A 57,671-nucleotide genomic window follows, 5' to 3' on the forward strand; every position below is an offset into this window, starting at 1 on the left:
GCACCTGCACGACCAGGTGCCCGCCGATCTGGATGTGCATGTCGTGATGGACAACTACGGCACGCACAAGACCCCAGCGGTTCGATCCTGGTTTGCTCGCCACCCGCACTTCAAGCCCCACTTCACGCCCACCTCGGCCTCTTGGATCAACCAAGTCGAACGCTGGTTTGCGGACCTGACCCAGAAACAAATCCGGCGCGGGACGCATCGCAGCACGGTGGCGTTGGAAGCCGCCATCCGTGACTACCTGAATACCTACAACAAAAACCCACGGCCATTCGCTTGGACCAAGTCTGCCGACGATATCCTCGCTTCCATTAAGAGATTTTGTCAGCGAACTTCTAACTCAGGACACTAGCCCGCGCCTGCTTCACCCAGGTCCGCTGCGGCCGCGTCGACGACGCGCCGCAGCGCGCGGTAGCCTTCCACCAGCCTGGGGCCGGGGCGCCCCAGCCAGGCTTCGGTGATCGGCACGATGCGCTCGTGCCGCAGCGCCGGCACCTGCTCCCAGCCCGGCCGCCGCCGCACGATCTCCGCGCGGTAGTTCTCCTCCTTCACGCCGCACCAGGACATCACCACCACGTCCGGCGCGGAGGCGATGATCTGCTCGTCCGTCAGCGGTGCGCTCTTCGCCTCCAGCGCGCCCCAGGGATTGACGCCGCCGGCCAGCGCGATCAGGTCGGTGGCCCAGGACTGCCGCGCCGGCGCAATCACCGGCTTGGGCCACCACTCGATCAGCACCTTCGGCGGCCGCGGCAGCGTCACCCGCGGCATCGCCGCGCGCATCTCCGTCACCAGTTTTTCGCCGCGCTCCGCCACGCCCAGGGCCTGCGCGATGCGGCGGATGTCGCTGTAGATATCCTCCAGGCCCAGCGGGTCGCAGGTGAGGGTGCGCAGGCCTGCCGCTTCCAGTTCGGCGACGATGCGCTCGTGGCCGGGTACGGTCAGCGAGGTCAACACCAGGTCCGGTTTCAGCGCGATCACGCCGGCTACGTCCAGGTCCAGGTCGCGGCCCAGCTTGGGCAGATCGGCGACGACGGGGGACGGATAATCCGAATCGGTGTCGATGCCGATCAGCAGCTCCGCGCAATCCAGGGCGCAGACGATTTCGGTGTTGGAGCAGGTATGAGAAAACAGGCGCATGAAAAGCAGTGATTAGTGATTAGTGGTTAGTGGTTAGTGGTTAGTGACCAGTGCTCGGCGGCTGGAGTGTTTTTACTAACCACTGGCCACTAACCACTAATCACTCCGCACGGGATCATTGGTGGCGTCGGAGTACAATGTGCCGGGGAGCCAACCAGACAACCGCCGCCGCCAGCGTTTCGACGTGAAGCGGGAGAGGAAAGTCCGGGCTCCGCAGGGCAGTGTGCCAGTTAACGGCTGGGCGGCGTGAGCCGACGGAAAGTGCCACAGAGAACGAACCGCCTAAGTCCCGCAAGGGGCCGGCAAGGGTGAAAAGGTGCGGTAAGAGCGCACCGCGTCCCTGGTAACAGGGGCGGCACGGAAAACCCCACACGGAGCAAGGCCAAATAGGGAAGGTGGGCTCGCCGCAGCAATGCGCGACCCGACGCGCGGCCCGCGCGCCTTCCGGGTAGGCTGCTGGAGACGTCGGGTGACCGCCGTCCTAGAGGAATGGTTGTCTCGGCGCCGCAAGGCCGCTAGACAGAACCCGGCTTATAGGTTGGCTCCCCACTTCTTCCCACCGCGGGCGGCGCAGCAGCGCCGCCCCGCCGCTGTTTTGCGGTCGGATGGATGCTTAAAAGCAGGGTTTTACCCCGCAAAGTGGGGTAGCCGCCCTTTCCGACGGTAAATCCAATCGTGACGAAAGTCGCCTTGCGGCTGCCCGGAATGGGGCATCCGGAGAGGTAATTACTTTAAGTAACTTTTCTAAGTGGCTGTTTTTACAGCAATGTGTCCGCACTGGGTATTTGCACGTAAGCCCTTGTCCGGACAGGAAATAATCCTTGCCGGGTGGTTTTCAGTGGATTATAGTGGGGTGTGAGGGAGTCCAGTGGATGATCTTGGGCGCCTATTGACCATTTTGGGGCACACCCGCGCGCAATGTTTGCCGGTTCCAACAAGCTGACGATAGACGATAAGGGCCGCCTCGCGGTCCCCGCCCGTCTGCGCACGCAATTGGCCGACGAATACGGCAAGCAGATTGCCATCACCCTCGGGCCGGAGTGCATCGAGGTGTACCCGGCGGCGGTGTTCCGCCGCATCGCCGAAGCCATCCCGAAGATCCAGGATCGTGCCAAGCGCATGCTGATGCAGCGCCTGTTCGTCGGTTATGCCGTGGAGTCGGAGCTGGACGCGCAGGGCCGCGTGGTGGTGCCGACCATCCTGCGCGAGCTGAAGCAGCTCGGCACGGACGTGGTGCTGGTGGGGCAGATCGACCATTTCGAACTGTGGTCCGAGGCGCAGTGGACCGCGTCGACCAGCGAGGCGCAGGCAAGCTATGCCGATGCCTACGCGGCGCTGAACCTGTAATGGGGCCGCGCCGTGCAAAGCGTTTTGCCCGTTACGCCACAAGCACGGGGCACTAGCCGGATGCTCAGCCACCGGCCAGTGATGCTCGCGGAAGCCCTGGCCGGACTCGCCGTCCACGCCGGGGGAATCTATGTGGACGGGACCTATGGCCGCGGCGGCCATAGCGGCGCCATCCTCGACGCGTTGCAGGGCAGCGGCATGCTGCACGCCATGGACCGCGATCCGGCGGCCGTCGCGGAAGCCTGGAAGCAGCATGCGGGCGCTCCGAATTTCCGCATCCACGCGCGCAACTTCGCCGAAGTGCAGTCGCTGGCGTCCGAGCTGGACCTGGTCGGGCGCATCGACGGCCTGCTGCTCGACTTGGGCGTCTCCAGCCCGCAATTCGACGATGCCACGCGCGGCTTCAGCTTCGCCAACGATGGCCCCCTGGATATGCGGATGGATCCGCAGTCCGGCGAATCCGCCGCGCAATGGCTGGCCCGCGCCAAGGACGAGGAGATCGCCGACGTGCTGTGGCGTTTCGGCGACGAGCGCAACAGCCGCCGCATCGCGCGGCGCATCGTCGACACGCGCGGCGAGACGCCGATCACCAGTACCGCCCAGCTGGCGGCGCTGATCGCCACGGTGCCGGGCCCGCGCAGCCACAAGATCCATCCGGCCACGCGCAGCTTCCAGGCCATCCGCATCCACATCAACGGCGAGCTGTCCGCGCTCGAGGCGGCGCTGGCGGCATCGCCCGCCCTGCTGGCGCCGGGCGGCCGCATCGCCGTGATCAGCTTCCATTCGCTGGAAGACCGCATGGTCAAGCGCTTCCTGCGCGACCATGCGCGCGGCGATGCGCCGGTGTTCAAGCTGCTCGGCCGGGCACAGATGCCGACGGACGAGGAAATCGCCGTCAATCCCCGCGCGCGCAGCGCGGTGCTGCGCGTGGCGGAGCGCCTGCCTTGAGCGCCTCGCCTAACAACCGAGCCGGCGGCAGCGGCGGCACCTTCACGCCCCTGCTGCTCGGCGTGCTGGTGATGATTTCCGCGGTTGCGGTGGTGCAGGTCAAGCAGCACAGCCGCAACCTGACCACGCGCCTCGACGGCCAGCGCCAGGAGCGCGAACGCCTGCAGCTGGAATGGGCGCAGCTGCAACTCGAACAGGCCACGCTGGCGCAGCACGGCCGCGTCGACGAGCTGGCGCGCAGCCAGTTCGGCATGGTCGATCCGCTCGATTACCAGATCGTCTCCGAGGTGCCGGCTCCCGGCGTGCCCGCGGTCATGGGGAAGCCGCAGTGAGCGCCGCCTTCAAGCTGCGCCCGGACAAGCCCGGCAACTGGCGCCGCCAGGCGGCGCTGGGCCTGATGGCCGTATTCGCCGTGGCGGTGCTGGGCCGCGCCTTCTACCTGCAGGTGGTGGAGAACGATTTCCTCACCCGCGAGGGCAACAAGCGCCAGGTGCGCACGGTGGCGCTGCAGGCCAACCGCGGCGCGGTGCGCGACCGCAACGGCGAGCCGCTGGCGCTGTCGGCGCCGGTCGACTCCATCTGGGTGGTGCCCTCCGACCTGCTCGACGCGCCGCCCTACGTGGTGGCCATGTCCAAGCTGCTCGGCGTCTCCTCGCGCGAGCTGGAAGGTTTCCTGCGCGAGCGCTCCGACCGCCAGTTCGTCTACCTCAAGCGCCAGATCGATCCGGACGAGGCCAAGCGCTTCATGGCGCTGGGCGCGCCCGGCGTGTTCTCGCAGCGCGAGTACCGCCGCTATTACCCGGCCGGCGAAGTGGCGGCCCACGTGGTGGGCTTCTGCGACATCGACGGCAAGGGCCAGGAAGGCATCGAGGCGGCGCAGGATGCGGCGATGCGCGGCACACCCGGTTCGCGCCGCGTGATCCGCGACCGCGCCGGCCACGTCATCGAGGACACCGACGACTACACCCAGGCGCAGCCGGGGCAGGACGTCAACCTGACGCTCGACCTGCGCCTGCAATACCTGGCCTACCGCGAGCTGAAGAGCGCGGTGGAATCGAACCAGGCCAAGGGCGGCCTGATCGTGGTGGCGGATGCGCATAGCGGCGACATCCTGGCCCTGGCCAGCCAGCCGGGCTACAACCCCAACCGCGCCGACGACCGCGATTCCGGCGGTCTGCGCAACCGCGCGGTGGTGGACAGCTTCGAGCCGGGCTCGACCATCAAGCCCCTGCTGATCTCGCAGGCGCTGGAAACCCACGCCATCCCGGCCGACATCCATATCGACACCGGCCCGGGCTTCTTCAAGGTCGGCGCGCTGACCGTGCACGACGTGCATCCCGAAGGCGAGATCGACCTGGCCCTGCTGCTGGCCAAGTCGAGCAACGTCGGCGCCGCCAAGGTGGGCCTGATCATGGGCCCCGAGTCGGTGTGGACCGGCTACCAGAAGTTCGGCATCGGCGAGCCGGTCGGTTCGGGCCTGCCGGGCGAGGCCAGCGGCGTGCTGCGCAAATACAACGACTGGGGGCAGATCGCCACCGCCACGGCTTCTTACGGCTACGGCCTTACCGTCAACGCCCTGCAACTGGTGCGCGCCTATACCGGCATCGCCAACGATGGCCTGATGCCGCAGCTGTCGATCCTGCATCGCGACCACGAGATCCCCGCGCAGCGCGTCATCTCGGCGCAGACCGCGCGCACCATGCGCCAGCTGCTCGAGGGCGTGGTCAACAAGGGCGGCTCCGCCGTGCGCGGCATGGTTGCCGGCTACCGCGTCGCCGGCAAGACCGGCACGGTGCGCAAGAACGCCAACGGCAGCTACATCGAAGGCCATCACCAAGCGGTGTTCATCGGCATGCTGCCGGCAGAGCATCCGCGCCTGGTCAGCCTGGTGATGATCGACGATCCCAGCGGCGACGATTACTACGGCGGCGCGGTGTCGGCGCCGGTGTTCGCGCGGGTCATGGCCGGCGCCGCGCGCCTGCTGCAGATTCCGCCCGACATCTCGCCGCAGGCGCCGCAGCTGCAGACCGCCGGCGCCGCGGCGATGACCGCCGCGCCGGGCATCGCGCTGGGCGCCGGGGTGCATCCTTGAACGCGGCCCTGGTGACGCGCCCCTTGCGCAGCCTGCTGCAAGGCCTCGCCGATGGCGTGCCCGACATGGTGGTGACCGGCGTCGAGCTGGACAGCCGCCGCGTGGTGCCGGGCAGCCTGTTCCTGGCGGCGCGCGGCCAGGCCCGTCACGGCCTGGCCTTCGCCGGCGAAGCGCTCAAGCGCGGCGCCATCGCCATCGCCTGGGAGCCGAGCGACGAGGTCGCGCCGCCGCAGTACGAGGTGGCGACCGTGCCGGTCGTAGGTCTCGGCGCGCAGGCCGGCGAGATCGCCGCGCGCTTCTGGCGTCATCCCAGCCGCGAACTGTTCACGGTGGGCATCACCGGCACCGACGGCAAGACTTCCACCGCGCATTTGGTGGCGCAGGCGCTGGATCGCCTGGGCCTGCCCTGCGCCTATTTCGGCACGCTCGGCTATGGCCGCCTCGGCCGCCTGATCGACGCGACGCACACCACGCCCGACCCGGTGCGCCTGCAACGCCTGCTGGCGGAGCAGCGCGAAGCCGGCGCGCGCGCCTGCGCCATGGAAGTGTCCTCGCACGCGCTCGACCAGGGCCGTGTCACCGGCGTCGAATTCGACGTGGCGGTGCTGACCAATGTCGGGCGCGACCACCTGGACTACCACGGCACCATCGAGAACTACGCGGCGGCCAAGCGGCGCCTGTTCAGCTGGCCCGGCCTGAAGGCCGCGGTGCTGAACCGCGACGATGCGCATGCCGCCGAATGGGCGCGCACCCTGGTGGGCGACGCCGAGGTGACGCTGTACGGCATCGGCGGCGAAGTCCCGGCGCGCGGGCGCTATGTGCTGGCGGCCGACGTGGTGCTGCACGGTGCCGGCCTGCGCTTCGACGTGCGCAGTTCCTGGGGCGAGGCGCGCATCGACAGCCGCCTGCTCGGCCGCTTCAACGTCTACAACCTGCTGGCCGCGCTGGCCAGCCTGCTGCATCAGGGGGTGGCCCTGCAGGACGCTGCAGCGGCATTGGCCGCCTGCGGCACCGTGCCGGGCCGCATCGAAGGTTTCCGTGCAGCCGCGGGCGATGCGCCGCTGGTGGTGGTGGACTACGCCCATACGCCGCAGGCGCTGACCCAGGTATTGCAGGCGCTGCGCGCGCACACCGCCGGCAGGCTGCATTGCGTATTCGGCTGCGGCGGCGACCGCGACCGCGGCAAGCGCCCGTTGATGGGCCTGGCTGCGGCGGAACTGGCCGATGTGGCGATCGTCACCGACGACAATCCGCGCGGCGAGAATCCGGCCGGCATCGTGGCGGAAATCCTCGGCGGCATTCCGGCGGCGATGATGGATCGCGTCAGCGTCGAGCATGACCGCGCGCGCGCCATCGAACGCGCCGTGCGCGGCGCCGGTGCCGGCGACGTGGTGCTGATCGCCGGCAAGGGCCACGAGGACTACCAGATCTACGGCAGCGAACGGCGCGATTTTTCCGACCGCGCGTTCGTGGCGCAGTTGCTCGGCCTCGAGGTGCGCGCATGAGTGCCGCCACGCAGAGCGCAGGCCCCATGGAGCACCTGTCCGACCTGGCGCGCCGCATCGGCGGCAGCCTGCTGGGCGAGGATGCGGCCTTCGCGCGCGTCGTCACCGACACGCGCCAGCTGCGGCCGGGCGATCTGTTCGTGGCGCTGAAGGGCGAGCGCTTCGACGGTCATGACTACGTGTTGCGCGCCGCCAGCCTCGGCGCCACCGGCTCGCTGGTGTCACAGGCGGTTTCGGGCGCTCCGTCGCAGGTCCTGGCCGCCGATACCCTGGGCGCGCTGCAGGCCTATGCGAGGAGCTGGCGTGCGGATTTCACCCTGCCGGTGATCGGCGTGACCGGCAGCAGCGGCAAGACCACCACCAAGCAGATGCTGGCGGCGGTCTGCGCCGCGCGCGGGCCGGTGCTGTCCACCGAGGGCAACCTCAACAATCACATCGGCCTGCCCCTGACGCTGCTGCGGCTGCGCGAGGGATACCGCAGCGCGGTGATCGAGATGGGCGCCAGCGCCGGCGGCGAGATCGCGCTGCTGGCCGACCTGGCGCGGCCGGACATCGGCATCGTGACCCAGGCCGGCGACGCGCACCTGGAAGGTTTCGGTTCGCGCGAAGGCGTGGCGCGCGGCAAGGGTGAACTGTTCACCGCGCTCGGCGGCCGCGGCGTCGCGGTGATCAATCGCGACGACGCCTATTTCGATCTCTGGCGCGAACTGGCCGGCGGCAGCACCGTGCTCAGCTTCGGCCTGTCGCCGCAGGCGAATGTACGCGCCGAGAACATTCACGGCGAGCCGGAGCATGCACCGACCGCCAGTGTCTTCACCCTGATCACGCCGCAGGGCCGCGCCCGCGTCGAGCTGCCGCTGCCGGGGCGCCACAACGTCCTCAACGCGCTGAGCGCCGCCGCCGCCGGCCTCGCGCTGGGTCTCGATGTCGCGGCGATCGCCGCCGGCCTCGCCGAAGTGCGCCCCGTGGCGGGCCGCCTCAACTGGCTGGGCACGCCGCAGGGCGCGCGCCTGCTCGACGACAGTTACAACGCCAATCCCACCAGCCTGCGCGCCGCGCTCGACCTGCTGGCCGGCTTGCCCGGCAACCGCTGGCTGGTGCTGGGCGATATGCGCGAGCTGGGCGGCGACGAGGCGGCGATCCACGAAGAGGCCGGCCGCACCGCGCGCGCCCTGGGCATCGACCGGCTCTATACCGTCGGCGCGCTGGCGCAGCATGCGGCGGCGGGCTTCGGCGCGCAGGCGTATCACTTCCCCACCGCCGAAGCCCTGATCGAAGCGCTGCGCGACGAGCTTGCCGCGGCCGACGCCGCCAAGGTCTCGCTGCTGGTCAAGGGTTCGCGTTCTTCCCGCATGGAGCGCGTCGTCGCCGCGCTGACCGGCACTACCGTGGCCGAGGCCCACTGATGCTCTACGCACTGGCCGAATACCTGCAGCACTACGTCGGCGGCTTCCGCCTGTTCGGCTACCTGTCGGTGCGCTCCATCCTGGGCATCCTCACCGCGCTGCTGTTCTGCTTCATCTTCGGCCCGGGCATCATCCGTCGCCTGCAGGTGCTCAAGTTCGGCCAGATCATCCGCCGCGACGGACCGCAGAGCCACCTGGCCAAGACTGGTACGCCGACCATGGGCGGCGCCATGATCCTCGGCGCGATCGCCATCGCCACCCTGCTATGGGGCGATCTGAGCAACCGCTTCATCTGGTTCGCGCTGTTCGTGACCCTGTCCTTCGGCGCGGTGGGCTTCGCCGACGACTGGCTCAAGATCAGGCACAAGTCGCCCAAGGGCCTGGTGGCGAAGAAGAAGTATTTCTGGCTGTCCCTGACCGGCCTGGCCACCTCGATCGGCATCTACTACACCGCCAAGACGCCGGTGGAAACCACGCTGATCCTGCCGCTGGTCAAGGAAGTGACGTTGCAACTGGGCCTGTGGTTCATCCCCTGGACCTACCTGGTCATCGTCGGCTCCAGCAACGCGGTCAATCTCACCGACGGCCTCGACGGCCTGGCCATCATGCCGACGGTGCTGGTGGCCTCGGCCCTGGCGGTGTTCGCCTACGCCACCGGCAACGTCAAGTTCGCCAGTTACCTCGGCATTCCCTATGTCGCGGGCGTGGGCGAGCTGACCATTTTCTGCACCGCCATTGCCGGTGCCGGCCTCGGCTTCCTCTGGTTCAATGCCTACCCGGCGCAGGTCTTCATGGGCGACGTCGGCGCGCTGGCGCTGGGCGCCGCGCTCGGCGTGGTGGCGGTGCTGGTGCGGCAGGAGATCGTGCTGGCCATCATGGGCGGCGTGTTCGTCGCCGAGACGGTGTCGGTGGCCCTGCAGGTGCTGTACTTCAAATACAGCGGCGGCAAGCGCATCTTCCGCATGGCGCCGCTGCACCACCATTACGAGCTGAAGGGCTGGCCGGAGCCGAAGATCATCGTGCGCTTCTGGATCGTCACGCTGATTCTCGTTCTGGTGGGTCTGTCGACCCTCAAGGTGCGGTGAAGGCGATGATTATTCGGGAGAGAAGTGGTCAGTGGTTAGTGATTAGCGATCAGTTCGCAGGGATTGCCCCGCGGTGCTGTACTAATCACCGGCTACTAACCACTAATCACTTCAGGCTTGGTCAGGAGGCTCAGCTATGAGCCCATACGCCGGCCGGAAGATCCTCGTCATCGGCCTGGGCAAGTCCGGCGCCGCCACCGCGCGCTACCTGGCGGGCGCCGGCGCCGCGCTGGTGCTGACCGATTCGCGCGAGGCGCCAGGCGGCATCGAGCAGGTGCGCGCGGCCGTGCCGCAGGGTGAGTTCCACCTCGGCGCCTTCCATGCGCCGCAGCCCTGGTCGCAGTTCGCCTTCGCCGTGGTGTCGCCGGGCGTGCCGCTGGACGATCCCTTCATCGCGGCGCTGCGCCAGGCGAAGGTCGAAGTCATCGGCGACGTCGAGCTGTTCGCGCGCGCCGCCGCCGCGCCGGTGATCGGCATCACCGGCAGCAACGGCAAGAGCACCGTCACCACCCTGGTCGGCGAGATGGCCGCGGCGGCCGGCTTGCGCGCCGGCGTCGGCGGCAATCTCGGCACGCCGGCGCTGGACCTGCTCGATGCGCAGGCCCAGCTCTACGTGCTGGAGCTGTCGAGCTTCCAGCTCGAAACCACCGAGACGCTCAAGCTGGTCGCGGCGACGATACTCAACGTCTCGCCGGATCACCTCGACCGCCACGGTTCGGTCGAGCGCTACACCGCAGCCAAGGCGCGCATCTATGCGCATGCACAGACCGCGGTGGTCAACCGCGACGACCGCGCCACCCATACCGGCGCGCACCTGGCGCGCAATATCGTCAGCTTCGGCCTGGAGCTGCCGGTGCCGGGACATTACGGCCTGATCGAACAGGATGGCGAGTTGTGGCTGGCGGCGCCGCCGGAAGGCAGCGGCGTCGGCGCCGACGGGGCGCCGCTGCAGGCCTCGTCCTCGCGTTTCCAGCCCGCGGCGCTGCTGCCGTTGTCCGCACTGAAGATCCAGGGCCTGCACAACGCCGCCAATGCGCTGGCCGCGCTGGCGCTGGCCGACGCCGCCGGCATTCCGCGCGCCGGCAGCCTGCGCGCCCTGGCCGAATTCAAGGGCCTGCCGCACCGTTGCGAGTGGGTGGCCGAAGTCGGCGGCGTCACCTGGATCAACGATTCCAAGGGTACCAATGTCGGCGCCAGCCTGGCCGCCTTGCAGGGTTTCTCCGGTCCGCTGGTGTGGCTGGGCGGCGGCCAGGGCAAGGGCCAGGATTTCACCGCGCTGCGCGGTCCGCTGAAGGAGAAGGCGCGTGCCGCCATCGTTTTCGGCGAGGATGCCTCCCGCATCGAACGCGATCTCGGCGGCGCCCTGCCGGTGCAGTGCGTAGCCGATCTCGCCGCCGCGGTGGACGCGGCGCGCAAGCTGGCGCAGGCCGGCGACCGCGTGTTGCTGTCGCCGGCTTGCGCCAGCCTCGACCAGTTCCGCAATTACGAAGATCGCGGCGCGCGCTTTGCCGCGCTGGTGCGCGCGGAGGCGGTGGCCGCATGAGCGCCCAGCGCATCAATACGCAAGGCAATCTGTCGCTGGGCCTGCCGCGCGCGCGTTACGGCCTCGACGGCACGCTGTGCCTGGCGGTGGCGGTGCTGCTCGGCTGGGGCCTGGTGATGGTCGCCTCGGCCTCGGTGGCGATCGGCGAGAAGATGTCAGGCTCGCCGCTGTATTTCTTCGAGCGGCAACTGGTGTTCGTGGTCATCGGCTGCGTCTGCGGCATGATGACCTTCGCGGTGCCGATGAAGAGCTGGGAGAACAGCGGGCCGCTGCTGCTGGCCCTGGCCTTCTTCCTGCTGGTGCTGGTGCTGATCCCCCACGTCGGCGTGCGCGTCAACAGCGCGCGGCGCTGGCTCGACTTCGGCCTGTTCCGGCTGCAGGCCTCGGAGCCGGCGCGACTGGCCATGATCCTGTATTTGGCCGGCTACATCGTGCGACGACAGCTGCGCCTGCAGACCAGCCTGCCGGGCCTGGCCATGCCGTTCATTCCGCTGGGGCTGGTGAGCCTGCTGTTGCTGGCCGAACCGGACTTCGGCGCCACCGCCATCCTCATCGCGGTGGCGATGCTGATGCTGTTCCTCGGCGGCGCCAAGCTCAACTATCTCGGCGGCCTGTTCAGCATCGTCGGCACCACCCTGGCCCTGCTGGTGTGGACCGCGGCCTATCGCATGAAGCGCCTGCTCACCTTCACCGATCCCTGGGCCGATGCCGAGCATGCCGGCTGGCAGCTGACGCAGTCGCTGATCGCGGTCGGCCGCGGCGAAGTCGCCGGCGTGGGCCTGGGCAACAGCGTGCAGAAGCTGCTGTACCTGCCGGAAATGCACACCGACTTCATCTTCGCCATCCTCGCCGAGGAGTTCGGCCTGCTTGGCGTGGCGGCCCTGCTGGCGTTGTTCGGTGTCATCGTCTGGCGTGGCTTCGTCATCGGCCACAACGCCGAGAAGCTCAACTGCCTGTTCAAGGCCTTCCTCTGTTATGGGTTGTCGAGTTGGCTGGGCTTGCAGGCAATGATCAACATGGCGGTGAACATGGGCATGCTGCCGACCAAGGGTCTGACCCTGCCCTTCGTCAGCTACGGCGGCAGCAGCCTGATCACGGTGCTGGTGATGCTGGCGCTGATCCTGCGCGTCGATCACGAGAACCGCCTGATCGAAGCCGGTCATCCCGAAGCGGGAGGCCGGCCATGAAGATCATGATCGCGGCCGGAGGAACCGGCGGCCACGTGTTTCCCGGCCTCGCCGTCGCCGCGGTGCTGCGTTCGCGCGGCCACGAGGTGGTGTGGATGGGCACGCCGGACAGCTTCGAGGCGCGCACCGTGCCCAAGCACGGGATCGAAGTGCGCTTCGTGCGCGTGAAGGGCCTGCGCGGCAAGGGTGCGCTGAGCTGGCTCGGTGCGCCGCTGCGCCTGCTGCGCGCGCTGCGCGATGCGCTGGCTGTGGTCCGCAGCGAACGGCCGGACGTGCTGCTCGGCATGGGCGGCTTCGCCGCCGGCCCCGGCGGGCTCGCCGCCTGGCTGACGCGGCGGCCGCTGGTGATCCACGAGCAGAACTCCATCGCCGGCCTGACCAACAAGCTGCTGGCGCGTATCGCGCGCCGCGTGCTGGAGGCATTTCCGCGGACCTTCGCCGGCGCCGAGACGGTGGGCAACCCGGTGCGCCCGGGTTTCGCCGAGCTGGCCGATCCGGCGCAGCGCCTCGGTGCGCGCGGCGCGCCGGGGCAGGTACTGGTGATCGGCGGCAGCCTCGGCGCAAAGGCGCTGAACGAGATGGTGCCGGCGGCGCTGGCGTTGATCCCCGCCGCGCAGCGTCCGCTGGTGCGCCATCAGGGCGGGCGCACGCTGGAAGCGGCGCAGGCGGCCTATGCGAAGCACGGCGTCAGCGGCGAAGTGACGGCCTTCATCGACGACATGGTCGCCGCCTACGGCTGGGCCGACCTGGTGATCTGCCGCGCCGGCGCCTCCACCGTGGCCGAGCTGGCGGCGGCGGGTTGCGCCGCGCTGCTGGTGCCCTATCCGCATGCGGTCGACGACCACCAGACGCACAACGGCCAGTACCTGGTCGATGCCGGCGCGGCGCTGATGGTGCCGGAAGAGTTGCTGTCGCCGGACCTGCTGGCGCAGATGCTGATCGGTCTGCTGGACCGTCGGGAGCAGCTGGTGATGATGGCGCAGGCGGCGCGCAAGGCGGCCTGGCCCAACGCAGTGAACGTGATCGCAGATGCCTGCATCGAGGCGGCGGCATGAGCCACCCGGCGAGGGACCCGCGCAGCGGGATCGACGGCAAGGCGATTGCCGCCACGACCCAACGCGGTACATCCGACTTCGTGATGAATTTGCGGAGGGTCGCGGCATGATGACCGTGACCGGCCAGCCCCAGCTCGCACAGAAATGGATGCGCCGCGTGCGCCGCATCCACCTGCTCGGCATCGGCGGTTCCGGCATGGCCGGTATCGCCGAGGTGCTGCTCAACCTGGGCTATACCGTCTCGGGCTCCGATCTGAAAGAGAGCGCGGCGACGCGCCGCCTGCAGAACCTGGGTGCGACGGTCGAGTTCGGCCATGACGCGGCCCGCGTTGCCGGTGCCGACGTGATCGTGGTGTCGACGGCGGTGAAGGCGGACAACCCCGAGCTGGTGGCGGCGCGCGAGGCGCGCATCCCGGTGGTGCGCCGCGCCGAGATGCTGGCCGAGCTGATGCGCTTCCGCTACGGCGTGGCCATCGCCGGCACCCACGGCAAGACCACCACCACCAGCCTGGTGGCGAGCGTGCTCGCCGAGGGCGGGCTCGACCCGACCTTCGTCGTCGGCGGCCGCCTGAAGAGCGCCGGCGCCAATGCGCGCCTGGGCAGCGGCGCCTACCTGGTGGCGGAGGCGGACGAGAGCGACGCCTCGTTCCTGCACCTGACGCCGATGATCGCGGTGGTCACCAATATCGACGCCGATCATCTGGAAACCTACGGCGGCGATTTCCGCCGGCTGCGCGCGACCTTCGTCGAGTTCCTGCAGCGCCTGCCGTTCTACGGCCTGGCGGTGCTGTGCGCCGACGATCCGGTGGTGCGCGAGATCCTGCAGGACGTGGGCCGGCCGGTGCTGACTTACGGCGTCGACGAGGCCGCGGACCTGCGCGCCGAGAACATCCGTTTCGAGGCTTCCGGCGCGCACTTCACCGCGGTGCTGCCGGACGGCACGCGCGAGGAACTGCACCTGAACCTGCCGGGCCGGCACAACGTGCAGAACGCGCTGGCCGCCGTCGCCATCGCCCATGAACTGGGCGTAGGCATGGACGCGGTGCGCAAGGCGCTGACCGAGTTCGAGGGCGTCGGCCGCCGCTGCGAATCGCACGGCGACCTCGCCATCAAGACCCGCAAGGGACAGGCCCTGGTGCGGGTGGTGGACGATTACGGCCATCATCCGCGCGAGATCGCGGCGACGCTGTCGGCGATGCGCGGCGCCTATCCGGGGCGGCGCCTGGTGGTGGCGTTCCAGCCGCACCGCTACTCGCGCACGCGCGACCTGTTCGACGATTTCTGCGCGGTGCTGTCCGAGGTGGACGTGCTGCTGCTGACCGAGGTCTATGCCGCCGGGGAAGCGCCGCTGCCGGACGCCGATGGCCGCGCCCTGGCGCGCGGCATCCGCGCCCGCGGCCGGGTCGAGCCGATCTTCGTCAACAGCGTGGCGGAAGCGCCGGCGGCGCTGTCCGCCATCGTGCGCGACGGCGACGTGCTGCTGACCCTCGGCGCGGGCGACATCGGCGGCCTGCCCGGCCTGCTGGAGCAACTGTCCGGGGAGGCGCAGGCGTGATGGCCGAGCCCCCAGTGCGCGATCCGGCGGTTTTGCCGCCGACCAACGTCCCTCTACCGCAAGGCGGGAGTGGGTGGTGGGGTGAGGGAATGCCTCAGATGCGCGGCACGCTGCGGCTGGACGAGCCGATGGCGCGGCACACCAGCTGGCGCGTCGGCGGTCCGGCCGACCGCTACTTCGAGCCGGCCGACCGCGCCGACCTGATCGCCTTCGTGCAGCAACTGCCGCAATCCGAGCCGGTGCTGTGGCTGGGGCTGGGCAGCAACCTGCTGGTGCGCGACGGTGGTTTCCGCGGCACCGTCATCGCCCTGCATGGCGCGCTGGATGGCCTGTCGCGCGACAGCGAGACCACGGTGTGGGCCGAGGCCGGCGTGCATTGTGCGCGGCTGGCCAAGTTCACCCAGCAGCAGCATCTGGCGGGGCTGGGCTTCATGGCCGGCATTCCCGGCACCGTCGGCGGCGCGCTGGCGATGAATGCCGGCGCCTGGGGCGGCGAGACCTGGCGCGCGGTGCTGGAAGCGGAAGCGATCTTCCGCGACGGCCGCTGCGCCTGGCTCGGTGCCGAGCATTTCGGCGTGTCCTATCGCACGGTGGTGCCGCCGCGCGGCTTTCTCGGCTTCCTCGCGGCGCGCCTGCGGGTTGCGCCGGACGACGGCAGCCACGCCAAGGCGACGCGCGAGTCGCTGGCCAAGCGCAAGGCGACGCAGCCGGTGGGCAAGCCCAGCGCCGGCAGCACCTTCCGCAATCCGCCCGGCGACCACGCCGCGCGCCTGATCGAGAGCTGCGGCCTGAAAGGCCGGCGCATCGGCGGCGCCGTGGTGTCGGAGCTGCATGCCAATTTCATCCTCACCGACGAGGGCGCCAAGGCGGCCGACGTCGAACAGCTGATTCAAATGATCCGTACCACCGTGAAGCACAACACCGGCATCGAACTGGAGCCCGAGATCAAGGTCGTGGGGGAGGCCACCCATGCGTAAGCTGACCTCCAACCCCAAGGACTTCGGGCGCGTCGCGGTGCTGATGGGCGGCTGGTCAGCAGAGAGAGAAGTCTCGCTGTGGAGCGGGCAGGGCGTGCTCGAGGCGCTGCTGCGCCGCGGCGTCGATGCCGTCGCCGTGGACGCCACCCGCGAGATCATCCTGACGCTGGGCCAGCAAGGTTTTGCCCGCGCCTTCAACGTGCTGCATGGCACCGGCGGCGAAGACGGCACGGTGCAGGCGGTGCTCGACCTGCAGGGCGTGCCGTATACCGGCAGCGGCGTGCTGGCCTCGGCGCTGGCCATGGACAAGCTGCGCAGCAAGCGCATGTGGAAGGCGGAAGGACTGCCGACGCCGGAGTGGATGGCGCTGCGCGATCCGGGCGATGCGCTGCGCGCCGCCGAGCAGTTCGGCTACCCGCTGTTCGTCAAGCCTTCCGAGGAAGGCTCCAGCGTCGGCATCAGCAAGGTCAAGTTCGCCACCCAGCTCGGCTCGGCCTTCCGCCGCGCCGCCGGCGAGTACGAGGAGCGGCCGCGCGCGGTGATGGCGGAGCGCTTCATCGCCGGCGGCGAGTACACCTGCGCCATCCTCGACGGCCAGGCCCTGCCGCTGATCCGCATCGAGCCGGAAGGCGAGTTCTACGATTATCACGCCAAGTACATTTCTGACCAGACGCGCTACCACTGCCCGTCCAGTCTCGATCCGCTGCACGAGGCGGAACTGTCCGCGATGTGCGCCCGCGCCTTCGAGTTGATCGGCGGCCGCGGCTGGGGCCGCGTCGACTTCATGCTCGACGCCCAGGGCAAGCCCTGGCTGCTGGAAATCAATACCGTGCCGGGGATGACCTCGCACAGCCTGGTGCCGATGGCGGCGCGCGCCGCCGGCATGGACTACGAGTCCCTGTGCTGGGCGGTGCTGGAAACCACGCTGGGAGGCAGGACATGAGCCGGCAGCTTCGCTGCCGACTGACGTCCCTCTCCCGCAAGGCGGGGGACAACCCCGACACGGTGCCGCGTAGCGTGGGTGCTGGAGGGGTTGCCCCTGCGCCCACTCCCGCACCCACCGTTCCGGGCACCGTGTCGTGGGCGCAGGGGAGGGCCGATCGCGGAGCGATTGGCGGGGTGAGGGAGCGCTCCCTCACTCGGATCTCTCGTCTGTATCCGAACGCCACCGGGGAGCGCGCGTGAGTGCCGGATCCATGGCCATGCCGATGAACGACGCACCGACCCTGCCGCGGGCCCTGCTGCCGGCGATCCTGGCGGCGGGATTGCTGGCGCTCGTCATGTTGCTCGGCCACGCCATCAAGCCGCTGCTGAATCGCCCGCTGCAAGCGCTGCGTGTCGATGGCCAGCTGTCGCACCTGAAGCCGCAACAGATCGCGGCGGCGGCGGCGATCGCGCCCGGTGCGCGGTTGTTCGATGTGCGGCTGGATGCAGTGCGGGCACAGGTGGAAGCCCTGCCCTGGGTGGCGCATGCGCGCGTGTCGCGGGTCTGGCCGGGGCGCATCGCGGTGCGCGTGTGGGAGCGCAAGCCCTACGCGCTGTGGGGCGACAAGGGCCTGGTCGACGAGGAAGGCGTGGCCTTCGCGCCGCCGGCACAGGACCTGCCGCAGGGGCTGCCGCAGCTGGCCGGCCCCGCCGGCCGCGAGGCGGAAGTGATGCAGGACTACCAGGCCATCGCCGAGACCCTGGCCGGCGGCGCCTTCGCCCCGGACGGCCTGCGGCTGGATCCGCGCGGTTCGTGGACGCTGCATACCGCGAGCGGCATCGAGCTGCGCCTGGGCGAGGACGATCCGCGCGGCAAGACCGCGCTGCTGCAGGGCGCGGTGCTGCGCACGCTGGACGGAAAACTGGACCAGGTCGCCTATATCGACCTGCGCTACAGCAACGGCTTCGCCGTTGGCTGGAAAGACACCGGGCCTTGTCCGGTGCTCAAGGGTGCCGCGCCAGGAAAGGCGCGGCCGGACTGCGGCCGCAAGGATGCGACGCAGGCAATGAACGCACCCGCGATGCCACCGGCCGCGGGAGCCAAAGCCGCAGAGGGCAACAAGCATGAGTAGACGCCAAGCCACCGAATACCTGGTCAGCCTCGATGTCGGCACCTCCAAGGTCGCCGCGCTGATCGGCGAGGTGAGCCAGGCCGGGCTGGTGCGGGTGATCGGCCTGGGCACCGCGCCGACGCGCGGCCTGAAGAAGGGTGTGGTGGTGAACATCGAGGCGACGGTGGAGTCGATCCGCCGCGCGGTGGAGGCGGCCGAGCTGATGGCCAACTGCCGCGTGCGCGCCGCCCATGTCGGCATCACCGGCAGCCATATCCGCAGCCTCAACTCGGTCGGCGTGGTGCCGATCCGCCATCGCGAGATCGGGCAGCGCGACGTCGACGCGGTGATCGAGGCGGCCAGCGCGCTGGCGATTCCGGCCGACCAGCAGATCCTGCACGTGATTCCGCAGGAGTTCGTGGTCGACGGCCAGGAGGGCATCCTCGATCCGATCGGCATGAGCGCGGTGCGCCTGGAGGCCAAGGTGCACATGGTCACCGGCACCCTGTCCGCCGCGCAGAATCTCTACAAGTGCGTCGAGCGTTGCGGCCTGACGGTGGAGAAGCTGGTGCTGCAGCACCTGGCCTCGGCCGACGCGGTGTTGTCGCCGGACGAGCGCGACCTCGGCGTGGCGGTGGTGGACATCGGCGGCGGCACCACCGACATCGCGGTGTTCAAGGGCGGCTCGATCCGCCACACGGCGGTGGTGCCGATCGCCGGCGATCTGGTCACCAGCGACGTGGCGGTGGCCTTCCGCACGCCGGGCCAGCATGCCGAGCAGATCAAGCTGAAGTACGGCTGCGCCCTGCCGGAGATGGTGCAGCACGACCCCGGCATCGAAGTGCCGGGCGTGGGCGATACGCCGCCGCGGCGGCTGTCGCGGCAGATGCTGGCCGAGGTGATGCGGCCGCGCTACGAGGAGCTGTTCCGCTACGTGCGCAAGGAACTGCATCGCGCCGACGTCTATGACCTCATCGCCGGCGGCGTGGTGCTGACCGGCGGCGCGGCGCAGACGCCGGGCATCCTCGAGCTGGCGGAAGAGGTGCTCGATGTGGCGGTGCGGCTGGGCCTGCCGCACCAGGTGGAAGGCATCGAGGAAGTGACGCGCAGCCCGGCCTACGCCACCGGCGTGGGGCTGCTGCTGTTCGCCAGACAACAAAGGCCGGCCGGCGGATCGCATCTGTCCGGCACGGCGGGGATGCAGCACTGGATGGGACGCGTCCAGGGCTGGTTGAAGGGCCATTTTTAGCGGGTTCGATTTCTGGGTTGTAACAAGGACGTTTCAGGTGGGTTGTTCTCAAAAGATTTTGTAAGGAGGCTGACATGGCGAATGTGGTACCAGAGATGTTCGAGTTGGTGGACGGTCAAAGCAAGCGCGCCGTGATCCGTGTGATCGGCGTGGGCGGCGGTGGCTGCAATACGGTCAACCAGATGGCGGCGGCGAATATCCAGGGTGTGGAATTCATCTCCGCCAACACGGATCGGGATCATTTGGAAAAGTGCGTGCCGACGCTGCAGCTGCAGCTCGGCGCGGAAGTGACGCGCGGCCTCGGCGCCGGCTCGAACCCGAAGCTGGGTCGCGAGGCGGCGGAAGAGGATCGCGACCGCATCCGCGAGATGCTGGAAGGTACCGACCTGCTGTTCATCACGGCCGGCATGGGCGGCGGCACCGGCACCGGCGCGGCGCCGGTGATCGCGGAGATCGCCCGCGAGCTGGAAATCCTCACGGTGGCGGTGGTGACCAAGCCGTTCCCGCATGAGGGCAAGAAGCGCCTGGCCGTGGCGCAGGAAGGCATCCGCGAGCTGCAGCAGCATGTCGACTCGCTGATCATGATTCCGAACGAGAAGCTGCGCCTGGTGCTGGGCGGCAACGTCACGCTGCTCAGCGGCTTCAAGGCGGCCAACGACGTGCTGCAGAACGCGGTGCAGGGCATTTCCGACCTGATCACCCGTCCGGGCATGATGAACGTGGACTTCGCCGACGTGAAGACGGTGATGAGCAACCGCGGCATGGCCATGATGGGCCTGGGCTCGGCCACCGGTGAAGACCGCGCCAAGCGGGCGGTGGAAGCGGCGCTGTCCAGCCCGCTGCTCGACGATCTGGAACTGATCGGCGCGCGCGGCATCCTGGTCAACATCACCTGCGACGAGAGCCTGACCCTGGACGAGCTGGAGCTGGTCAACGAGCGCATCAACGAGATCGCCTCGGCCGAAGTCGACATGAAGTGCGGCACCAGCTTCGACCCGGCGCTGAACGGCGAACTGCGGGTGACGGTGGTGGCCACCGGCCTGGAAGGCTCGCGCGCCGCCAAGGTCAAGGAAGCCGCGGCGGCGATGGAACAGCCGCGCCTGAAGTCCCCGGGCGTGGTGACGCCGCTGCGCACGCCGTCGGCCTGGCCGGCGCGTGGTCACGACGTGGAGATCCCGCCGGCGCGCCATGCGCGTCCGTCGACCTCGGCCAGCCTGATGGCGCTGGATTACAACGAGGAGCTGCTGGATATTCCGGCGTTCCTGCGGGCCCAGGCTGATTAACGTCCCTGTCGAGCACCGCGCCATCCATGGCGCGGACTGTTGAAACAGGCGATGGGCTGGACTGTTGGAGCAGGCGGTGCTGGACCGCTTGCGAGATGGTTGGATGGTCGGGCGCGTTACGCCATGGCGCGCTTGATGTGGTGTGTGGCAGCCGGGCCAGGGAAGGCTTGGCTGCCGCGTCCCCTGCCGCCCGGCGGGGGATGGCTCGGGGCTTTGGGTTACAAGGGCTTAACCGGGCCGGCTGGAACTCCGTGTTAAAATACGCGTCTCAGGCCGGACATCCGGCTAACCCACCCGCTCCGGCGGGGTGCCGCATATTCTCAAAAACATGATCCGGCAGAGAACCCTACGCAATCCGATCCGCGCCAGCGGCATCGGTCTACACAGCGGACAGAAAGTGTTCATGTCGCTGCTGCCCGCCGGGCCGGATACCGGCATCCTGTTCCGTCGCGTGGACCTGAGTCCGCCGCGGGAAGTGCCGGCGCGGGCGGTCGCGGTCAACGAAACCACGCTGTCGAGCAACCTGGTGGTGGACGGGGTCAAGGTGGCCACGGTCGAGCACCTGATGTCGGCCTTGGCCGGCATGGGCATCGATAACTGCGTGGTGGAACTTTCCTCGCCGGAAGTGCCGATCATGGACGGCAGCGCCGGGCCCTTCGTGTTCCTGATCCAGTCGGCCGGCGTTCACGAGCAGGACGCGCCGAAGCGCTTCCTGCGCATGAGGCAGCCGGTGGAGGTTTCGGACGGCGACAAGTGGGCGCGCCTGGAGCCTTACGAGGGCTTCCGTCTCAGCTTCCATATCGATTTCGATCATCCGCTGCTCAAGTCCACGGCGCAGCAGGCGACGGTCGATTTTTCGACCAGCGCCTATATCCGCGAAGTCAGCCGCGCCCGCACCTTCGGCTTCATGCGTGAATTCGAGTTCCTGCGCTCGCGCCGCCTGGCGCTCGGCGCCAGCCTGGAAAACGCGGTGGCAGTGGATGAATTCCGCGTGCTGAACCAGGACGGCCTGCGCTACGACGATGAATTCGTGCGCCACAAGATCCTCGATGCGGTGGGCGATCTGTACCTGCTCGGCCAGCCGCTGCTGGGGGCCTACACCGCCTTCAAATCCGGCCATGCGCTCAACAATAAGCTGGCGCGGGCGGTGCTGGAGGATACTTCAGCATGGGAAACGGTGATCTTCGAGGACGAACGCGCCGCAGCCCCGGCTTTTTACACAAAAGCTGCCCCAGCCCTGGTTTGAAGTTTGGCGCTGCGGTCAATCGGGGTGGTTTTCCGTTAGGCTGAATTGGCCCAAAACGGGCCGACGGGCAGACCAGGGTATCACTCGATTGTTTCAAATCTGCAATACAAGTGCTTGTAAGCGTTGATTTAGTTGCATGACGCGCAAATCATGACCGTTGCCCCGGGCCGCGCCCTTTATTGGCGCACCCGAGCTTGCATCCGGGTCAATACCCTGTTTAGACTGGCCAAAATCTAGCCGCTCCTGGCGGATGGATTTATTTTCACTTCAACTTTTGTAGAGGCCAAACCGAGGCGCTGGCGCAGGAAATGGATCAATTCTTGCTGCTTGTAGCGAACTTGAGTCAGAGCGGCGGCTGAAGCGGCATAAATGATCAGAGTGCCGTCACGCTCGTTGGCAATCGTCAGGGAAGAAGCCAGCGGTTCGCCCGCCCAGTCACGGAGCGCGGATTGTATTTCCGCCAGTTGACGGGCGCGGGCCAGCACGCTGTGCATAGAGGAACCAGGTTCGTCTAGACACGCGCCGATGCCTTTTGCGTCGGGCTCCCGAGGGGGCTTCATCAGCTTTGCGGGGTAGGTTTGTAGGAATGGATATTATTTTAGTCAGTCACGCACGCGGCCGTACCTGGCGCCTGCGCCTGGAACCGCGGAACATCTTAGTCTGGCTGCCGGCGAGCATCTGTGCGCTAGTTCTCCTTGGCCTGTGTTTTTCGGCCGGGTGGATGCTGCGTCCGGCCGGCGGGCTGCTGCCTGCCAATGTGGTCAGCCAGTGGGATAGCCAGCTGCAAGTGCAGCGCGGCGAATTGCAGACCGCCCGCAGCAAGGCTGCGGAAGATGCCAATGCGCTGTCGCGGCGCATCGCCGAGTTGCAGGCCTATGTGATGCGCCTTGACGCCGCCGGCAGCCGCATGACGCAAATTGCCCATATCGACCCGGCCGAGTTCAATTTTGACAAGCCGCCCCCCATGGGCGGCCCGGAAGTGCAGATCGGCAACCAGCCGGGACAGCCGGTGGCGCTGGCCGACGTGCTCGGCTCGCTGGACCAGTTGCAGCAGCAGCTGACCGACCGTGAGCGGCAGATGCGGGTGCTGGAAGACCTGCTGCTGGCCGGCAAGCTGGAGAAGGAAGTGCGGCCCTCGGGTTGGCCCATCAGCGGCGGTTACATCACCTCCGGCTTCGGGGTGCGTACCGACCCCTTCACCGGGCTGCGCGACTACCATCCGGGCATCGATTTCGCGGCCGCGGAAGGCTCGCAGGTCATGTCGGTGGCCGCGGGTATCGTCACCGCGGCGGGCGAACGCAACGGCTACGGCAACCTGGTGGAAATCGACCACGGCAACGGCTACGTCACCCGGTACGGCCATAACGAGAAGATCCTGGTCAAGGTCGGCGACCGCGTCCGCAAGGGCCAGGCAGTGGCCCTGATCGGCAGCACTGGCCGCTCCACCGGGCCGCATGTGCACTTTGAAGTGGTATTGAACGGAACCGTGGTCAATCCCGAGCAGTACATCCAGGCCGCCAGATAGGTCGTCCCTGACAAGCACCGCGCCATCCATGGCGCGGACTGTTGAAACAAGCTGGGCCCCGGATTGATTCCGGGGCTTTTTTCTTTGAAAGGGGGCGCATCCCCGGCGGTTGGCGCTTTACGCCCTTGAACCCGTCAACATCGCCGCAACCCTTATCCCCTATAATCCGCCTTCCGTTCGGACGCGGCCGGCTAGCGGCTGGCCGATCCTCCCCAGAATCAGACAGATCATGGCTTCCTTACTCACGCGCATCTTCGGCAGCCGCAACCAGCGACTGGTCAAAAAACTGCAGGGCCTGACGGTTCAGGTCGGGGCGCTGGAGTCGCGCTACCAGGCGATGAGCGATGCCGACCTGGCGGCGCAGACCGGGCTGTTCCGCGAGCGCCTGGAAAAGGGCGAGACCCTCGACGGTCTGATGCCTGAGGCCTTCGCGGTGGTGCGCGAGGCGGGACGGCGCGTGCTGGGCATGCGCCATTTCGATGTGCAGCTGATCGGCGGGGCGGTACTGCACCAGGGCAAGATTTCCGAGATGCGCACCGGTGAGGGCAAGACCCTGGTCGCCACGCTGCCCGCCTACCTCAATGCCCTCACCGGCAAGGGTGTGCACATCGTCACCGTCAACGACTACCTGGCGCGCCGTGATGCGGAGTGGATGGGACGCATCCACCGCTTCCTCGGCCTCAGCGTCGGTGTGGTGGTGCCGAACCAGTCGCAGCAGGAGAAGCGCGCTGCCTACGCCGCGGACATCACCTACGCCACCAACAACGAGCTGGGTTTCGATTACCTGCGCGATAACCTGGCTTTCACCCCGGCCGACAAGATGCAGCGGGGCCATGCCTACGCCATCGTCGACGAGGTCGATTCGATCCTGGTGGACGAGGCGCGTACGCCGCTGATCATCAGCGGGCCGACGGACGACGACCCCGAACTGTGGCGCAAGCTCAACCTGCTGATTCCGCGCCTCACGGCGCAGAAGGAAGAAGAGGGACCCGGCGACTTCTGGGCCGAGGAGAAGAGCAAGCAGATCCATCTTTCCGAGGCGGGCCACGAGCGGGTCGAGGATCTGCTGCGCGAGATCGGCCTGCTGGGCCCGGATGAGAGCCTGTACGACGCCAGCCGCATCGTGCTGGTGCATCATCTGAATGCGCTGCTGCGCGCGCATCACCTGTACAAGCGCGATGTCGAGTACATCGTGGAAAACGGCCAGATCATCATCATCGACGAGTTCACCGGCCGCAAGATGACCGGGCGTCGCTGGTCGGACGGCCTGCACCAGGCGGTGGAGGCGAAGGAGCGGGTGCCGATCCAGCAGGAAAACCAGACGCTGGCCTCGATCACCTTCCAGAACTACTTCCGCCTGTACAAGAAGCTGTCCGGCATGACCGGCACCGCCGATACCGAGGCCTTCGAATTCCAGAGCATCTACAACCTGGAAGTGGTGGTGATTCCGACCAACCGGGACATGATCCGCCAGGACCGCGGCGACCTGGTCTACGGTACGGCGAAGGAGAAATTCGACGCCATCATCCAGGACATCATCGAGGTCAACCAGCGGCTGCAGCCGATCCTGGTGGGCACCGCCTCGATCGAAACTTCGGAGCTGCTGTCCGGCCTGCTCAAGCAGCGCAACATCCGGCACGAGGTGCTGAACGCCAAGCAGCACGATCGCGAAGCCGAGATCGTGGCGCAGGCGGGACGGCCGGGCGCGGTGACCATCGCCACCAACATGGCTGGCCGCGGCACCGATATCGTGCTGGGCGGCAACCTCGAGTCCGAGCTGGCCCTGTTCCCCGAGGAGGACCACGCCGGGCGCGAGGCGGCCAAGGCGGAATGGAAGAAGCGGCACGAGCAGGTGGTGGCCGCCGGCGGCCTTTACGTGATCGGTTCGGAGCGCCACGAGTCGCGGCGCATCGACAACCAGCTGCGCGGCCGTTCCGGCCGCCAGGGCGATCCCGGCGCGACGCGTTTCTACCTGTCGCTCGACGACACCCTGATGCGCATCTTCACCCCGCCGCGCATGCGCGCGCTGCTGCTCAAGCTGGGCATGCAGCAGGGCGAGGCGCTGGAGCACCGCATGGTCAGCAATGCCATCGAGACGGCGCAGCGCAAGGTGGAAGCGCACAACTTCGACATCCGCAAGAACCTGCTGGAATACGACAACGTCGCCAACGACCAGCGCAAGGCGGTGTACGAGCTGCGCGACGAGCTGATGACGGCGCAGGACGTGACGCCCTTGCTGGACGACGTGCGCGCCGACGTGGTCAACGCCGTGGCCGACGCCTACATCCCGCCGCAAACGCCGGAAGAGATGTGGAACCTGGCCGGCCTGGAAGAGACGCTGGAGCGCGACTTCGGCCTCAAGCTGCCGGTGGCGCAGTGGGCCGAGACCGACAAGACGCTGGACGACAAGGGCATCCGCGGCAGGATCCTGGAAGCGCTGGGCGCCGCCTATGCGGAGAAGAAGCGCAGCAACGGCCCGGCGCTGGAGCATGCCGAGAAGGTCATCACCCTGCAGATCCTCGACCAGTTCTGGCGCGAGCACCTGGCGGCGATCGACTACCTGCGCCAGGGCATCCACCTGCGCGGCTACGCGCAGAAGGATCCCAAGCAGGAGTACAAGCGCGAAGCCTTCAACATGTTCAACGAGATGCTGGTGCGCTTCAAGCACGCCGTGATCTCCAACCTGGCGCGCGTGCAGATCCTGTCTGAAGAACAAGTGGCGGCCATGGAAGAAGAGCGGCGCCTGCAGCGGCCGATGCAGTTCCAGCACGCCGAGGCGGCCGGCGTGGCCGATGCCGTGGCGGATGATGCGCCGCAGTTTGCCGAGCCGGGACGTCCGCTGGCGGCCCCGGCGGCGTCAGCGCCGGTGGCGGACACCTTTGTGCGCGAGCTGCCCAAGGTCGGCCGCAACGATGCCTGTCCCTGCGGTTCGGGCAAGAAGTACAAGCAGTGCCATGGGCGCCTCGCGTAGCGAGACGACCTCCAGTGGTCAGTGACTAGTGGCTAGTGGTTGGTAAAAGCTAAACTGCCGGCCTGCCGCGCAAGGCTTTTTTTTTCTGGCCACTGTTCACTAACCACTAATCACTGCTTTTTATGGCCGTCAATCTCAATCCCCCAGGAACCCTCCACCCGGTCCCCGGCGTGCGCCTCGGCGTGGCCGAAGCGGCGATCAAGAAGCCGGGCCGCAAGGATCTGCTGCTGATCGAGCTGGCGCCGGGCAGCCAGGTCGCCGGCGTCTTCACCCAGAACGCTTTTGCCGCGGCGCCGGTACAGCTGTGCCGTGAGCGTCTGTCGGCGAGCCCGGCGATGCGCGCCCTGCTGGTCAACGCCGGCAATGCCAACGCCGCCACCGGTTCGGGTGGCCTGGCCGACGCGCGCGAGACCACTGCCGCGGTGGCGCAGGCCTTGGGCTGCGCGGCGGAGCAGGTGCTGCCGTTTTCCACCGGGGTGATCGGCCAGCGTCTGCCGGTGCCGCGCATGGTGGCGGCGCTGCCGCGGGCCGTGGCCGACCTGCGCGCCGACGCCTGGCAGGACGCGGCGCGGGCGATCATGACCACCGATACGGTACCCAAGGGGGCCAGCCGCCGGGTTCGGACCTCGCAGGGGCCGGTGACGGTGACCGGCATCGCCAAGGGCGTGGGCATGATCTATCCCGATATGGCGACCATGCTGTCCTACATCGCCACCGATGCGCGCCTGACCCCGGAAGCGGTCAAGGAATGCCTGCGCCGCGCGGTGGAGGTGTCCTTCAACAGCGTCACGGTGGATGGCGATACCTCGACCAACGATTCCTGCGTGCTGTTCGCAACCGGCCAGGCCGGCGGCGAGGATATCGGCCCGCAGCATGCCGATTTCGCTCCCGTCACCGAGGCGGTAACGGCGGTATGCATCGAGCTGGCTCAAGCCATCGCCCGCGACGGCGAGGGGGCCACCCGCTTCATCACCATCGAGGTGGGCGGGGCCCGCAGCGTGGCGGAAGCGCGCCGGGCCGGCTATTCGATTGCGCATTCGCCGCTGGTGAAGACGGCAATGTTTGCCGGCGACGCCAACTGGGGCCGCATCATCATGGCCATCGGCAAGGCCGGCATCGAGGGGCTGGATCCCGCCGGTGTGGCGCTGGCGCTGGACGAGGTGCCGCTGCTCGAGCACGGTGAGCCGCACCCGGATTACCGCGAGGAGCTGGGCGCGGCGGTGGTGGCGAAGCCGGAATTCACCATCCGCGTTTCGCTCGGCCGCGGCGAGGCCCACGCCCGCCTGTGGACCTGCGATTTCAGCTACGACTACGTCAAGATCAACGCGGAGTACCGCACCTGAAGCCGCATCCGCCACGGCCGGTGATCCAGGTCGCCTGCGGCGTCCTGGTCAATGCCGGGGGCGAGGTGCTGATCGCGCAGCGGCCCGAGGGCAAGATCGCGGCGGGCAAATGGGAGTTCCCCGGCGGCAAGATCGAGGCGGGGGAATCGCCGTTGCAGGCACTGGTGCGGGAGCTGCACGAGGAGCTGGGCGTGGAGGTGCGCGCGGCGCGGCGCCTGCTGCGCTTCCGCCATGAGTACGCCGACCGCATCGTCATTCTCGATACCTGGCTGGTGCACCGTTTCGACGGTGAGCCGCATTCGCGCGAGCGGCAGCTGTTCGACTGGGTGCCGGTGGAGCGGCTGCATCTGCTGGACACGCTGCCGACGGTGGCGCCGATTGCGCTGGCGCTGCGCCTGCCGCAACACTACGTCTTCACCCCACCCAATGCCGACGAGGCCCTGATCCGGGCGGGCTTGCCGCGCCTGCCCCGCGGGAGCCTGCTGCGCCTGCGCATCGCCGCGCTGGACGACCAGGCCTATGCGGACCTGGCGACGCGCCTGCGGCAGCCTGCGCAGGCCTGTGGCATCGGCCTGATGCTGGACCGGCAGCCGCATCACGTGGCGGAAACCGGGGCCGCCGGCTGGCATGCCACCGAACGGGCACTGCGGCACTGCCGGGTGCGGCCGGTAGGCAAGGCGCTGTGGTTTGCGGCCTCGGTGCACGATGCCGCCGGCATGGACACGGCGCGGCGCCTGGGGGCGGATTTCACCGTGCTGGGCTCGGTACTGCCGACCGCCAGCCATCCTCAGGGCCATGCGCTGGGCTGGGAGCGCTGGCAACAGCTGCGGGGAGAGTCGCCGCAGCCCGTATACGCCATTGGCGGGGTGGGGCCGCAGCAGCTGGAGCTGGCCCAGGAATACGGCGCTCAGGGCGTCGCCGGAATCCGCGCCTACTGGCAGGACTAGCGGTCGGCGTCCCGGTCGTGTTCCGGCCCGGGTTCGTTTTCCGGGTCTTCCGTCACGGGCAGGGCATAGCGCCCGCTCATCCAGTCGCCCAGGTCGATCAGCTTGCAGCGTTCGGAGCAGAAGGGGCGCCACACGTTCTGCGGATCGAGGCGGGTGCTGGTGCCGCAGCGCGGGCAGGCGGCGATTCTCGGTGCGGTCATCGGTGCAGGATTTGAACGGTGAATCTGGAGTCAGTGGTTGGACAGCACGCAGCATTGCAGGCGGAAGGCGATGCTGCCGCCGGCCTGCACGTTGCGGGTGTTGACGTTGCCCAGGTGCATGAAGCGCACCGAGACGCGGTGCTTGCCGGCGCTGATTTCGGGGTAGACGTCGACCGAGGCCGGCACCAGTACCCGCACCAGCTGGTAGGCGGCCTGCGGTACATGCAGGAATACGCCGCCCTCGGCGACATGGTCGGTGGGCTGGGTGCTGTCGCGCAGCAGCCGCAGGTAGAGCCCGATGGCGCGTTCCAGCGGGCGCAGGCTGGCGAACCAGGCCGACAGGTCCTGCTGGGTTTCGGCCTGGGGCCGTGACAGCCAGCGGTGGTAGGCCGGCAGGTCGAAGCCGCAGGCGCCGCCGGGGATGGAGCTGCGGTTCAGCACCGCGAACAGGAATTCGTTTTCGCGCAGGACCATCGCCGGGTGGGAGCTGCCCATGCGCTGCAGGTCGGCGGCGACGCCGCCGAGGTCTTTCAGCACATCGGTGAGACGCTCGAGGTTGACGTCGGGGCGCTTGCTCAGGCGGGTCAGGGTGGCGTGCTGCTCGAGGATTTCCTTGAGCAGCTCGGTGCGCAGGTCGGCGCGGCCCATCACGGACAGGATGTCGAGCAGGGTATGCAGGCTGGCGCGCAGGCCCCAGGCGGAGGTATCGATGCGCTGGTGCTGGTACTGAGCGAAGAGGAACTCGAGGCGCAGGAGGAAGCGAATCCGCTCGCTCAGCGGATGTTCAAAGGCAATCCAGTCCGCGCCCTGGTCCATCGCTTTATGAATCCATGGGTTATCCCCGCATTGTGGCGTGCCGGGGCGAGGAGGGCAAACGTTTATGGCGAAGTCCCGGCGATTTCCAGATAAAGCCGGTGCAGGCGCTTCACCTGTGGCGCCAGGGATTGCGGCGGGTAGGTGTTGTCGACCACGTCGTCGGCTCGCGCCAGGCGCTCGGAGCGGCTGGCCTGGGCGGCGATCATCTGTTGCGCCAGCGGCTCGGCAATGCCGTCGCGCAGCACCAGGCGCTCCAGTTGGGTCGCCTGGGGCACATCCACCGCCAGGATGCGATCGACCAGCTGGTGCATGCCCGATTCCACCAGGATGGCGACGGAGAGAATGCAGTATGGGGCGCGCTGTGCATCACGCCACTCGAGGATGCGGCGGCGGATCAGGGGGTGCGTGATGGCTTCGAGTTCGCGCCGCGAGGCGGGGTCGGAAAAGACGCGCTCGCGCAGGCGCCGCCGGTCGAGGGCGCCGTCGGGCTGCAGGTATTCGGCGCCGAAATGTGCGGCAATGGCGGCCAGGGCCGGCGACGGGGGCGCCACCACCTCGCGGGCGACATGGTCGCCGTCGAGCAATGGCACGCCCAGGGCGATGAACTGGTCGCCGACGGTGCTCTTGCCGCTGGCGATGCCGCCGGTGAGGCCGATGACCAAGGCGCCGCCGGCGAGTTTGCGCGGGCTCATGGATGGGACAGGCCGCGCAAGGCGTCGCCCCAGATCAGGGTGAGCCAACCGGCGCCGGCCAGGTAGGGGCCGAAGGAGATCGGGATGTTGCGGTCGCGGCCGCGGAACAGGATCAGGCTGATGCCGATCACCGAGCCGACCAGGGACGACAGCAGGATGATCATGGGCAGCGAGGTGGCCCCGAACCAGGCGCCCAGGGCCGCGAGCAGCTTGAAGTCGCCATGGCCCATGCCTTCCTTGCCGGTGAGGAGCCTGTAGCCATGGTAGATCAGCCACAGGCTGAGGTAGCCGAAGACGGCGCCGGCAATGGCCATGGGCGGCGTGGTGAATACGCCGAAACAGGCCAGGCACAGGCCGACCCAGAGCAGGGGCAGGGTGATGGCGTCGGGAAGCAGTTGGTCGCGGAAGTCGATCACTGTCAGCACCAGCAGTGTCCAGCTGAGAACCAGACCGGCCGCTAGTTGCGGTCCCCAGCCGAAGTGCCAGGCGCACGCGGCAGAAAGTACCCCGGAAGCCAGTTCCACCAGCGGATATTGCGGCGAGATCGGCGCCCGGCAGTCGGCGCAGCGGCCGCGCAGCCAGAGCCAGCCCAGCAGGGGCAGGTTGTGCCAGGGACGGATGCGGGCGCCGCAGCTGGTGCAGCAGGACGGCGGCTGCGACAGGGTGATCCGCAGCGGTGGCGGATCCTCCTCCGGCAGTTCGAGGATCAGCCTGGCCTCACGCTTCCATTCCGCTTCCATCATGCGCGGCAGGCGCAGGGCGACCACGTTGAGGAAGCTGCCGACCAGCAGGCCCAGCACACCGGCCAGGCCGACGAGCAGGGTGAAATTGGCGCGCAGCGCCTCGATCAGGGACATGGCAAGCCGTGGTCTTTTAGATGGCTTCGCCCAGCTTGAAGATCGGCAGGTACATGGCCACCACCAGGCCGCCCACCAGCACGCCCAGGACGACCATGATCATCGGTTCGAGCAGGGCGGTGAGGTTGTCGACCATGACATCGACCTCTTCCTCGTAGAATTCGGCGACCTTGGCGCACATGTGGTCGAGCGAACCGGATTCCTCGCCGATGGCCACCATCTGCACCGCCATGTTGGGGAACAGGCCGGTCTGCTGCATGGTGAGCTGGAGCTGGGTGCCGGTGGCGACCTGGTCGCGCATGCTCATGATGGCTTCGGTGAAGATGATGTTGCCGGCGGCCTTGGCCACCGACTCCATGGCTTCCACCAGCGGCACGCCGGCGGCGAACATGGTGGACAGGGTGCGGGCGAAGCGCGCCACTGCGGATTTGTAGAGGATTTCGCCGATGATCGGGATTTTCAGCATCAGGCGGTCGACCAGACGGCGGAAGGCGGCGGAGCGGATATGCGCTTCGCGGTAAGCGAAAAAAGTGCCTACCAGGCCGCCGACGATGATCCACCAGTCGGCCTGCACGAAGGCAGACAGGGAGATGACCCACTTGGTGAATGCCGGCAGGTCGGCGCCGAAGCCGACGAACAGTTCCTTGAACTGGGGTATCACGAAGTACAGCAGGATGCCGGTGACGATAAACGCCACGACCAGCACGGCGGCCGGATAGGTCAGCGCCTTTTTCACCTTTTTCTTCAAGGATTCGGATTTTTCCTTGTAGGTGGCGATCTTGTCGAGCAGGGTTTCCAGCGCGCCGGAGCGCTCGCCAGCATCCACCAGGTTGACGAACAGATCGTCGAAATAGCGGGGAAACTTGGCCAGGCTCTCAGCCAGGGAGGAGCCACCCTCAATATTCGCCTTGATCGCCAGGATCATCTCGCCCATGGCCGGGTTGGCATGGCCGCGGCCGACGATTTCCATGGATTGCACCAGCGGCACGCCGGCGCTCATCATGGTGGCGAGCTGGCGGCTGAAGATGGCGATGTCCTGCCCGGTGATCTTCTTCTTGCGTTTGCCGAACAGGGTGGACTGGCGGCGCACCCGGATCGGGTTGACGCCCTGCTTGCGCAGCTGGGTCTTGATGTAGCTTTCGCTGGGGCCTTCGCTGATGCCCTTGATGCGGGCGCCCTTGCGATCGACGCCTTCCCAGGTGAACGTGTATTCCTTGATTGCCGCCGCAGCCATACCCGACTCCCCTTTCCCTAAAGATTACGCGGACTTCCAGTGCCCTTCACCGTGTCCGGCGTGCCGTTCTCGAGAGAATAATCTAATCCGTGGTAACGCGGTTGGCCTCGGTCAGATCGATCTGGCCGTCGCGTACTTTCTTGAGTGCCGAGCGTCTCAGGTCGGATACGCCCTCGCGCCGGGCCTGGTCGGCGATTTCGATGGCGTTGCCGTTTTCCATGATGATGCGGGCGATGGCGTCGGTGACCGGCATGACCTGGTAGATGCCAGTCCGGCCCTTGTAACCGCTGTTGCACTGGTCGCAGCCCACGGCTTTGAAAATGGCGAAGCCTGGGCTGTCGATGTCTTCGGCCGTGAAGCCTTCTTTCAGCAGCTCATCGCGCGGGATGGCGGCATCCGGCTGCTTGCAAACCTTGCACAGCTTGCGCGCCAGACGCTGGGCGATGATCAGGGTGACGCAAGAGGCGACGTTGTAGGCCGGCACGCCCATGTTGAGCAGGCGGGTCAGGGTTTGCGGGGCGTCGTTGGTATGCAGGGTGGACAGCACCAAGTGGCCGGTCTGGGCGGCCTTGATGGCGATTTCCGCCGTTTCCAGGTCGCGGATTTCGCCGACCATGATGACGTCCGGATCCTGGCGCAGGAAGGCTTTGAGGGCTGCGGCGAAGGTCAGGCCGACCTTGGGGTTGACGTTGACCTGGTTGATGCCCGGCAGGTTGATTTCCGCCGGATCCTCCGCGGTGGAGATATTGCAGTCCTCGGTATTGAGGATGTTGATGCCGGTGTACAGCGACACGGTCTTGCCCGACCCGGTGGGGCCGGTGACCAGGATCATGCCTTGCGGCTTGCTCAGGGCCTTCATGTAGTGGTCTTTCTGGACCGGCTCATAGCCCAGCGCGTCGATGCCGAGCATGGCGCTGGACGAGTCGAGGATACGCATCACCACCTTTTCGCCCCACAAGGTGGGGCAGGTGCTGACGCGAAAGTCGATCGACTTGGTCGCCGACAGCTTCAGCTTGATGCGGCCGTCCTGCGGCACGCGGCGTTCCGCGAGGTCCAATCGGGACATGACCTTGAGGCGGGCGGCCAGGCGGCCGCCCAGCTGCACCGGCGGCGAGGCGATTTCTTTCAGCTCGCCGTCCATGCGATAGCGGATGCGGTATTTCTTCTCGTATGGCTCGAAATGGATGTCCGAACAGCCGCGGTTGATGGCGTCGATCAGTACCTTGTTGACATAGCGGATGATCGGCGCGTCTTCTTCGTCGCTGCCTGCATTCTTTTCCTCCGGGGCGCCTTCTTCACCGCCCTCGATGCTGAGGTTCTCGAGATCGGCGTCGCCGGTGCCGATGCTGGAGGACTGGATGGCGCCGGCGGCGGTTTCGATCGCCTTGGCCAGCTTGTCCTCTTCAACCAGCACCGCCTCGGTGGCGAAGCCGCTGGCGAACTTGAATTCGTCCAGGGCCTGCAGATTGGTCGGGTCGGACAGGGCCAGGTAGAGTTTGCGGCCGCGTTTGTACAGGGGCAGGGCGTGCTGCGCCCGGATGAGCTTTTCGCCGAGCTCGCGGATGGTGTTGAGATCGGGCTCGATGCTGCTCAGGTCGAGCAGGGGGGTGCCGAATTCGTTGCTGGCGAACTCAGCCAGCCGTGCCGCAGAAATCAGCTTGTCTTCGACCAGCTGCGCGACGATAGGGCGGGTATTACGCAGCGCCTTGGCCTGGGACTCGCGGGCTTGGTCTTCGGTCAGCAGCTGGTTGGCGACGAAGCGTCGCGCCAGGCCGCTGAGGGGGGGGCCGGAAACGGTTGCGTTTGGACTGAGGGCCACGGCGTGCGGGAACGATTGATCGTCGGTTTGGCTATTTGGCCAATGACCCTATACTCCCTAGCCGGCAGCGTCAATAATCCAATCGCGCTGTGTGGAAAAAGCGCCGGTTATGGCGCCGTGCGGGCCTGCCCGTACAATGGTGCAGCCCCCGCCTATTCCAGCCGACAAAGAGCCTGGCGCGGCAGTCTTTCCGAACCCAGAAAACAAGGGACATCGCTTGATCAGCATCATTCTGCCGGCAAAAAACGAAGCTGCGGCGCTGCGAGGCCTGCTGCCCAGGCTTCGCGCGGCTCAGGCCGAGGCGGAAATCATCGTGGTCGATGACGGCTCTACCGACGAAACCCGCGCGCTGTGCGAGCAGCACGGCGTGCAGTGCCTGTCGTCGCCGTATTCGATGGGCAACGGCGCGGCGATCAAGCGCGGCGCGCGGGTGGCGCGGGGGGATATCCTGGTGTTCATGGATGCCGACGGGCAGCACTCCCCGGACAATATCGGCCCCCTGCTGGATCGCTTGGCCGAGGGGTATGACATGGTGGTCGGCAGCCGCTCCTGGTCCGACCAGGCCGGTGTCGGCCGCGGCATGGCCAACACGCTTTACAACGGCATCGCCAGCTGGATGACCGGGTTCAAGGTAATGGACCTTACTTCCGGATTCAGGGTGGTGCGGGCCGGCAAGTTCCGCGAGTTCCTGCACCTGTTGCCGAACGGATTTTCATATCCGACGACGATCACAATGGCGTTTTTCCGCAGTGCCTATCCGGTTCACTACTTTCCGATTCAGGTTGCGGCGCGTATCGGCAAGAGCCACATCCGGCCGCTGCGTGACGGCATGCGCTTCCTGTTGATCATTTTCAAGATTGCCACCTTGTATTCCCCCTTGAAGTTGTTTGTTCCGGCAAGCGCAACTTTTTTCCTGCTCGGCCTGGGCTATTACGGCTATACCTTCACGACGCTCCATCGCTTTACCAATATGAGCGTGCTGCTGTTCAGCGCCGCGGTCATCGTTTTTCTCATCGGCTTGATTTCCGAGCAGATCACAGTGCTGACGTATAAAAGCGCCTCGGCCGGCAACTGAAGTTGGCCGATATGGCGGATCCACGGACTCGTTCAACCTCCGAACTGTCGAGAAAATGATCGTTTTCCTGATCGGCACCAAGGCGCAGTACATCAAGATGGCACCTGTGGTGCGGACCACGGCCGCGCGAGGCCTGCCGTTTCGGCTGATCTTGACGGGGCAGCACAACGAAACCTTCGACGAGTTGCAGAAGAACTTTGAATTGCCCGATGCGGACCTGATCCTGGTGCAGGGCAGCGAAGCCAAGGATCGCATCTCGTTCGCGCGCTGGGTGCGTCAGGCCCTGGCCGCCGCCAAGAGCCCGGAGGTGGCGGACATCTGGCGCCAGGCCAGCGTCATCGTAGTGCATGGAGACACCGCTTCGACACTGTTGGGTGCATACATCGGCCGGCGCTATCGCAGGCCGGTGGCGCATGTCGAGGCCGGCTTGCGCTCCTTCAATTATTTCCACCCGTTTCCGGAAGAGCTGATCCGCGTCCTCGTTTCGCGGGTCGCCACCTTGCATCTTTGTCCCGACAGCGTCGCCGAAAAGAACCTTGCGCGGGTCAAGGGCGAACGGATCGTGACCGGCGGTAATACCCTGAAGGATTCCTTGCGGCTCGCCCTGAATGCCCAGGGGCCGGAGATTCGCACCAGAGCACGTCCCTACGCGGTGTTTTCGATGCATCGTCAGGAGAATCTGTTCAACCGTAAGCGGCTGGATGCCCTGTTGCAGATCCTGCGGCGCTTGACGGAGGTGGTGGATGTCAAGTTTGTGTTGCATCCCGTCACCCATAAGCGGCTGGAGGAGTTGCAGCTGGGCGCGGGTTTGCGCGCTCAGCCCGGGCTCGAACTGATTCCGCGCATGGATTTCTTCCGTTTCGTCGATCTCATCGGGCACGCCTCCTTCGTCGCCACTGACGGCGGCAGCAACCAGGAGGAGTGCGCCATGCTGGATATTCCCTGCGTTTTGCTGCGACAAGCCACGGAACGGCCTGACGGCCTGGGAGGGGGCGTGCTGCTGGGGGATACGGACGAGGCGGCCATCGTCGAATTCGCCCGGCAACACGCGCAATCTGCACGGCCCCTCGCCCTCGCGGATTCGCAGTCGCCCAGCGCCGTTGTGGTCGATCGGCTTGCCCGTTTCGCGGCGTCCTGAGGACACCGGCATGGCTGCCGAGAATGCAGTGGGCAACCTGGCGGTCCTCAGCCCGATGCCCACCGGCAGCGGGTCGATCGTGGTGCACCGCATGCTGGAGCGGCATCTGCCGGGCTATCGGGTCGAACCGTACGACCCCTGGTGGACGCTGTTTCCGCCTGCCCTGGCGTGGTTTTCCCGGCAAAGAAGCACCTTGATCCACACCGGCGTCGACTATGGGGCGTTCTTCGTGCGGCCGCAGCGCCCCTTGGTGGTCACGTTCCATAATTACGTGTTGGACCGGTTTATGCGCCCGTTTTGCTCGCGATTACAGTGGGTCCACTATCGCAGCGACCTGCGCACTTTCACCCGGCTGTCCCTACGTTATGCGGCGGTTGTCACGGCGGTAAGCGAAGCGACGGCATGTCTGGTGCGAGAGGATCTCGGCTACAAAGGTCGGATTCAGGTTATCCCGAACGGAATCGACGCGTCGGTTTTCCAGCCGGCGAGGAAGGCCGCGCAGCAGGATTTCGTGGCCTTGTTCAGCGGGAATTTCTCGCGCAGGAAAGGCGCGCAATGGATTCCTGGAATCGCGGCACGGTTGCGGCACGGCCAGCGCATCGAGTGTGTCGGCGCGCGCATTGGCTCTGTGCCGTTGGATTCGCGACTGGTGTTTCGCGGCCAAGTGCCGTACTCGCAAATGCCCGGGGTTTACGCCTCTTACGATGCCATGCTCATTCCCACGGTGCGGGAAGGGATGAGCCTGGCGGTGCTGGAGGCGATGGCCTGCGGGCTTCCGGTCGTAGCCACCGATTGTCCGTCTATGCGCGAAGTGATCGAAGAAGGCAAGGGCGGGTTCCTGTGTCCGATCGGCGACTGTGCCGCCTTCGCCGAACGTCTGCAGTGGCTGGCGCAGCAGCCGGAGGCGCGTGCCGCCATGGGCGCCTTCAACCGCCGCAAGGTGCTGGCCGCGCATCAGGCGTCGTCGATTGCCCTGCAATATCGGGAGATGTTTGAAAATCTCGTTCCAGGGATATTCGACCGCTAACATGCAATCTGCCGAACGCCAGCCACGGGCTTGCCGTCTGCTGCGCCTGCACCGCATGGCGTATTCCCCGTTGCGGCAGTGTCCCGGCCGCCAGCACAGATGACGGAGCGATCGGTATCGATCTGGCGATGGCGTCCTGGGAACCTCGCCCGGAATACCGGCTATTCGTTGCTGTGGCAGTTGTCGCGCACGGCCTGCCTGGCTGCATACCTGTTGGTGCTGACGCATGCATTGGGGCCCGCTTCCTACGGCCTGCTGTCGAGCCCCCTTACCCTGGCCGTAATGTTTGGTTCTCTGGCCGGCGGCGGTGCCGGCCTGATGCTGCTTCGGGACGGCGCGCGAAGCCCGCATCAGCTGCCCGGTGCCTGGTCCAGATTTTTCAGCGCCTCGGTTTTTTCCGTCCCGGGTTGTTTTACCGGCTACGCCCTGGCCAATACCTGGCTGGTCCCAGGCCTGCTATCTCCTGCGGTCTGGGTTCCCATCGGAGTGGCGGAAATCGCGCTGATCCCGCTCGTCAATGCGGCTGTACTTGGCTTTCAGTCCTTGGAGCGGTTCAATTGGGCCGGCGTGGTGGCGATTTTTCCGGCTCTTGCGCGACTGGGCTGTGCCTTGCTGATCATGGGTGCACACGCCGATCACCGGCTAGAACGGTATGCGTATCTGCATCTGGCCGGGGCTGCGGCAGCCAGTTTGGCTGCACTGTCGTTGTTGAGTCTGCGGGCTTCCCTGTCCTGGCGGTTCGTTCGTACTTCACGTCGCTGGTGGCGCGATTGCTGCGGATTTTCCCTTATGTATTTTGTCGCCGGTGCGACAGTCGATCTCGACAAAAGCCTGGTCTTGCGCAACGCCGACGCCGTTACCGCGGGACTCTACAGTGTCGGTTATCGCTTCATGTCGGTATTGACGCTGCCGGTGGTCGCATTGATGCAGGCTATGGGGCCGCGCCTGATGCGCGTGGACACGGAGTCCGTTCGCGCCCAGTTCAGGACCATCACCGTCGCCACCATGGTGGTATTTGCCTATGGATTGGTCGGTGCGTTCGTCCTGTGGTGGAGTAGCGGCTTGGTCTTCGCATTGTTGGGACGAGACTATCAGGCAATACAGGGCGTAGTGCCGCTGCTGGGTCTTTTGCTGATCGTCTACAGTCTGCGCATGATTCCCTGCGTGGTACTGCAGTCGGCCGACCGCGCTTTCGTGCGCGCCGGAATCGAGGCTTCCGCCGTGCCGATCCTGTATTTCCTGAGCGCGCTGCTGGTGCCCCGGCTGGGATTGCGCGGCGCCGTCCTTACCGCAATCAGTTCCGAATTGTGGATTCTCACCATTTGCTGGTTCATGGCAGCGCAGGCGATGCGCGCCAGAAGGCTGGTACCGTGATGCCTATGCACGGGCCGCCGCTATGGAATCCGGAGGAGCTGCAGCAGCTCGGGTATTGCCCGGTCTGCCGGGGGACCTCGCGGACATTGCAGCACGCAGCCGTCGATGATCGTTTCTTCGGCACGGGCACGACGGGCTGGCGCCTCTGGTCCTGCGATCGCTGCCGCTGCATCCATCTCGATCCGAGTCCCAGCCCAGAGGTCATCCATCGCGCCTACCAGGGCTATTTCACGCACCAGGATCCCCTGCAGCTCGAGCGTGCGGACAACGGCGACGGCTTCGCCTGGCGCTTGGCCAACGGTTACCTCCATGCCCGTTTCGGCATGAACCGTTCGCCGCGGTCGCCTCTCGGGCGGGTGTTGTTGACGCTGCTGCCCGGTGTGCGGCTGAAGCTGGATTACTTCGGGCGGCACCTGCCCAAACCGGTTGCCGGGATGGTTTGCCTCGACGTCGGCTGCGGCAACGGCAACGGCGTGTTCTTGTTGCGCGCCCGCTCCGCCGGCTGGAGGGCGCATGGCATCGACTTCGACGCATCCGCCGTGGCGCAGGCCCGGGCCGCGGGAGTCGATGCCGAAGTGGCCTCTGCCGAGACCTACGCGGCTGGGCATCCGCAATCCTGCGATGCGATCACGCTCAGCCATGTGATCGAGCATGTGCATGATCCCGCAAGCCTGTTGAAGGCTTGTCACACATTGTTGCGTCCGGGAGGGCGTCTATGGATCGCCACACCGAACTGTGCTTCATGGGGACACCGGCTGTTCCGGCAGAATTGGCGTGGACTGGAGGCGCCTCGTCATTTGGTGCTGTTCAACCCGCGGGCATTGCGCGGACTGGTCTCACGCTGCGGCTTCGCTGACGCTCGAATGCTGCGGCGGGGTATTCATGCAGAGTCATCGATCAGGGAAAGCCTGCGCGGAATGGATCGCGAACCAGGTATCGGCAAGCCACCGCTGCAGTGGCGCCTGCTTGGCGCCCTCGAAGACCTCGGTGCAACTGCAGTGCCTGGATGGGGTGAAGAGCTTGTGTTGACCGCGCGCCGCCGATAGCGCTGGCGGCGCGCGGCCGGATCTGTCGTAAACGAGCCATGCGGAACTTCAGGGTTGTTCGCTCAGCCGAATCGGGAGAAAGGATTTGTTGAACGCGTACTTCAAGAATCTGTATCAAAGGACCATGCGCGAGGCTTATGGAGCGGCGACCGCCGAAATAGCCGCCTCGCTGCGGGGCGGCGGCAACGTGCTGGATTGCGGCGCCAACAGTGGCCGGATGTTCGATGTGCTGGCGCGGGATGCGGGGCTGGTGCCCGAGCGCTACTTTGGCATCGAGTGGGACCCTGAGACCGCGGAAAAAGGGCGGATGCGCGGCCTGCGGATCGATTGCGGGGATCTCAACCGGCCGATGCCATACGAAAGCGATGCATTCTCCTGTGTCTTCGGGCTTTCCCTGCTTGAGCATCTGCTCAATGGTTGCAGGTATATGAAGGAGTGCCACCGGGTGCTGCAGCCCGGCGGGACATTGGTGCTGCTGACGCCGAATATCAGCACTTACTTTACAGCTGCACTGATCCTGCTGGGGAAAATGCCATCAAGCGGGCCGCACCCCGATTCGGATGCGCTAGTGAAAAGGGAGGAACTGTTCAAGGTCAGCAACGATCAGCTTCAACTCGACACCGAGCGAGAGACCTCGCTGCATCGGCATCTGGTCGTATTCAGCTACCGCGTCCTGCTCGACTATCTTAAAATGATCGGGTTCGCCGAAGTTCGGGGACATGGCTTCGGGCTATATCCGTTCCCAAATTTCATGCAACCTATGCTGGAGCGCATCGACCCCTGGCACTGCCACCAGATGGTCTTCATCGCGCGTAAATAAGTTGTTGGCGGTCACAGCAGGGGCGTGGCCGGCGTGGAACAGCCGCCGGCCAGGAAAATCGATACCCGGTTATGGTGGCGAATCCTCGAGTTTCAGCTGCGACTCAATGGACTGCATGAACGAAACGTCACCAGATCGCGGCAGGTCCAGCCTGCAGAATGAAACCTCAATGCCGGAACGATGTTGCAAGCCGCTGCGGTGGCCAGCGCTGATCGTGAATTTCCTGACTCTGCGGCGATCGAGCAAGTCCGCATGTCCGGAGGCGAGCGCGGCCATGCCGGCTCCGGTGTCGATGTAAGGGGAGAGGATCATGCCTTGTCCCGCCATTTCAGGCACCAAGCGGTGCGTCACGGTGCGGCCGTCGGCTAGTTCCGCCGAGATGTGAACGGTTTCCGGCTGGAATAACAAGGACAGCAGGCGCCCTGGCAGGGTCTTGTCGAGCTTGATTCTGACAAACACTGCTCCTTCGAGCGGCGGGACGTCGATTGTCTGGTTCAGTGTCGCGGCAATGACTGTGAATTCGTCGCAGTGGGCGGGACGAAAATCCTCGCGGCGGCGTAGGATTAATAGATTGCCCCGCAATTCGTAGGCGCCATAGCGGGCGAACAGGATCGGCCAGAGCGAGCCTTCGGCGGAGGCTGGCCAGCGGTTGTCGATTGATCCCGGCGAAGCAATCAGGAAATCCGGCGCACGGCTACCCCCAAAGAAAGCCTGATTGAGTTGAATAAGCCCCTCGGTGTAGTCGGAATATTCCTGAATCACCGGACGATTTCGGTAGTCCAATCCATTTGCGATCAGCGCGGCTTGCATCGACGGGATCGTATCGACGGATCCATTCAGCTGCGGGAGGGGATAGAGCAATCTGATTGATTGTAGGGCCTCCCGGTAATCGGCGTTCAGCCGCCGACTCCATCGCTCCGGATTCTCGATCAGGAGAGCAGCCTGCCGGGCGGCTTGCAACGGCCGGTTTAGCAGCCCTTCCTCGCGGCCGTTGGGGGACAGGATGATCGCCGAGCCGAGAACCGTTAGCGAAGCCAGACAGATGATGGTGCGACGCATCGGAAGTCCGACAGAGCGCTCGCCGACGCTGGCGAGGTACAACAGTAGCGCAAGGCCGACGCCGGTCAGGGCGGTGGGAATATGCCAGAGGTCTGCGCGGGAGAAGCCCGCCTTGTAGCTGATGCACGAAAATGCCAGGAAAGTCGACAGGTACAGTGCAGTGCGAATGCGCGCCCCGCCGCGGACGTCCCTCAATGCGTGGTAGGCGATGCCGGCAAGGCAAGCTGAGGCGAAGATCAGGAATAGCGCTTGTACCAGCCAGGTAAGGAGGTTCCAATCTCTGGCCATGGCATCACCATATCCGGCGATGATTTCCATCGACTGCATCAAATATGGGGAGAGCGAGATGAGTTTCTGTCCCGCGGCATGATAGAAGACGGCGAAGGATGCCAGCAAGCAAGCCAGGTATATGGGTGCTTTTCGCTGCAGAAGCAGATCCACATCAGCCGCAAGCAGAACGAACAAGTAGAGCAAGCCATAAGACAGCTTGACCAATACAGCAAGGCCGCCGATCGCCGCCAGGCAACCCAGGAGGGCAGGCGGCGGCCGCTCGCCGGACCGGAAATGGAGAATCGAAAACAGCAGCGGATAGAGAAAGAACTGCGTGTCCTGAACGTACGCGAATGAGACCGATGCGGCGGCCAGAGTTGTGCATGCGTAAAGTGCATGTCGCCGCCGTACGATTGTGAAAATCGACAGCATGGATACTACAAGCAAGAGCAGCCTTGACACAGCTGCGGCGGCAACATGCTCCGGCGCGAACAGGCGGGTGACCAGGTCAAGATAAGGGCCATAGGTGAAAACCACATCCGAACCCCATTGAGCATGGTTCATCGCGGCGCGGCTGAGCAGCAGCATCCAAGAAGGATCGACGCCACTGTCCGGCATGATGAATTGCCAAGGCGCGTTGATCAGAAGGCAAAAGACGGCGAGAGCGGTGTAAAGCATCAGGCGCATGCATCGACCCGCCACAGATGAACCCGGCTCGCGACTAATGTCTTCGGACATCGTGGCTCCCCCCTGATGCAGGCGATTCTTACTTACTTTACCGTTCAGCCCGGTACATTTTCGTGCCGACTATCGTGGCGCATCACCGGCGGCCTCTGGCTTCTGCTCCGGCCGGTAGAGGATAAGGCAGCCGGCTATCACCTGTGCGCGAAGTGCCTGGTTCGCCAGGAGCCGTTCGTTGACTTGATCCGATGTCGGTGGTGTCCGCGATGGGCAGATGACGAAAGCGCCTGGGCTTACACCGCCGAGGAACTGTTCGGGTTCTGTCCAGGTCCGCTGGTAGTCGTAGAACCAGGGGGGCACCGTCAATGCACGTCGTTCTGCGTAGTAAGCGACCTCGCTGCTCCAGTCCAGGCCATAAATGACCACTGGCTCTGTGTATGGCACATGTTCTCGTACGAAATGCGCCACCGCCAGTTTCGGATTCTCGCCAAGTGAAGCCGTCAAAGCAGCTGCGTAGCCGCTGGAGGCGAAGGCGATGACGTTGATGATCGCTGCGGCGGACATGATGAGGACACTGAGGCCGGCGCGCCTGCTGAACTGCGGCAGCCATTCTCCGATAGCGATCGACAAGGCCGCGATCAGGAAGATCACACAGGAAGTTTGATAGTAGTCGTGCACGATCTGCAGATTGGTGAACATCAGCAGCGGCAGCAGGTACAGGCAAAGCGCGGCGATGACGAGCTTTCGTCGGGGGAATGGTGTCGGCCACAGCAGCGCCGCCAGCAATACCGTCCCACCAAGTGCGCTGCCCGCATTTCTGCCGATTCCCCACGCCAGGATCACATCCTTCCACAACTGCGGGGATATGCGTTGCTGCAAAGTTCCGAAATTCCAAGCGCTCAATGCCTGCGAGGTAAGGGATGCGCCGATAGGATTGTGCAGCTTGACTGCGTCGGTGAAATTCACCCACATGGTTCCTATGGTGAGCGGAACGGCGAAAGCCGCTAACGCGGCCAGTAGGTCGTTGGATCCCGGCCGGCGTGTTCGCAACGTGGCCAGCCAAGCCACTCCCAATACGGCAAGCACCGGCAACGCCGTTGTCGCCTTGACGAGCAGAGCCATAGTCATTGCCGCGCACGCGGCTATGGGGGCCAGCCATCCTTTCTCACGGCGCAATATATCGATGGCGAAGGGTATGAACGCCAGCGAGAAGAACAGGGCTGCGGTCTCGATCATGAATGCGCGTCCCCAGAACAGATACTGGGGGCTGGTGAACAGCAGAACGACGAAAGTGGCCCGCGTCAACGGGCTTAGTCCCAGGCGCGTGCCGATCAGGCGGGCCGGTGCCAGGCAGGCAACCAAGAAGGCGAAACTCAACAGCCGGCCGGTAGCATCCAGGGGAAATCCGGTGAGCCGGTAAATCAATGCCACCAAGCCCTGGAACAGAGGAAATTCGAATGGGATATCCCATGGAAATCCTACCACCGGCGTCTCGTAATCCAGGTGGAATCCATCACGGGCAATCCAGAATGCACTCAAGGCCGTTTGCGTCTGCCTGAAGCCGTGCCGTTCCAGTAGTGGTTGCCCGGCGAAGCGGATTGCCAGATAGGTAGCGAAGGCAATGCTTAGAAGCGCAAGGACGCCAGCGATGGAGCGGGCATCCAGACCGGCGGGTCTCTGCGAGTATCGGCGAAGCGCTCCGCTTGAGCACATGGACTTGACGATGAACCCGGATCTGTTGTGACCGAAGGAGGCCGGCGCGGCCGAAAAGACGTAATCCGACGCAGTTGCACCCACTCCAGACAGCCACGACCGCTTGATCGCGACATGCCACCTCATGCGGCGCATACGCGCCGCAAAATGGTGCCGCTTCCCCAGTGAAGACGTGCCGCCAGTTGATTTGCCTCCAACTTTTCAAAGTATATACTGAAATGGCTGCTGTTCCGGTCGCGCGTGGCCCGACGCTCCTGGCGGGTCTGCAACCCACGGCAGCGGGAAATTTCATAAAAATCCTGCATCCGAGAATTCATGAAACAGCCAGTGCTGTCGTCGGCGAACGATGTCGTCGCGTTGATCCTCAACTACCGCACGCCTGCCCGAGTTGCGAGTTGTCTGGCTGCGCTTGAAAGCAATGGCGTGAAACATGCGCTGATTTGGGACAATTCTGCCGACGGAGGCGCCAGTGCGGCCGCGTTGCGCGCGAGCTTGCCGGCCGCCGCCATCCAGGTGCGGATTGTCGAGAGCCCCGACAACCTGGGCTTCGGCACGGGAGTGAATCGCGGCATTGCCGAAGTAGTCCGCTGGCGTGGACAGGTGCCGGTTCTGCTGGTCAACAGCGACGCGCGCGCCGAACCGGAAATGGTGAAAAAGCTCTGGCGAAGACTGGAGCGAGAGAATTTCCACGCGGTCGTCGCACCGATGAGACACGATCAGCCGTCACAAGCCCTTTCCGGGTTCATGCACTACCATCGATTGACTGGACTGATATTCAGCCGGCCGCATCCGGGCACCTTTGCCTATCTGAACGGTTGCTGCCTGTTGATCCCTCCTGATCTTTGCGCCCAGCCGCTGTTCGATGAGGCGTTTTTCTTCTACGGTGACGACTGCGAATTGTCGTGGCGCTTGCGTCGCCTGGGTGTTGTGCTGTGCGAGGAAGCCGGCGCCGAGATCTGGCATGAGGGGAGCGGCAGCAGTATCCGAGGTTCCAGTTTTTACGAGTACCATATAGTACGTTCGCATTTTCTGATGGCGGAGAAAATTTCCACTTCATCCTTGGAGCGGATTGTTTTCCTCCAGGCGCGCCTGGTGACCTTCGCACTTCGCGCGGGACTGCGGGCGCTCAGGCAGCGATCCTCCATTCCGTTACGTGCGTACAGCCATGCCTTGTGCGATCACCTCGCCGGACTGCCGGCCGCCCGTTGGCAACCGGCCGGCGGTAAGCCGGGCAGGGGCTGAAGCTGGAGCCCGGTTCCACGCGGTGGAATCACGGTTGCCGCAACGATTAATCCAGCCGTGCAAGCATGCTTGTCAATTTGAACCTGTTGCCGGAATCGTCGGGGATGGTGTTGTAAAAAACCACATTGAGCTTCTCCCCCAGCCGCGGCATCGGGAACATGGGTGTCGGATAGCGCCCGTCTGCCGATGACATGCCGAACGCGAAATGGCACCCGTGTGCGCGAAGCTGGCGGCCGAAGTACGGGTCGGGCACCGAATTGAGTGGTGGAAAATAGCTGCGGCGACGTCCGAAATAGTTGATCAGGTCGGGGCGGGTGGCGATCACACAGTCGCCTGCCGGCACGTCTTCGGCGATGCGGCGCATCGAGTTGATCATGGCCGTCTGGATGCTGACCATGTCCCAGGCGTGATCCGCATCCTGGCCATACCACGACACAAACGTTCTCGCTTCCGGCAGGTCCGTAAAGGATGCGGAACGATAGCGATCCGAGGCGAGTGAAAAAGCGGGAAGCAGCATCAGGAGAATCGACGCCGCCAGGACGACAGTCGGCAATTGCGGTACACGAGCAGTTGCGGTCTTGTCGCTCCACTCGGAAACGGCCAGGACGGGTTGGGCGATCAGGAGCGGGACCAGCACCCATAAGAAGCGTTGCGCTTCCTCCGGATAAGGCCAGATCAGAAGTATGGCGAGGTTCGATCCGATATAGATTGCATCCGGCTTGAGTCTGATGGTCCGCCACGATGCTCCGGCAAGACACAATAGGCCCAGCACATAAGCGATCGGCCTAAGTTGCATGTGGAGCAGGAAGTTGCCTGCGAAACCTTTTTGCAACGCCGGCAATTCCTTGGCCAGCTGTGAGCGCAGGGTGCTCAGCCCATCACCGCTGTAAATCAGGGCGAGTGCGTCGGTATAGCTGACCCGGGAGCGGTGCAACAGATACCAGATCAGTACCGGCAGCAAGGAGGCAAGGAGTGCCACTAGGGCTTGACGTTTGGGCGTGCGCAGCAGGGCCAGCAGCAGGGGGGCAAAAAGAGAAATGCCGATGGCGCGGGTCAATGTCGCCAGCGCGATGAAGATGGCGGCGCCGTAGAGCGCATTGATCGCACGGCTTCTCTGGTAGACGGCCAGCAGTGTGACGGCCAGCAGACTCCACATCAGGTAAAGGTATTCTGATTGCACGGTCAGGCCGGCGAGCCAGCTGCCCGGCAGCGCCGCGAACAGCAATACCAACAGGGTCGCCTGCGCCGACGACATGCCCTCGAGGACCAGCCAGGTATAGAACGCCAGCAGCGCGAAAATCAGGCAGCTGGTGGTGACGGTGTGTACCAGTTGAAAGTCATCGGCGGCGTGGCACCACGCAAGTAGCAGCGGATACAACGGGGGAAAGCGGCTGTAGGTCGCCGTGTCGGCATACACCGGATCACCCGTAGGCCCGTGCGCATAGTGATTTGCCATCATCAGGTAGCTTGGGCCGTCCGTGCCCAACTGGCCAACCCCGGCGTTCCAGCTCCAGATGAAATAGAGCGGAGCCAGCAAAAGCAACAGCGCGACAATCGCTGCGTGGCGTCTCAGGACGATCATGTGCACCGCGACAGTCTTTCTGGGTTGATTAAGTAGAAGGGGGCATGAGCGACCGCCGCCGGCGGTGTGCGCCGCGAAGCCCGGCACGATTGATTCATGTGTCCGCCCTCCTGCCGGCTATCCATCATTTGCGAGGCCCGATTTCCACCAGGGCTGCATACACATGGAACTGCTCTTCCCGGTCGCTCTTTGCCACGAGCAGTGGTTGCGCTCTTTCCTTCAGGCGCTCTATTGGGTAAAGCGGTTGGCTGATGGTCGGCGTCGTGATCGGGAATAAATAGGCGAATCGGCATTGCCCAATGTCTCGGTCGAACTGCTCATCATTGCTTGCGGGTGCGGGTGGCGTGTAACTGGGGCGGTCGGAGTAGAGGGCCACGATGGAGGGTTTGATCGCGAAAACGCAATCCCCGTCCGGAACCAGGCTGCCGATCTGCTTGAGACCGTTCAGGGTGCCGACGAAGATTTGGGAAATCCTCAATGCCCTTTGCCGGTCATCGCCGTACCAGTCTTCGGTATGCCGGGCCACTGCCATCTCTTCCGGCAGGGGTTGCTGAAACCGCTGCGCGGTCAGGATCAGCGACGGCAGTATCACGATCACCGTCGCACCGAGCCAAAGCCCGGATGGAAGCGACAGGTTTGCATTGCGGCGACTGTTCGCCAGTGATCTGATCAACAATGCTCCCTGTGCCAGCAGCAGCGGCGTGATCACCAGGAAAAGACGCCGCGCTTCCGCTGGATAAGGCCAGATGAAGAGCAGGACGCTGTAAATGGCGACGTAGATCGCGTCGATACGCAGCATGGCCAGGCGCCTCATCCAGCCGAGCAGGCAAACTGCACCGATCACCCAGACCAGCCAGTGGAGGACGGCATTTTGTCCATCGGCCAGCCATGCCTGGGGCCATGCCAGCAACAGGCGCCGGCCCTCTGTTGTGATTTGGCTGACGAAGACCCCGAATGGATCGCCGCTATAGGAGTCGCGCATCTGCGACAGGTAGCGGTTGACCCCGGCCTGGTGGAGACGGCTCCAGGCGGACCAGATTGCAAACGGTGTGCTGCCTGCCACTACCAGCCACCGCCAGTTGCGTGGCCTCACCACGACCAGGCGCACCACCAGCGCAGCCAGCAGCGGCAACGCAGCCGCACGCACCAAAGTGGCGGTCGCTACGGCCGCTGCCGCGCCCCACCACAGTTCGGGGCGTTGCCCGCCTTCTTTCTCCGCCCGGACCTCGAGAGCGATCGTCAGGAGGCTCAGCAACAGATAGAGGGGTTCGCTCCAGATGTTCAGTGACTGCAAATAGGTTCCGGGCATGAGCGCAAATACCAGGCAGGTTGCGGCCGCGGCTCCGGTGCCGAGACCCTCGGCGCGCAACCAAGCATACAGGCAGAGTGTCGCACCGAGCAGCGACACGACCACCAGAAGGTGGCCCGCCAGCATGCTGCCGCCGAATAGGCCGATCAGGAGCGGAAACAAGGGGGGATACACCATCTCATGCGTAAACGTGGCGAAAACCGGCGAACTCGGCCAGAACGGCGAAAAGTGACGAGCGGCCAGCATGTAGACTGAACTGTCGCCGGCGAAATCCGAAATTTCGTCCGACCATCCCCAGGCCAGGTAAACGGCGCTCAGGCAGGCGAACGCCGCCAGTAGTGACAGGCGAGCCACTGTCGGGGTGCAATCGCACCGTGAGGCGGAATTTTTCGTCAGGCTGCTGGCCGCCGCTATCTTGCCCTCGCCGGCAATATCCTTCTTCGAAATAGTCAGGCCACGCTCCGGGCAGCGATCATTGGGCGAGCAGGCTGCGAAAATACGCGACTGTCGGCCTGAGTCCCTGTTCGAGGGACACTTCAGGATGCCAGCGCAGGGCTTCGCCCGCGAGCGTGATGTCGGGGCGGCGCTGCCGAGGATCATCCCCCGGCAGGGGCCGGAATTCGATCGCGGACGCGGATTGCGTCATCGACAGAACTTTCTCGGCCAACTGCTTGATGGTGAACTCCGCAGGATTACCGAGATTGACCGGACCGGTCAATGTATCGGGGCTTTCCATCAGCTTGATCAGGCCATCGACCAAGTCATCGACATAGCAGAAGGCCCGGGTTTGGCTTCCGTCCCCGTAGATCGTGATGGGTTCACCCTGAATGGCTTGAACGATGAAGTTCGACACCACTCGGCCGTCGTCCGGGCGCATTTTCGGGCCGTAGGTATTGAAAATCCGGGCGACTTTGATTTGCAGCTTATGCTGCCGGTGATAGTCGAAAAAAAGTGTTTCGGCGCAGCGCTTGCCTTCGTCGTAGCACGAGCGAATGCCAATCGGGTTGACCCGTCCCCAGTAGCTTTCCCGCTGCGGATGTTCTTCGGGGTCGCCATAAACTTCGCTGGTCGATGCCTGAAGGATTTTGGCCTTGGTGCGCCTGGCCAGGCCCAGCATGTTGATTGCGCCATGCACGCAGACCTTGGTGGTCTGCACCGGATCGAACTGATAGTGAACCGGAGAGGCGGGGCAGGCGAGGTTGTAGATCTCGTCGACCTCCACATAAAGAGGAAAGGTCACGTCATGCCGCAGCACTTCGAAGTAGGGATGTTCCAGCAGGCCGACGATATTCTCCCGAGTCCCGGTGAAGAAGTTGTCGACGCATAGCACCTCGTGGCCCATGCCGAGCAGCCGTTCACACAGGTGGGAGCCAATGAAGCCGGCGCCCCCGGTGACCAGCACTTTCTTTTTCAACAGGTTTGCCATCTATTCCTTCATCCACCAGTACTTGATGATGCAGTAGATGGCGCGAAAGCCATCGCGCCAGTTGATCTTCTTGCCTTCGGCATAGGTTCTGCCGTAGTAGGAAACACCGACTTCGTAAATTCTTATGCCGGGAATTTTCGCGATCTTGGCCGTTACTTCCGGTTCGAAACCGAAGCGCTGCTCTTTCAGTCTAATGCTTTTCAGAATTTCTGCCCGGAACAGCTTGTAGCAGGTTTCCATATCGGACAGGTTGATGTTGGTGAACATGTTGCTGGCGAGCGTGAGCAGCCGATTGCCCACCGAATGCCAGAAATAAAGCACCCGGTGGGAATCCCCGCCCACGAAGCGGCTGCCATAGACTACGTCCGCTTTGTCCTCGAGAATCGGCTGCAGGAGCTTGCGGAACTCGCGCGGATCGTACTCTAGGTCCGCGTCCTGAACGATGATAAAGTCTCCACTGGCATGTGCGAATCCGGTCTGCAGGGCGGCGCCTTTGCCGCGATTCTTCTCGTGCAGCAGCAGTTGGTGAATAAGCGGGCGGAGGGGGCCCTGGAGCAGGTCGCGTGTGCCGTCGGTGGAGCAGTCGTCCACCACGATGATCTCGAGGCGCAGCCCAGGGTCCGAGGCGCGCAGGGCCCTTACGGCCTTTTCAATGGTCCGCAGTTCGTTATAGCAAGGCACAACTACGGACAGCGTCCTCGTATCTTCCACGACTCACCCCAAAATTTACTCGCAAACTCAGTGAGTTGCGGATTTTATGAAAGAATATCCCGTTAAAACGATCGCCACGCTTATATTCGGCGCAATCCTGCTCGGAGGATTCGCGGCGCTGCTTTTGGTGACTTATGGCGCCGGTCCCCAAGCACTTTTCGAGCGCGCTATTACATTTTATTCCTTCGCCCGGAATCATGCTTGGATGCTGTTGGGGCTTTATGTCTTGCGCCTGCTGTTCTTTCTTCCGGCCAGTTTCGTCCTTTTCCTGACCGGAATGATCTGCGGAACGGCGCTCGGCGAATTGATCGCCGTGGTCGGCCTCACCCTGAGCGGCTCCCTCGAGTTCCTGGTGGTGCGCAGTTCGTTTTCCGCGATACTTTCCCGTTCTCCCGGCAAGCTGCTGCTGGGCTGGCACGAGCGCGTCAATCGCGCTCCGTTCCATTCCATTTTGCTGATGCGTGTCTGCTTTGTCCCATTCGACGCGGTCAATATCGCTGCGGCGCTGGCGCGCGCGCCCTTCAGGCCTTTCGTCCTGGCCACCGCCCTTGGCATCGCGCCGACGTCGCTGCCTATCGTCATTTCAGGTGCCTCGGTAAATTTCCAGACCTGGGCTGCAAGCGGTCGCTTCTGGCCGGGCGAAGGAGCGGTCAACTGGCAGTATTTGCTGCTGTCGTTCGGCCTGATGCTGATGATCGTGCTGCATGCGCGCCGGCGTGCGCGGTTGAATCCGCGGAACGGGACGAGCCAGCCGATGACAGATTTGCCGGAGTAGATTCGATTCAGGATGCGCCGGCGGCTTTTACGGATGAAGGGCCTGCTTCGATCATTCGCTTGAGTTTCTCGACTTCGGTGCGTTCCAGCGGCGGCAGATCCTCGCTGGCCAGGCCATCGAGCAGATCCGCCGCTGCCCCGCGTTCTCCCTGAAGGATCAGGATATTGGTCAGCTCCATCCGATAGCTGAAGCTGTGGGGAGATTGGGCGAGCGCGTCCCGAAGCATGTTTGCCGCCAGGGCATAGTCACCAAGCTGATTGGCTGCAAAAGCGCCATAAGTGGCGAGTAGCTTGGGATCGGCTTGCGGGTGGTTCAGCGCCGCAAGAAATGCGGTCAACAGCAGAGGAGTGTCGGGCGCGCAATTCCCGGTGCGCTGGCAGTTGGCCAACGAGGTCAGAGCCCCGATATCCTCGCTGGACGGAGGGCGTTCGCCGAGCCGGTTGGTCAACTCGCTCCACCATTGCATTTTGACCTCGCGATGCGCATGGCTGGCGACGACGATCAACGCCGCCAACGGCGGCGCACCCGCCCCGGGCAGCGCGGCGGCTGATTCGAAGGCATGCAAAGCCGGCTCAATGAGCTTTGAATCAGTCCGATATCCGGACGTAACGGTCAACACCCTTCCCAATTCATAGTTTGCGCGGGGAGAAGCGGGGTGGATTTCAGCCTCGGCATAGGCGAACTGTATTGGATTGCCCCATTCCTGAGCGCGAAGGAAAGTCGAAGCGGAGAAGGCGGCCAGGGCCAGAAGTGGTAGAGCCCATCTAACCAGTTTGTAGTAGTCCGGAATTTCCGCCAGCAGCGCACCGGCAGCCAGCAGCAGGCCGATGCTGGCGAAATAGTTACGATGCTCGAATACCAGTTCCAGCGGAATGATCGTTGCTGTGAGCAGATGTGCCGCAAAATACCAGGCGATGCCGAGCGCTAGCAGCGGCAGCTTGCGCCTGAGGGAAATTGCGGTGGCGCCTGCGGCGGCGAGTAGCGCGGCGCAACCCAGGGTCGCCGGCGGGGCAAGCCATCCCCGCGATACGGAGATGTCGTCATGGTAAAAACTCAGGGAGGCCGGGTGCGGGAACAGCGTCCACACCGCATAGTCGACCAGGACTCTTGCTTCGGTAAGTAATCGCTGTGCCAACGTAAAGGGGCGCGCGGCATAGGCACCGGGGGAAAGGACGCGCGGTAGCAGCCAGATCAGGCCTACTGTCGCAGGGATGAACAATACAAAGCCGAAAATCGACCACAGCTTTCGCCGGCCGGCCGAATCCCGAGCGTCAAAATGCAGGATCGTCAGTTCGATCAGCAGGGCATAGAGCGGCAGCAAAACCGCCGATTCCTTGCACAGGCCGCCGAAGATCGCTCCGAATACCAACCCGCTGGCGGCAAATAGGGCGCCGAAGCGACTTGCGCCGTCGAGCATCCGCCGCCGTCCGTTCAGATATAGCCACAGTCCTGCCAGCACAAACATCTGTGCCATGCTTTCCATACGCTGCACCACGTACAGTACCGAGCTGAGATTGATCGGTGTCACCAGCCATGCGCTGGTCACTCCCAGAGACAGCCATCGAATACGGGATGCGGCGAGTGGCTGTGCGCGGCGTTCGTTATAAAGTCCGAGCAAGCACAGCAGCACGTAGAACAACAGCGCCCCGTTCAGCAAGTGAATGAACAGGTTGGTCAATTTCATCGGCAAGGGGGCTGCGCCGGTGAAGAAATAGTTTGCGGCAAAACTCAGCATTGCCAGGGGACGGCGCAATTCCCGAGAGGGGGAGGCCAATGCCGCCTGCCGCCATTCGCGCCAATCGAGCGTGCCGACGTGGACATCGGAGTTGTCCGTGATATTGGGAAAATCGTCGAACAGATAGCCGCCGGAAAGGCCCGGCCAATACAAGACGGCCGTCAGTGCAAGCGCGGCAATCAAACCCGGAAGCGGATTCCCAGATCGCTTCATCAGCGGCCGGGCGCTGTCGGTTGTGTCCCCTCGGGGAGGGGCGATGCATTGGCGTCAATCCGCAGCTGGTTTTCGAGGCCGGCAAATTCGCTGGTCCAGTAGCCTTCATGTCCAAGCAGCCACAAATGGAGGGCGGCCATGCCATGCAGCCCCCTGTCAGCGGGCGGAAGCGTTCTGTAATAGTCGAGATGCTTCAATCCGTGAGCGGGAAACCCGGCGGCGCCGAGCAAAGCTGCCTGCAGCAGGGCCCCGTCGGGGGTCGGAAAGGCGGAGAGTCCCTCGTTGAAGTTGCGCAGGGCGCTTTCGCCGTCGCCGCGTCCCAGTGCAAGCCGGCCCCGCAGCTGCCGTATCTGGGTGAAGTGCGATGGCCCATCGCCGTAATTCCGATTTCTGTTAACCGCTTCCGTCATCGTTCCCAATACCTGCAGGTCCAGGCCCTGGCAACGGCGTTGCGCCGCCAGATCGATCGCGCCCGTCAGCCAGTGCTGGACGAATTCCGTATTGGTGCGATTGTGCTCAAGTGAATAGAGCGCGGCGTTCCTGGCCTTGGAACTCACTACCCCAAGGGCGCATTCGGCGTCGATCCAGTTCAGCGTCAGCTGAACCTCATCCGGCATTTTGGCGGATGCGGTTTCGAGCCGGTGTACCGCCGCATCGGCTGCGCCTTGCGCGAGTTCGTAGGATGCGGCATTGGCCTGGGCCCGCGGAGAATCCGGGTCCATCTGTGCCAGAAGCAGGGCTTGTTGAAAGGGTTGACCCCATACGCCGGCACGCGCGTGGGAGAGTACTGCCAGCATCGCAGGGAGCAAGACGGCCAGGCCATAGCGCAAGCTGCGTAAGCTGCCTTCCCCGGTCAGCCAGATGGCGAGCGGCCAGAATAACGGCAGCGCCGGAAGATAATTCCGGTGCTCGAAATAGAGTTCCAGCGGGATCAGCGTGCTTTCCAGCAACATCCCCGCGAAATAAAACAGGATGGCAAAGGCAAGCGCTGGATGTTTGCGGCGGGCACGGCAGCCGAGAACGATCAGTGCGGCGACCGCGCCCAGTGCGGGCAAGGTCGACCAGGGGTGGAACAGGTCGATCGAGGCGCGATACCCGTCGTTGAACAGGCTGGCCCCGCTTGCCCGGGGAATCCACAGCTGCATCAGGTAGTCGCACAATACGCGGGGTTCGGTGATGAGGCGTTGGCCGATGGTCCAGGGACGCGAATAGGTCTCGCCGGAAAAGATGCCTGGTATTTTAGTGAGCAACCACAGGACCAGCAGCCCGCTAGGGAGCCCAAGCAGCCAGCGGCGAAGCCGGTAGAAGCGGACATTCAAAGCCGTGTCGGTTTGCTCGCCGCGACCGGAAGCCAGTACCGTCCATTCCATCGTGAGCAGCAGCAGCGGCAGGAGTATGCCGTTGGCTTTGCACAATAAGGCCAGTGCGGTGCAACCCCAGGCCGCGAAGGTCAGCAGCAAAATTCCGTTGCGCTGTCCCTTGAAGAAGTGTTCACGGCCAGACAGCCACAGCAGGGTGCCGATCAAGGTGAAGGTGGCCGGCAGCATGGCTTCCCGCTGCACCACATAGAGCGTGGTGGATACCAGGAATGGGTGCAGCATCCACAAGGCGGCGCCGATCAGGGCGACAAATTCGGCCCGGGTGCGCTGCAGTCCGATGTACATCCCAAGCTTCAGGAGTGTCACGCTCAGCAGCAGGCCATTGAACAGGTGCAGCAGGATATTGGTGCGTTTGAACCCCGCGGGGTCGGCGGGCCAGTCCCTGGCGTCGATCAGGAAGCTGAGCAGCGATAGCGGCCGTCCGGTCGGATCGGCGTTGCCCGAAGTCAGGTAGAACAGCAGTGAGCGAAGGTTATGGACTCCTCCATAGGTTCCGATCTTGTCGAGGTTGTTGAAATCGTCGAACAGGAACGTACCGCCGAGGCCCGGAGCATAAGCCCACCAGCTGACGGCCAGCAGTGCTACCAGACTCAGGGAAGTAAATGGTTTGGACATAAAAAAGGGCCGCACGAAGCGGCCCTTTAATGTTAACTGCTTGAATCGAATATTACTTGCGGCAAACGGCCGGGCGATACTTGGCGACCACGCTGCCCGCGGTGCACTGCCAGGCGATGGAGCCGGCGGTGGCGGTGGTGATGGCGGAATAGATCAGCGTACTGCCGTTGACCTTGCTGTTCACCTGGTTGCCGTAGGTCACGGTGATGATGCCCGTCGTGATGTTCACGGTGCTGACGTACTTGCCGCTGATCGAGGCAGAGGTTTCCACGCCGGCGCTGGCGTTGTTGGCCGGGAAGTAGCCCTTGTTGTTGTAGAACTCGGCAAGGGCGGTCTTCTGGCCGTCGGCCAGCACGGCGCCTTCAGACACCTGCGAGCGGATGGTGTAGTCCTGGTAGGCCGGGATGGCGATGGCGGCCAGGATGCCGATGATCGCGACCACGATCATCAATTCGATGAGGGTAAAGCCCTGTTGAACCTTCTTCATGTTCCTTCACTCCGTTAACGGTTGATTAAAAGTTATACGCGGCCGTCGCCGCAGATAAGGGGAAGCAGGCTTCGTGCCGATGTAAAATGTTAATAAAAACAATTGCTTGAACTTTAGTCTTGGAGCACTTTGCGCATCATCTGTCCAGGCATATCGGCGTAAAGTGACGCAATTTGTCAGTCACTAGGCGCGTACGACGTTCGGTAGCGGCTGGCGATAGACGCCGCGTGTATCGATCACGGTTGAAGCGTGCCGCGCGATGGCGGCGTAGTCGAACGCATCATGATCCGCCGCCACGATCACCGCATCGCATCCGGCCAGCCGCTCCGGCGTGACCGCAACGCTGCTCAGCTCAATATGCCCGCGCCGCAGCGGCGGAATCGCCGGAATATGCGGATCGCTGTATTCCACCTCCGCCCCGAGTTGCTGAAACCGTTCCACCAGTTCCAGCGCCGGGGACTCGCGCAGGTCGTCCACATTTTTCTTGTAGGCGATGCCGAGTATCAGGATCTTCGAGCCGCGCACCGCCTTGCCCCGTGCATTGAGCGCATCGATGGTCTTGCGTACCACCCATTCCGGCATAGCGTGATTGATCTCGCCAGCCAGTTCGATGAAGCGGGTGTGTACCCCGTACTCGCGCGCTTTCCAGGTCAGGTAGAACGGGTCGATGGGGATGCAATGACCGCCCAGGCCAGGGCCCGGATAGTAGGGAACGAAGCCGAAGGGCTTGGTTGCTGCGGCGTCGATCACCTCGAAGATGTCGATGCCCATGCGGTCGGCCACCATCTTCAGCTCGTTGACCAGGCCGATGTTCACGGCGCGGTGGATGTTCTCCAGCAGCTTGGCCAGTTCCGCCACCTGGGTCGAGCTCACCGGCACCACCCGGTCCACCGCCACTGCGTACAGCGCCTCGCCCACGGCGCGGCAGAGCGGGGTGCTGCCGCCCACCAGCTTGGGGATGTTGCGCGTGTCGTACTTCTTGTTGCCGGGATCCTGCCGCTCCGGCGAGTAGACCAGGAACAGGTCTTCACCCACCTTCAGCCCGTTGCTTTCCAGCACCGGCCGCAGCTCTTCCTCGGTGGTGCCGGGGTAGGTGGTACTTTCCAGCGAAACGATCTGCCCCGGGCGCAAGTGGCGGCTCAACTCGCGCGCGGTATCCAGCACGTAGCTCAGGTCCGGCTCGCGGTGGCGGTTGAGCGGGGTGGGAACGCAGATGATCAGGGCATCGGCATCCCGGCAGCCGCCGAAGTCGGTGGTGGCCGTGAACCCGGCGGCGTAGGCCGCCGTGATGGCCGCGTCCGGGATGTAGTTGATGTAGCTCTGTCCGGCCGCCAGCTTGCGCGGCTTTTCCGGATCGATGTCGAAGCCGATCACCCGCACCCCGGCCTCGGCAAAGCGCAGGGCCAGCGGCAGGCCGACATAGCCGAGGCCGACCACGCCTACCGTGGCCTGTCGCGAGCGGAAGCCCTCCAGCAACGTCTGGGCGTGACTATTCATTGAATTTTCTTGGATTTCCCGGGTATCGCGGGTCGCTGCGGACGGGCAGGAGACCCCCGTGGTTGCTACAATCCGCGTTCTTTATGTCCGCGTCGCCACACAAGTAATTTCCCATCATGCAGCAAGACTATTCGCCGCGCCACGTCGAAAGTGACGCGCAGGCCTACTGGAGCGAGCATCAGGTTTTCCGCGCCGTGGAAGATCCGGCACGCGACAAATTCTATTGCCTGTCCATGTTCCCTTATCCGAGCGGGCGCCTGCACATGGGGCATGTGCGCAACTACACCATCGGCGACGTGGTTTCGCGTTACCAGCGCATGTGCGGCAAGAACGTGCTGCAGCCCATCGGCTTCGACGCCTTCGGCCTGCCCGCCGAGAACGCGGCGATCAAGAACGGCGTGCCCCCGGCCGCCTGGACCTACTCCAACATCGACTA

49 protein-coding genes and 1 other RNA gene (1 of these 50 running past the window's edge) are annotated in these 57,671 nt (G+C 64.9%); 32 read left to right on the plus strand and 18 right to left on the minus strand.

What is annotated here, in order from left to right; genetic code table 11:
• The coding region (locus BP26_RS0103375; protein ID WP_029919172.1) for an IS630 family transposase at nucleotides 1-358 on the plus strand (358 nt) is incomplete at its 5' end.
• Here the strand turns inward: BP26_RS0103375 and BP26_RS0103380 are convergent.
• On the minus strand, nucleotides 355-1,143 hold the full coding sequence (locus BP26_RS0103380; protein ID WP_029919173.1) for an ABC transporter substrate-binding protein: 789 nt from the start codon (nucleotides 1,141-1,143) through the stop codon (nucleotides 355-357). The two genes, BP26_RS0103375 and BP26_RS0103380, sit on opposite strands and share 4 nt — an antisense overlap.
• Nucleotides 1,144-1,289: 146 nt before the next feature.
• On the opposite strand from BP26_RS0103380, the gene rnpB reads away from it, so the two are divergent.
• From rnpB to lpxC, 18 genes are all read left to right on the plus strand, one after another.
• Nucleotides 1,290-1,693: RNase P RNA component class A (rnpB, locus tag BP26_RS27300), an RNA gene on the plus strand.
• A 368-nt stretch (nucleotides 1,694-2,061) separates the two neighbouring features.
• Complete coding sequence (mraZ, locus tag BP26_RS0103385) at nucleotides 2,062-2,490, plus strand: division/cell wall cluster transcriptional repressor MraZ (RefSeq protein WP_029919174.1); 429 nt, start codon at nucleotides 2,062-2,064, stop codon at nucleotides 2,488-2,490.
• 60 nt (nucleotides 2,491-2,550) lie between these two features.
• Nucleotides 2,551-3,438, plus strand: a complete 888-nt coding sequence (gene rsmH, locus BP26_RS0103390; RefSeq protein WP_029919175.1) for a 16S rRNA (cytosine(1402)-N(4))-methyltransferase RsmH — start codon at nucleotides 2,551-2,553, stop codon at nucleotides 3,436-3,438.
• A complete protein-coding gene (gene ftsL, locus BP26_RS0103395; RefSeq protein WP_245611692.1) occupies nucleotides 3,435-3,770 on the plus strand; it encodes a cell division protein FtsL in 336 nt (111 codons plus the stop codon). Before rsmH ends, ftsL begins: the two co-directional genes overlap by 4 nt.
• Nucleotides 3,767-5,530 carry a peptidoglycan D,D-transpeptidase FtsI family protein gene (locus BP26_RS0103400; RefSeq protein WP_051748211.1) on the plus strand — a complete coding sequence of 588 codons (1,764 nt, stop codon included), beginning with the start codon at nucleotides 3,767-3,769 and terminating at the stop codon, nucleotides 5,528-5,530. Before ftsL ends, BP26_RS0103400 begins: the two co-directional genes overlap by 4 nt.
• Nucleotides 5,527-7,035, plus strand: coding sequence for a UDP-N-acetylmuramoyl-L-alanyl-D-glutamate--2,6-diaminopimelate ligase (locus tag BP26_RS0103405; RefSeq protein ID WP_029919178.1), 1,509 nt, complete (start codon nucleotides 5,527-5,529; stop codon nucleotides 7,033-7,035). Before BP26_RS0103400 ends, BP26_RS0103405 begins: the two co-directional genes overlap by 4 nt.
• A complete protein-coding gene (locus tag BP26_RS0103410; protein ID WP_245611693.1) occupies nucleotides 7,032-8,441 on the plus strand; it encodes a UDP-N-acetylmuramoyl-tripeptide--D-alanyl-D-alanine ligase in 1,410 nt (469 codons plus the stop codon). Before BP26_RS0103405 ends, BP26_RS0103410 begins: the two co-directional genes overlap by 4 nt.
• On the plus strand, nucleotides 8,441-9,526 hold the full coding sequence (gene mraY / locus BP26_RS0103415; RefSeq protein ID WP_029919180.1) for a phospho-N-acetylmuramoyl-pentapeptide-transferase: 1,086 nt from the start codon (nucleotides 8,441-8,443) through the stop codon (nucleotides 9,524-9,526). Before BP26_RS0103410 ends, mraY begins: the two co-directional genes overlap by 1 nt.
• Before the next feature lie 136 nt (nucleotides 9,527-9,662).
• Complete coding sequence (gene murD, locus BP26_RS0103420) at nucleotides 9,663-11,069, plus strand: UDP-N-acetylmuramoyl-L-alanine--D-glutamate ligase (protein WP_029919181.1); 1,407 nt, start codon at nucleotides 9,663-9,665, stop codon at nucleotides 11,067-11,069.
• Entirely contained in the window at nucleotides 11,066-12,256 is a 1,191-nt protein-coding gene (ftsW, locus tag BP26_RS0103425; protein ID WP_051748213.1) for a putative lipid II flippase FtsW, read from the plus strand. The genes murD and ftsW overlap by 4 nt, the downstream gene beginning before the upstream one ends.
• Entirely contained in the window at nucleotides 12,253-13,311 is a 1,059-nt protein-coding gene (gene murG / locus BP26_RS0103430) for an undecaprenyldiphospho-muramoylpentapeptide beta-N-acetylglucosaminyltransferase (RefSeq protein ID WP_029919183.1), read from the plus strand. Before ftsW ends, murG begins: the two co-directional genes overlap by 4 nt.
• 106 nt (nucleotides 13,312-13,417) lie before the next feature.
• A complete protein-coding gene (gene murC / locus BP26_RS0103435; RefSeq protein WP_029919184.1) occupies nucleotides 13,418-14,866 on the plus strand; it encodes a UDP-N-acetylmuramate--L-alanine ligase in 1,449 nt (482 codons plus the stop codon).
• Nucleotides 14,867-14,964: 98 nt separating this feature from the next.
• Complete coding sequence (murB, locus tag BP26_RS0103440) at nucleotides 14,965-15,843, plus strand: UDP-N-acetylmuramate dehydrogenase (RefSeq protein ID WP_245611694.1); 879 nt, start codon at nucleotides 14,965-14,967, stop codon at nucleotides 15,841-15,843.
• Nucleotides 15,836-16,786 carry a D-alanine--D-alanine ligase gene (locus BP26_RS0103445; RefSeq protein WP_029919186.1) on the plus strand — a complete coding sequence of 317 codons (951 nt, stop codon included), beginning with the start codon at nucleotides 15,836-15,838 and terminating at the stop codon, nucleotides 16,784-16,786. The genes murB and BP26_RS0103445 overlap by 8 nt, the downstream gene beginning before the upstream one ends.
• A gap of 238 nt (nucleotides 16,787-17,024) precedes the next feature.
• Nucleotides 17,025-17,900, plus strand: coding sequence for a cell division protein FtsQ/DivIB (locus BP26_RS0103450; protein WP_157572336.1), 876 nt, complete (start codon nucleotides 17,025-17,027; stop codon nucleotides 17,898-17,900).
• Complete coding sequence (ftsA, locus tag BP26_RS0103455; RefSeq protein ID WP_029919188.1) at nucleotides 17,893-19,128, plus strand: cell division protein FtsA; 1,236 nt, start codon at nucleotides 17,893-17,895, stop codon at nucleotides 19,126-19,128. The genes BP26_RS0103450 and ftsA overlap by 8 nt, the downstream gene beginning before the upstream one ends.
• A gap of 95 nt (nucleotides 19,129-19,223) precedes the next feature.
• Nucleotides 19,224-20,411, plus strand: coding sequence for a cell division protein FtsZ (ftsZ, locus tag BP26_RS0103460; RefSeq protein ID WP_029919189.1), 1,188 nt, complete (start codon nucleotides 19,224-19,226; stop codon nucleotides 20,409-20,411).
• Between the two features lie 328 nt (nucleotides 20,412-20,739).
• Entirely contained in the window at nucleotides 20,740-21,657 is a 918-nt protein-coding gene (lpxC, locus tag BP26_RS0103465; protein ID WP_029919190.1) for a UDP-3-O-acyl-N-acetylglucosamine deacetylase, read from the plus strand.
• A gap of 233 nt (nucleotides 21,658-21,890) precedes the next feature.
• Here lpxC and BP26_RS0103470 read toward each other — a convergent pair whose 3' ends face one another.
• Complete coding sequence (locus BP26_RS0103470) at nucleotides 21,891-22,217, minus strand: DciA family protein (protein ID WP_084182763.1); 327 nt, start codon at nucleotides 22,215-22,217, stop codon at nucleotides 21,891-21,893.
• A 161-nt stretch (nucleotides 22,218-22,378) separates the two neighbouring features.
• On the opposite strand from BP26_RS0103470, the gene BP26_RS0103475 reads away from it, so the two are divergent.
• The 4 genes from BP26_RS0103475 (at nucleotide 22,379) to BP26_RS0103490 (ending at nucleotide 28,443) form a co-directional block, all read left to right on the plus strand.
• Nucleotides 22,379-23,182, plus strand: coding sequence for a M23 family metallopeptidase (locus BP26_RS0103475; RefSeq protein ID WP_051748215.1), 804 nt, complete (start codon nucleotides 22,379-22,381; stop codon nucleotides 23,180-23,182).
• 226 nt (nucleotides 23,183-23,408) lie between these two features.
• Nucleotides 23,409-26,153: a preprotein translocase subunit SecA gene (gene secA / locus BP26_RS0103480; protein ID WP_029919193.1), complete on the plus strand. Its 2,745-nt coding sequence runs from the start codon at nucleotides 23,409-23,411 to the stop codon at nucleotides 26,151-26,153.
• A gap of 122 nt (nucleotides 26,154-26,275) precedes the next feature.
• The gene (gene argJ / locus BP26_RS0103485; RefSeq protein WP_029919194.1) at nucleotides 26,276-27,496 is read left to right on the plus strand and encodes a bifunctional glutamate N-acetyltransferase/amino-acid acetyltransferase ArgJ; all 1,221 of its coding nucleotides are present in this window, start codon (nucleotides 26,276-26,278) and stop codon (nucleotides 27,494-27,496) included.
• A 20-nt stretch (nucleotides 27,497-27,516) separates the two neighbouring features.
• On the plus strand, nucleotides 27,517-28,443 hold the full coding sequence (locus tag BP26_RS0103490; RefSeq protein WP_029919195.1) for a Nudix family hydrolase: 927 nt from the start codon (nucleotides 27,517-27,519) through the stop codon (nucleotides 28,441-28,443).
• Here the strand turns inward: BP26_RS0103490 and BP26_RS0103495 are convergent.
• From BP26_RS0103495 to pilB, 6 genes are all read right to left on the minus strand, one after another.
• On the minus strand, nucleotides 28,440-28,643 hold the full coding sequence (locus tag BP26_RS0103495; RefSeq protein ID WP_029919196.1) for a DNA gyrase inhibitor YacG: 204 nt from the start codon (nucleotides 28,641-28,643) through the stop codon (nucleotides 28,440-28,442). The two genes, BP26_RS0103490 and BP26_RS0103495, sit on opposite strands and share 4 nt — an antisense overlap.
• Nucleotides 28,644-28,673: 30 nt before the next feature.
• Entirely contained in the window at nucleotides 28,674-29,459 is a 786-nt protein-coding gene (gene zapD, locus BP26_RS0103500; RefSeq protein WP_029919197.1) for a cell division protein ZapD, read from the minus strand.
• Nucleotides 29,460-29,521: 62 nt separating this feature from the next.
• Nucleotides 29,522-30,151: a dephospho-CoA kinase gene (gene coaE / locus BP26_RS0103505; RefSeq protein ID WP_029919198.1), complete on the minus strand. Its 630-nt coding sequence runs from the start codon at nucleotides 30,149-30,151 to the stop codon at nucleotides 29,522-29,524.
• The gene (locus BP26_RS0103510; protein ID WP_029919199.1) at nucleotides 30,148-31,008 is read right to left on the minus strand and encodes a prepilin peptidase; all 861 of its coding nucleotides are present in this window, start codon (nucleotides 31,006-31,008) and stop codon (nucleotides 30,148-30,150) included. Before BP26_RS0103510 ends, coaE begins: the two co-directional genes overlap by 4 nt.
• A 16-nt stretch (nucleotides 31,009-31,024) precedes the next feature.
• Nucleotides 31,025-32,242 carry a type II secretion system F family protein gene (locus BP26_RS0103515; protein WP_029919200.1) on the minus strand — a complete coding sequence of 406 codons (1,218 nt, stop codon included), beginning with the start codon at nucleotides 32,240-32,242 and terminating at the stop codon, nucleotides 31,025-31,027.
• Between the two features lie 82 nt (nucleotides 32,243-32,324).
• Nucleotides 32,325-34,061, minus strand: a complete 1,737-nt coding sequence (gene pilB, locus BP26_RS0103520; RefSeq protein ID WP_051748217.1) for a type IV-A pilus assembly ATPase PilB — start codon at nucleotides 34,059-34,061, stop codon at nucleotides 32,325-32,327.
• Nucleotides 34,062-34,278: 217 nt separating this feature from the next.
• Between pilB and BP26_RS0103525 the strand changes: the two genes are divergently transcribed.
• The 6 genes from BP26_RS0103525 to BP26_RS0103550 all read left to right on the plus strand — a co-directional run bounded on the left by BP26_RS0103525 (nucleotide 34,279) and on the right by BP26_RS0103550 (nucleotide 40,541).
• Nucleotides 34,279-35,136, plus strand: coding sequence for a glycosyltransferase family 2 protein (locus BP26_RS0103525; RefSeq protein WP_029919202.1), 858 nt, complete (start codon nucleotides 34,279-34,281; stop codon nucleotides 35,134-35,136).
• Nucleotides 35,137-35,191: 55 nt separating this feature from the next.
• Nucleotides 35,192-36,274, plus strand: a complete 1,083-nt coding sequence (locus BP26_RS0103530) for a UDP-N-acetylglucosamine 2-epimerase (RefSeq protein WP_036516112.1) — start codon at nucleotides 35,192-35,194, stop codon at nucleotides 36,272-36,274.
• 10 nt (nucleotides 36,275-36,284) lie between these two features.
• A complete protein-coding gene (locus tag BP26_RS0103535; protein WP_029919204.1) occupies nucleotides 36,285-37,301 on the plus strand; it encodes a glycosyltransferase family 4 protein in 1,017 nt (338 codons plus the stop codon).
• 168 nt (nucleotides 37,302-37,469) lie between these two features.
• Nucleotides 37,470-38,675 (plus strand): lipopolysaccharide biosynthesis protein, encoded by a 1,206-nt coding sequence (locus BP26_RS0103540; protein ID WP_029919205.1) that lies wholly within the window; start codon nucleotides 37,470-37,472, stop codon nucleotides 38,673-38,675.
• An 86-nt stretch (nucleotides 38,676-38,761) separates the two neighbouring features.
• Nucleotides 38,762-39,721 (plus strand): class I SAM-dependent methyltransferase, encoded by a 960-nt coding sequence (locus tag BP26_RS0103545; protein WP_169740637.1) that lies wholly within the window; start codon nucleotides 38,762-38,764, stop codon nucleotides 39,719-39,721.
• Between the two features lie 88 nt (nucleotides 39,722-39,809).
• Nucleotides 39,810-40,541 carry a class I SAM-dependent methyltransferase gene (locus tag BP26_RS0103550; RefSeq protein WP_157572338.1) on the plus strand — a complete coding sequence of 244 codons (732 nt, stop codon included), beginning with the start codon at nucleotides 39,810-39,812 and terminating at the stop codon, nucleotides 40,539-40,541.
• A 69-nt stretch (nucleotides 40,542-40,610) separates the two neighbouring features.
• Here the strand turns inward: BP26_RS0103550 and BP26_RS0103555 are convergent, their stop codons facing one another.
• Both BP26_RS0103555 and BP26_RS0103560 read right to left on the minus strand, forming a co-directional pair.
• Nucleotides 40,611-42,608, minus strand: a complete 1,998-nt coding sequence (locus BP26_RS0103555) for a hypothetical protein (protein WP_157572339.1) — start codon at nucleotides 42,606-42,608, stop codon at nucleotides 40,611-40,613.
• A gap of 69 nt (nucleotides 42,609-42,677) precedes the next feature.
• Nucleotides 42,678-44,348 (minus strand): ArnT family glycosyltransferase, encoded by a 1,671-nt coding sequence (locus BP26_RS0103560; protein WP_157572340.1) that lies wholly within the window; start codon nucleotides 44,346-44,348, stop codon nucleotides 42,678-42,680.
• A gap of 231 nt (nucleotides 44,349-44,579) precedes the next feature.
• On the opposite strand from BP26_RS0103560, the gene BP26_RS0103565 reads away from it, so the two are divergent.
• Entirely contained in the window at nucleotides 44,580-45,506 is a 927-nt protein-coding gene (locus tag BP26_RS0103565) for a glycosyltransferase family 2 protein (protein ID WP_084182766.1), read from the plus strand.
• A 46-nt stretch (nucleotides 45,507-45,552) separates the two neighbouring features.
• Here BP26_RS0103565 and BP26_RS0103570 read toward each other — a convergent pair whose 3' ends face one another.
• From BP26_RS0103570 to BP26_RS0103585, 4 genes are all read right to left on the minus strand, one after another.
• A complete protein-coding gene (locus BP26_RS0103570; RefSeq protein ID WP_029919211.1) occupies nucleotides 45,553-47,088 on the minus strand; it encodes a putative hexosyltransferase in 1,536 nt (511 codons plus the stop codon).
• A 124-nt stretch (nucleotides 47,089-47,212) separates the two neighbouring features.
• Entirely contained in the window at nucleotides 47,213-48,751 is a 1,539-nt protein-coding gene (locus tag BP26_RS0103575) for a hypothetical protein (RefSeq protein ID WP_029919212.1), read from the minus strand.
• Nucleotides 48,752-48,869: 118 nt separating this feature from the next.
• Nucleotides 48,870-49,823, minus strand: coding sequence for a UDP-glucuronic acid decarboxylase family protein (locus tag BP26_RS0103580; protein ID WP_029919213.1), 954 nt, complete (start codon nucleotides 49,821-49,823; stop codon nucleotides 48,870-48,872).
• Nucleotides 49,824-50,534: a glycosyltransferase family 2 protein gene (locus BP26_RS0103585; protein WP_211254816.1), complete on the minus strand. Its 711-nt coding sequence runs from the start codon at nucleotides 50,532-50,534 to the stop codon at nucleotides 49,824-49,826.
• Nucleotides 50,535-50,580: 46 nt separating this feature from the next.
• On the opposite strand from BP26_RS0103585, the gene BP26_RS0103590 reads away from it, so the two are divergent.
• Complete coding sequence (locus BP26_RS0103590) at nucleotides 50,581-51,309, plus strand: TVP38/TMEM64 family protein (RefSeq protein WP_084182767.1); 729 nt, start codon at nucleotides 50,581-50,583, stop codon at nucleotides 51,307-51,309.
• A 7-nt stretch (nucleotides 51,310-51,316) separates the two neighbouring features.
• Here the strand turns inward: BP26_RS0103590 and BP26_RS0103595 are convergent, their stop codons facing one another.
• The 4 genes from BP26_RS0103595 to BP26_RS0103610 all read right to left on the minus strand — a co-directional run bounded on the left by BP26_RS0103595 (nucleotide 51,317) and on the right by BP26_RS0103610 (nucleotide 57,235).
• On the minus strand, nucleotides 51,317-53,257 hold the full coding sequence (locus BP26_RS0103595) for a tetratricopeptide repeat protein (RefSeq protein WP_157572341.1): 1,941 nt from the start codon (nucleotides 53,255-53,257) through the stop codon (nucleotides 51,317-51,319).
• Nucleotides 53,257-55,251, minus strand: a complete 1,995-nt coding sequence (locus BP26_RS0103600; protein WP_036516114.1) for a glycosyltransferase family protein — start codon at nucleotides 55,249-55,251, stop codon at nucleotides 53,257-53,259. The genes BP26_RS0103595 and BP26_RS0103600 overlap by 1 nt, the downstream gene beginning before the upstream one ends.
• Nucleotides 55,252-55,303: 52 nt before the next feature.
• On the minus strand, nucleotides 55,304-55,738 hold the full coding sequence (locus tag BP26_RS0103605; RefSeq protein ID WP_029919218.1) for a pilin: 435 nt from the start codon (nucleotides 55,736-55,738) through the stop codon (nucleotides 55,304-55,306).
• A 183-nt stretch (nucleotides 55,739-55,921) separates the two neighbouring features.
• Nucleotides 55,922-57,235 carry a nucleotide sugar dehydrogenase gene (locus BP26_RS0103610; RefSeq protein WP_029919219.1) on the minus strand — a complete coding sequence of 438 codons (1,314 nt, stop codon included), beginning with the start codon at nucleotides 57,233-57,235 and terminating at the stop codon, nucleotides 55,922-55,924.
• Between the two features lie 116 nt (nucleotides 57,236-57,351).
• On the opposite strand from BP26_RS0103610, the gene leuS reads away from it, so the two are divergent.
• Nucleotides 57,352-57,671: the 5' end (the start) of a leucine--tRNA ligase gene (gene leuS / locus BP26_RS0103615; RefSeq protein WP_029919220.1), read on the plus strand. Its footprint extends 2,278 nt past the window's final position; 320 of the gene's 2,598 nt are visible here — the first part of the coding sequence; the start codon lies at nucleotides 57,352-57,354; its stop codon lies beyond the right edge, outside the window.

Source organism: Nevskia soli DSM 19509, from assembly GCF_000711955.1.
GTDB lineage: Bacteria > Pseudomonadota > Gammaproteobacteria > Nevskiales > Nevskiaceae > Nevskia > Nevskia soli.

Bases quoted from the DNA above. Each gene is read 5' to 3' on its own strand.
- coaE (WP_029919198.1), bottom strand. From the start codon at position 30,151: ATGAGCCCGCGCAAACTCGCCGGCGGCGCCTTGGTCATCGGCCTCACC.
- BP26_RS0103535 (WP_029919204.1), top strand. From the start codon at position 36,285: ATGGCTGCCGAGAATGCAGTGGGCAACCTGGCGGTCCTCAGCCCGATG.
- BP26_RS0103470 (WP_084182763.1), bottom strand. From the start codon at position 22,217: ATGAAGCCCCCTCGGGAGCCCGACGCAAAAGGCATCGGCGCGTGTCTA.
- BP26_RS0103510 (WP_029919199.1), bottom strand. From the start codon at position 31,008: ATGTCCCTGATCGAGGCGCTGCGCGCCAATTTCACCCTGCTCGTCGGC.
- BP26_RS0103410 (WP_245611693.1), top strand. From the start codon at position 7,032: ATGAGTGCCGCCACGCAGAGCGCAGGCCCCATGGAGCACCTGTCCGAC.
- ftsA (WP_029919188.1), top strand. From the start codon at position 17,893: ATGAGTAGACGCCAAGCCACCGAATACCTGGTCAGCCTCGATGTCGGC.
- zapD (WP_029919197.1), bottom strand. From the start codon at position 29,459: ATGGACCAGGGCGCGGACTGGATTGCCTTTGAACATCCGCTGAGCGAG.
- BP26_RS0103580 (WP_029919213.1), bottom strand. From the start codon at position 49,823: ATGGCAAACCTGTTGAAAAAGAAAGTGCTGGTCACCGGGGGCGCCGGC.
- murB (WP_245611694.1), top strand. From the start codon at position 14,965: ATGCGCGGCACGCTGCGGCTGGACGAGCCGATGGCGCGGCACACCAGC.
- BP26_RS0103555 (WP_157572339.1), bottom strand. From the start codon at position 42,608: ATGTCCGAAGACATTAGTCGCGAGCCGGGTTCATCTGTGGCGGGTCGA.
- rsmH (WP_029919175.1), top strand. From the start codon at position 2,551: ATGCTCAGCCACCGGCCAGTGATGCTCGCGGAAGCCCTGGCCGGACTC.
- BP26_RS0103570 (WP_029919211.1), bottom strand. From the start codon at position 47,088: ATGATCGTCCTGAGACGCCACGCAGCGATTGTCGCGCTGTTGCTTTTG.
- ftsW (WP_051748213.1), top strand. From the start codon at position 11,066: ATGAGCGCCCAGCGCATCAATACGCAAGGCAATCTGTCGCTGGGCCTG.
- BP26_RS0103445 (WP_029919186.1), top strand. From the start codon at position 15,836: ATGCGTAAGCTGACCTCCAACCCCAAGGACTTCGGGCGCGTCGCGGTG.
- mraZ (WP_029919174.1), top strand. From the start codon at position 2,062: ATGTTTGCCGGTTCCAACAAGCTGACGATAGACGATAAGGGCCGCCTC.
- BP26_RS0103605 (WP_029919218.1), bottom strand. From the start codon at position 55,738: ATGAAGAAGGTTCAACAGGGCTTTACCCTCATCGAATTGATGATCGTG.
- murC (WP_029919184.1), top strand. From the start codon at position 13,418: ATGATGACCGTGACCGGCCAGCCCCAGCTCGCACAGAAATGGATGCGC.
- BP26_RS0103565 (WP_084182766.1), top strand. From the start codon at position 44,580: ATGAAACAGCCAGTGCTGTCGTCGGCGAACGATGTCGTCGCGTTGATC.
- murG (WP_029919183.1), top strand. From the start codon at position 12,253: ATGAAGATCATGATCGCGGCCGGAGGAACCGGCGGCCACGTGTTTCCC.
- lpxC (WP_029919190.1), top strand. From the start codon at position 20,740: ATGATCCGGCAGAGAACCCTACGCAATCCGATCCGCGCCAGCGGCATC.
- ftsZ (WP_029919189.1), top strand. From the start codon at position 19,224: ATGTTCGAGTTGGTGGACGGTCAAAGCAAGCGCGCCGTGATCCGTGTG.
- BP26_RS0103530 (WP_036516112.1), top strand. From the start codon at position 35,192: ATGATCGTTTTCCTGATCGGCACCAAGGCGCAGTACATCAAGATGGCA.
- BP26_RS0103600 (WP_036516114.1), bottom strand. From the start codon at position 55,251: ATGTCCAAACCATTTACTTCCCTGAGTCTGGTAGCACTGCTGGCCGTC.
- BP26_RS0103515 (WP_029919200.1), bottom strand. From the start codon at position 32,242: ATGGCTGCGGCGGCAATCAAGGAATACACGTTCACCTGGGAAGGCGTC.
- BP26_RS0103380 (WP_029919173.1), bottom strand. From the start codon at position 1,143: ATGCGCCTGTTTTCTCATACCTGCTCCAACACCGAAATCGTCTGCGCC.
- BP26_RS0103595 (WP_157572341.1), bottom strand. From the start codon at position 53,257: ATGAAGCGATCTGGGAATCCGCTTCCGGGTTTGATTGCCGCGCTTGCA.
- BP26_RS0103610 (WP_029919219.1), bottom strand. From the start codon at position 57,235: ATGAATAGTCACGCCCAGACGTTGCTGGAGGGCTTCCGCTCGCGACAG.
- argJ (WP_029919194.1), top strand. From the start codon at position 26,276: ATGGCCGTCAATCTCAATCCCCCAGGAACCCTCCACCCGGTCCCCGGC.
- murD (WP_029919181.1), top strand. From the start codon at position 9,663: ATGAGCCCATACGCCGGCCGGAAGATCCTCGTCATCGGCCTGGGCAAG.
- BP26_RS0103475 (WP_051748215.1), top strand. From the start codon at position 22,379: ATGCTGCGTCCGGCCGGCGGGCTGCTGCCTGCCAATGTGGTCAGCCAG.
- BP26_RS0103590 (WP_084182767.1), top strand. From the start codon at position 50,581: ATGAAAGAATATCCCGTTAAAACGATCGCCACGCTTATATTCGGCGCA.
- mraY (WP_029919180.1), top strand. From the start codon at position 8,441: ATGCTCTACGCACTGGCCGAATACCTGCAGCACTACGTCGGCGGCTTC.
- BP26_RS0103495 (WP_029919196.1), bottom strand. From the start codon at position 28,643: ATGACCGCACCGAGAATCGCCGCCTGCCCGCGCTGCGGCACCAGCACC.